The organism is Aquabacterium parvum (assembly GCF_001447195.1).
Taxonomy (GTDB): Bacteria; Pseudomonadota; Gammaproteobacteria; order Burkholderiales; family Burkholderiaceae_C; genus Aquabacterium; species Aquabacterium parvum.
Window position 1 is genome coordinate 224248 of record NZ_LFRI01000386.1, and the last position, 56291, is coordinate 280538.

At 65.8% G+C, this 56291-nt stretch carries 50 protein-coding genes (2 of these 50 only partly in view); 24 read left to right on the forward strand and 26 right to left on the reverse strand.

The window, feature by feature from the left end; genetic code table 11:
• Positions 1 to 4378 carry the 5' portion of an excinuclease ABC subunit UvrA gene (gene uvrA / locus ABG80_RS15155; RefSeq protein WP_058088456.1) on the reverse strand. It extends 1508 nt beyond the left edge of the window, so the window shows 4378 of its 5886 coding nt (coding positions 1-4378); it begins with the start codon at positions 4376 to 4378; the stop codon falls past the left edge of the window.
• A 224-nt stretch (positions 4379 to 4602) separates the two neighbouring features.
• Here uvrA and ABG80_RS15160 point away from each other — a divergent pair, with 224 nt between their 5' ends.
• Positions 4603 to 6528: a methyl-accepting chemotaxis protein gene (locus tag ABG80_RS15160; RefSeq protein ID WP_058088457.1), complete on the forward strand. Its 1926-nt coding sequence runs from the start codon at positions 4603 to 4605 to the stop codon at positions 6526 to 6528.
• A 101-nt stretch (positions 6529 to 6629) separates the two neighbouring features.
• Positions 6630 to 7049: a hypothetical protein gene (locus tag ABG80_RS15165; RefSeq protein ID WP_058088458.1), complete on the forward strand. Its 420-nt coding sequence runs from the start codon at positions 6630 to 6632 to the stop codon at positions 7047 to 7049.
• Between the two features lie 28 nt (positions 7050 to 7077).
• On the opposite strand, the gene ABG80_RS15170 is transcribed toward ABG80_RS15165, so the two are convergent.
• From ABG80_RS15170 to ABG80_RS15180, 3 genes are all read right to left on the reverse strand, one after another.
• Positions 7078 to 7500, reverse strand: coding sequence for a universal stress protein (locus ABG80_RS15170; protein WP_058088459.1), 423 nt, complete (start codon positions 7498 to 7500; stop codon positions 7078 to 7080).
• Between the two features lie 38 nt (positions 7501 to 7538).
• Positions 7539 to 8438 (reverse strand): metallophosphoesterase, encoded by a 900-nt coding sequence (locus ABG80_RS15175; protein ID WP_058088649.1) that lies wholly within the window; start codon positions 8436 to 8438, stop codon positions 7539 to 7541.
• A 73-nt stretch (positions 8439 to 8511) separates the two neighbouring features.
• Entirely contained in the window at positions 8512 to 9231 is a 720-nt protein-coding gene (locus ABG80_RS15180; RefSeq protein ID WP_058088650.1) for a UPF0149 family protein, read from the reverse strand.
• Positions 9232 to 9354: 123 nt separating this feature from the next.
• Here ABG80_RS15180 and ABG80_RS15185 point away from each other — a divergent pair, with 123 nt between their 5' ends.
• Positions 9355 to 9798, forward strand: coding sequence for a cupin domain-containing protein (locus ABG80_RS15185; RefSeq protein WP_058088460.1), 444 nt, complete (start codon positions 9355 to 9357; stop codon positions 9796 to 9798).
• A 16-nt stretch (positions 9799 to 9814) separates the two neighbouring features.
• On the opposite strand, the gene ABG80_RS15190 is transcribed toward ABG80_RS15185, so the two are convergent.
• Positions 9815 to 10486: a glutathione S-transferase family protein gene (locus tag ABG80_RS15190; RefSeq protein ID WP_058088651.1), complete on the reverse strand. Its 672-nt coding sequence runs from the start codon at positions 10484 to 10486 to the stop codon at positions 9815 to 9817.
• Positions 10487 to 10727: 241 nt separating this feature from the next.
• Between ABG80_RS15190 and ABG80_RS15195 the strand changes: the two genes are divergently transcribed.
• The gene (locus tag ABG80_RS15195; protein WP_058088461.1) at positions 10728 to 11978 is read left to right on the forward strand and encodes a polyhydroxyalkanoate depolymerase; all 1251 of its coding nucleotides are present in this window, start codon (positions 10728 to 10730) and stop codon (positions 11976 to 11978) included.
• A 3-nt stretch (positions 11979 to 11981) separates the two neighbouring features.
• Here the strand turns inward: ABG80_RS15195 and ABG80_RS15200 are convergent, their stop codons facing one another.
• The 5 genes from ABG80_RS15200 to ABG80_RS15220 all read right to left on the reverse strand — a co-directional run bounded on the left by ABG80_RS15200 (position 11982) and on the right by ABG80_RS15220 (position 17149).
• Positions 11982 to 12545, reverse strand: coding sequence for a hypothetical protein (locus ABG80_RS15200; RefSeq protein ID WP_058088462.1), 564 nt, complete (start codon positions 12543 to 12545; stop codon positions 11982 to 11984).
• Between the two features lie 105 nt (positions 12546 to 12650).
• On the reverse strand, positions 12651 to 14546 hold the full coding sequence (locus ABG80_RS15205; protein ID WP_058088463.1) for a propionate--CoA ligase: 1896 nt from the start codon (positions 14544 to 14546) through the stop codon (positions 12651 to 12653).
• 127 nt (positions 14547 to 14673) lie between these two features.
• Positions 14674 to 14859, reverse strand: a complete 186-nt coding sequence (locus tag ABG80_RS15210) for a hypothetical protein (RefSeq protein ID WP_058088464.1) — start codon at positions 14857 to 14859, stop codon at positions 14674 to 14676.
• Between the two features lie 8 nt (positions 14860 to 14867).
• A complete protein-coding gene (gene lpxC / locus ABG80_RS15215; protein WP_058088465.1) occupies positions 14868 to 15803 on the reverse strand; it encodes a UDP-3-O-acyl-N-acetylglucosamine deacetylase in 936 nt (311 codons plus the stop codon).
• Positions 15804 to 15913: 110 nt separating this feature from the next.
• Complete coding sequence (locus ABG80_RS15220) at positions 15914 to 17149, reverse strand: class I SAM-dependent methyltransferase (protein WP_058088466.1); 1236 nt, start codon at positions 17147 to 17149, stop codon at positions 15914 to 15916.
• Positions 17150 to 17257: 108 nt separating this feature from the next.
• Between ABG80_RS15220 and ABG80_RS15225 the strand changes: the two genes are divergently transcribed.
• The 7 genes from ABG80_RS15225 (at position 17258) to ABG80_RS15255 (ending at position 23636) form a co-directional block, all read left to right on the forward strand.
• Positions 17258 to 18049: an SDR family oxidoreductase gene (locus tag ABG80_RS15225; RefSeq protein WP_058088467.1), complete on the forward strand. Its 792-nt coding sequence runs from the start codon at positions 17258 to 17260 to the stop codon at positions 18047 to 18049.
• A gap of 20 nt (positions 18050 to 18069) precedes the next feature.
• A complete protein-coding gene (locus ABG80_RS15230) occupies positions 18070 to 18441 on the forward strand; it encodes a dihydroneopterin aldolase (RefSeq protein ID WP_058088468.1) in 372 nt (123 codons plus the stop codon).
• Entirely contained in the window at positions 18438 to 19454 is a 1017-nt protein-coding gene (locus tag ABG80_RS15235) for an AraC family transcriptional regulator (protein WP_160322562.1), read from the forward strand. The genes ABG80_RS15230 and ABG80_RS15235 overlap by 4 nt, the downstream gene beginning before the upstream one ends.
• A gap of 144 nt (positions 19455 to 19598) precedes the next feature.
• Positions 19599 to 20735 carry a tRNA 2-thiocytidine(32) synthetase TtcA gene (gene ttcA / locus ABG80_RS15240; protein WP_083506146.1) on the forward strand — a complete coding sequence of 379 codons (1137 nt, stop codon included), beginning with the start codon at positions 19599 to 19601 and terminating at the stop codon, positions 20733 to 20735.
• Between the two features lie 34 nt (positions 20736 to 20769).
• Complete coding sequence (locus ABG80_RS15245; protein ID WP_152987645.1) at positions 20770 to 21432, forward strand: DUF4136 domain-containing protein; 663 nt, start codon at positions 20770 to 20772, stop codon at positions 21430 to 21432.
• Between the two features lie 58 nt (positions 21433 to 21490).
• A complete protein-coding gene (gene glmU / locus ABG80_RS15250; protein WP_058088471.1) occupies positions 21491 to 22885 on the forward strand; it encodes a bifunctional UDP-N-acetylglucosamine diphosphorylase/glucosamine-1-phosphate N-acetyltransferase GlmU in 1395 nt (464 codons plus the stop codon).
• A gap of 97 nt (positions 22886 to 22982) precedes the next feature.
• A complete protein-coding gene (locus ABG80_RS15255) occupies positions 22983 to 23636 on the forward strand; it encodes a J domain-containing protein (RefSeq protein ID WP_058088472.1) in 654 nt (217 codons plus the stop codon).
• A gap of 3 nt (positions 23637 to 23639) precedes the next feature.
• Here ABG80_RS15255 and ABG80_RS15260 read toward each other — a convergent pair whose 3' ends face one another.
• Positions 23640 to 24185: an Lrp/AsnC family transcriptional regulator gene (locus ABG80_RS15260; RefSeq protein ID WP_235513880.1), complete on the reverse strand. Its 546-nt coding sequence runs from the start codon at positions 24183 to 24185 to the stop codon at positions 23640 to 23642.
• Positions 24186 to 24333: 148 nt separating this feature from the next.
• Between ABG80_RS15260 and glmS the strand changes: the two genes are divergently transcribed.
• On the forward strand, positions 24334 to 26217 hold the full coding sequence (gene glmS / locus ABG80_RS15265; RefSeq protein ID WP_058088473.1) for a glutamine--fructose-6-phosphate transaminase (isomerizing): 1884 nt from the start codon (positions 24334 to 24336) through the stop codon (positions 26215 to 26217).
• Between the two features lie 78 nt (positions 26218 to 26295).
• On the opposite strand, the gene ABG80_RS24125 is transcribed toward glmS, so the two are convergent.
• The 5 genes from ABG80_RS24125 to ABG80_RS15285 all read right to left on the reverse strand — a co-directional run bounded on the left by ABG80_RS24125 (position 26296) and on the right by ABG80_RS15285 (position 31606).
• Entirely contained in the window at positions 26296 to 26682 is a 387-nt protein-coding gene (locus ABG80_RS24125; RefSeq protein ID WP_456059903.1) for a hypothetical protein, read from the reverse strand.
• A 31-nt stretch (positions 26683 to 26713) separates the two neighbouring features.
• Positions 26714 to 27775 (reverse strand): bifunctional nicotinamide-nucleotide adenylyltransferase/Nudix hydroxylase, encoded by a 1062-nt coding sequence (locus ABG80_RS15270; RefSeq protein ID WP_058088474.1) that lies wholly within the window; start codon positions 27773 to 27775, stop codon positions 26714 to 26716.
• Between the two features lie 14 nt (positions 27776 to 27789).
• Positions 27790 to 29490: an NAD+ synthase gene (locus tag ABG80_RS15275; protein ID WP_058088654.1), complete on the reverse strand. Its 1701-nt coding sequence runs from the start codon at positions 29488 to 29490 to the stop codon at positions 27790 to 27792.
• Complete coding sequence (gene pncB, locus ABG80_RS15280; RefSeq protein WP_058088475.1) at positions 29490 to 30680, reverse strand: nicotinate phosphoribosyltransferase; 1191 nt, start codon at positions 30678 to 30680, stop codon at positions 29490 to 29492. The genes ABG80_RS15275 and pncB overlap by 1 nt, the downstream gene beginning before the upstream one ends.
• A gap of 62 nt (positions 30681 to 30742) precedes the next feature.
• Entirely contained in the window at positions 30743 to 31606 is an 864-nt protein-coding gene (locus ABG80_RS15285; protein WP_058088476.1) for a cysteine hydrolase family protein, read from the reverse strand.
• 161 nt (positions 31607 to 31767) lie between these two features.
• Between ABG80_RS15285 and ABG80_RS15290 the strand changes: the two genes are divergently transcribed.
• Positions 31768 to 32463, forward strand: a complete 696-nt coding sequence (locus ABG80_RS15290) for an NUDIX hydrolase (RefSeq protein ID WP_058088477.1) — start codon at positions 31768 to 31770, stop codon at positions 32461 to 32463.
• Between the two features lie 256 nt (positions 32464 to 32719).
• Here ABG80_RS15290 and ABG80_RS15295 read toward each other — a convergent pair whose 3' ends face one another.
• From ABG80_RS15295 to ABG80_RS15310, 4 genes are all read right to left on the reverse strand, one after another.
• Positions 32720 to 34615, reverse strand: coding sequence for an AAA family ATPase (locus tag ABG80_RS15295; protein ID WP_058088478.1), 1896 nt, complete (start codon positions 34613 to 34615; stop codon positions 32720 to 32722).
• Entirely contained in the window at positions 34608 to 34850 is a 243-nt protein-coding gene (locus ABG80_RS15300; protein ID WP_058088479.1) for a hypothetical protein, read from the reverse strand. The genes ABG80_RS15295 and ABG80_RS15300 overlap by 8 nt, the downstream gene beginning before the upstream one ends.
• 247 nt (positions 34851 to 35097) lie before the next feature.
• A complete protein-coding gene (gene rtcA, locus ABG80_RS15305; protein WP_058088480.1) occupies positions 35098 to 36156 on the reverse strand; it encodes an RNA 3'-terminal phosphate cyclase in 1059 nt (352 codons plus the stop codon).
• Positions 36157 to 36237: 81 nt separating this feature from the next.
• The gene (locus ABG80_RS15310; protein ID WP_058088481.1) at positions 36238 to 37458 is read right to left on the reverse strand and encodes an RtcB family protein; all 1221 of its coding nucleotides are present in this window, start codon (positions 37456 to 37458) and stop codon (positions 36238 to 36240) included.
• Positions 37459 to 37664: 206 nt separating this feature from the next.
• Between ABG80_RS15310 and rtcR the strand changes: the two genes are divergently transcribed.
• From rtcR to ABG80_RS15335, 5 genes are all read left to right on the forward strand, one after another.
• Entirely contained in the window at positions 37665 to 39275 is a 1611-nt protein-coding gene (rtcR, locus tag ABG80_RS15315; RefSeq protein ID WP_058088482.1) for an RNA repair transcriptional activator RtcR, read from the forward strand.
• Positions 39276 to 39757: 482 nt separating this feature from the next.
• A complete protein-coding gene (locus ABG80_RS22040; RefSeq protein ID WP_152987647.1) occupies positions 39758 to 39958 on the forward strand; it encodes a hypothetical protein in 201 nt (66 codons plus the stop codon).
• Entirely contained in the window at positions 39958 to 40188 is a 231-nt protein-coding gene (locus ABG80_RS15325) for a VF530 family protein (RefSeq protein ID WP_058088484.1), read from the forward strand. Before ABG80_RS22040 ends, ABG80_RS15325 begins: the two co-directional genes overlap by 1 nt.
• A gap of 10 nt (positions 40189 to 40198) precedes the next feature.
• The gene (locus ABG80_RS15330; protein WP_058088485.1) at positions 40199 to 41650 is read left to right on the forward strand and encodes a SulP family inorganic anion transporter; all 1452 of its coding nucleotides are present in this window, start codon (positions 40199 to 40201) and stop codon (positions 41648 to 41650) included.
• A 103-nt stretch (positions 41651 to 41753) separates the two neighbouring features.
• Complete coding sequence (locus tag ABG80_RS15335; RefSeq protein WP_152987648.1) at positions 41754 to 42140, forward strand: hypothetical protein; 387 nt, start codon at positions 41754 to 41756, stop codon at positions 42138 to 42140.
• Positions 42141 to 42149: 9 nt separating this feature from the next.
• On the opposite strand, the gene ABG80_RS15340 is transcribed toward ABG80_RS15335, so the two are convergent.
• From ABG80_RS15340 to ABG80_RS15360, 5 genes are all read right to left on the reverse strand, one after another.
• Positions 42150 to 45365: a bifunctional diguanylate cyclase/phosphodiesterase gene (locus ABG80_RS15340; protein WP_058088487.1), complete on the reverse strand. Its 3216-nt coding sequence runs from the start codon at positions 45363 to 45365 to the stop codon at positions 42150 to 42152.
• A gap of 58 nt (positions 45366 to 45423) precedes the next feature.
• Complete coding sequence (locus ABG80_RS15345; RefSeq protein ID WP_058088488.1) at positions 45424 to 46536, reverse strand: AraC family transcriptional regulator; 1113 nt, start codon at positions 46534 to 46536, stop codon at positions 45424 to 45426.
• 27 nt (positions 46537 to 46563) lie between these two features.
• Positions 46564 to 47583, reverse strand: a complete 1020-nt coding sequence (locus tag ABG80_RS15350) for a fatty acid desaturase (protein ID WP_058088489.1) — start codon at positions 47581 to 47583, stop codon at positions 46564 to 46566.
• Positions 47584 to 47724: 141 nt separating this feature from the next.
• A complete protein-coding gene (locus ABG80_RS15355; protein ID WP_058088490.1) occupies positions 47725 to 48438 on the reverse strand; it encodes an NAD(P)H-dependent oxidoreductase in 714 nt (237 codons plus the stop codon).
• A gap of 49 nt (positions 48439 to 48487) precedes the next feature.
• Entirely contained in the window at positions 48488 to 49738 is a 1251-nt protein-coding gene (locus ABG80_RS15360; RefSeq protein ID WP_083506150.1) for an esterase-like activity of phytase family protein, read from the reverse strand.
• Between the two features lie 168 nt (positions 49739 to 49906).
• Between ABG80_RS15360 and ABG80_RS15365 the strand changes: the two genes are divergently transcribed.
• Positions 49907 to 50758: an SDR family NAD(P)-dependent oxidoreductase gene (locus ABG80_RS15365; protein WP_058088655.1), complete on the forward strand. Its 852-nt coding sequence runs from the start codon at positions 49907 to 49909 to the stop codon at positions 50756 to 50758.
• Between the two features lie 3 nt (positions 50759 to 50761).
• Here ABG80_RS15365 and ABG80_RS15370 read toward each other — a convergent pair whose 3' ends face one another.
• Complete coding sequence (locus ABG80_RS15370) at positions 50762 to 52621, reverse strand: sensor domain-containing diguanylate cyclase (protein ID WP_058088491.1); 1860 nt, start codon at positions 52619 to 52621, stop codon at positions 50762 to 50764.
• A gap of 216 nt (positions 52622 to 52837) precedes the next feature.
• Here ABG80_RS15370 and ABG80_RS15375 point away from each other — a divergent pair, with 216 nt between their 5' ends.
• The 5 genes from ABG80_RS15375 to ABG80_RS15395 all read left to right on the forward strand — a co-directional run.
• Entirely contained in the window at positions 52838 to 53326 is a 489-nt protein-coding gene (locus ABG80_RS15375) for a DUF2147 domain-containing protein (RefSeq protein WP_235513881.1), read from the forward strand.
• Positions 53327 to 53382: 56 nt separating this feature from the next.
• Positions 53383 to 53739 carry a RidA family protein gene (locus tag ABG80_RS15380; protein ID WP_058088492.1) on the forward strand — a complete coding sequence of 119 codons (357 nt, stop codon included), beginning with the start codon at positions 53383 to 53385 and terminating at the stop codon, positions 53737 to 53739.
• Positions 53740 to 53753: 14 nt separating this feature from the next.
• Positions 53754 to 54527: a hypothetical protein gene (locus tag ABG80_RS15385; RefSeq protein WP_058088493.1), complete on the forward strand. Its 774-nt coding sequence runs from the start codon at positions 53754 to 53756 to the stop codon at positions 54525 to 54527.
• Positions 54528 to 54663: 136 nt separating this feature from the next.
• Positions 54664 to 55788, forward strand: coding sequence for an AraC family transcriptional regulator (locus ABG80_RS15390; RefSeq protein ID WP_083506151.1), 1125 nt, complete (start codon positions 54664 to 54666; stop codon positions 55786 to 55788).
• A 167-nt stretch (positions 55789 to 55955) separates the two neighbouring features.
• Positions 55956 to 56291 carry the 5' portion of an alpha/beta hydrolase family protein gene (locus ABG80_RS15395; protein WP_058088494.1) on the forward strand. 504 nt of this gene lie beyond the right edge of the window, so the window shows 336 of its 840 coding nt (coding positions 1-336); the start codon lies at positions 55956 to 55958; its stop codon lies beyond the right edge, outside the window.

The window sequence follows — 56291 nt, forward strand, 5'->3', positions numbered from 1 at the left end:
TCTCGCTGACGATGTCGCGCGCGATGGTGGCCTCGCGGCCGTCGAGCTTGAGCTTTTCGCTCCACTTGCGCGAGTCCTTCACCGACAGCGCCGACACATCGGCGATCGACTGGCCACGCATCTTCACGGCCCGTGCGACGGGGTTCAGGCGTGCGCCGTGGCAGGTGCCGCATTCGGCGTCTTCCACGTCTTCCACATCGGGCTCGGCGAAGGTTTGTTCGCGCCCCTTGTTGTCGTCTTGTTGGGAGTCGTCGAGCACCTTGCGCTGCTCGCGCGTGAGCGCCAGGCCCGTGCCCACGCAGTCGGGGCACCAGCCGTGTTTGCTGTTGTAGCTGAACAGGCGCGGGTCCAGCTCGGGGTAGCTGGTGCCGCAACTCGGGCAGGCACGCTCGGTGCTGAACACCTTCACGCGGCCCATGTGCAGGGTCGATTTGCCATTGGCCAGCGCATCGGCCAGGCCTTCCAGCCCGGTGATGAGGTGCACCACGCCCTTGCCGTGTTCCAGCGTCGAGGCGAGCAGTTCGCGCAGGCGGGCTTCGTTCTCAGGGGTCACGACCACGTCGCCCACGGGCAGCTCGATGGTGTGTTCGCGGTAGCGGTCGATCTTGGGGCCCTTGGCCGTGCCCCAACCCGCCACGGGCAGGAACTCGCCGTCCACGCGCAGGTGGTCGAAGCCGCGCGCCGAGGCCCACTTGGCCAGCTCGGTGTAGACGCCCTTGCGGTTGACCACCAGCGGCGCCATCAGGCCGATGTGCTGGCCGCGGTACTCGCGCAGCCACTGCGCGGCGATGGCCTCGGGCGTTTGCGGCAGCACTGGGATGGGGTGGCCATCGGCATCGACACAGGTGGTGCAGTGCTGGGTGCCCAGCTTGACGTAGAGCAGGCGCAGGAAGTGGTGCACCTCGGTGGTGGTGCCCACGGTGGACTTGCGACCGCCGCGCGACAGGCGCTGCTCGATGGCCACGGTGGGCGGGATGCCATACACCGCATCGACCTCGGGCCGACCAGCCGGTTGCACCAGCGAGCGCGCATACGCGTTGAGCGATTCGAGGTAGCGGCGCTGCCCTTCGTTGAAGAGGATGTCGAAGGCCAGCGTGGACTTGCCGGAGCCCGACACGCCGGTGATGACGTTGAACTTGCCGCGCGGGATGTTCACGCTCATGCCGCGCAGGTTGTTCTCGTGCGCGTTGACGACCTCGATGGCGTCGTGGCCCGGGGCCTTGGCGGCAGCGGCTCGGCGTTGATCACGTCGGGCCTTGATGAGCGCCTGGAGCGATCGACCGTCTTCCTCGGCCTTGACCACCGTGGCGGAGGTCGCTTCGTCGGCCAGGCCCAGCGCCTGCTCGTACTCCCGCAGGGCCAGGGCCGTGTGCGTGTGGCCAAGCTTGAGGTCTTCCGGTGCGCCTTGCGCCACGATCTGACCGCCGGCGTCACCGCCCTCGGGGCCGAGTTCGATCAGCCAGTCGCAGGCGCGGATGACGTCGAGGTTGTGCTCGATCAGGATGATGCTGTTGCCCGCGTCCAGCAGCTTGCCGAAGGCGCGCATCAGCTTGGCGATGTCGTCGAAGTGCAGGCCGGTGGTGGGCTCGTCGAACATGAACAGCGTGCCCTTGCGCGCGGTGCGCTGGCCGCTTTTGCTCAGTTGCGTGGCGGCCTCGACCAGGTGGCCGGCGAGCTTGAGACGCTGTGCTTCACCGCCTGACAGTGTCGGCACGGGCTGGCCCAGCTTGACGTAGTCCAGGCCCACGTCGGACAGCGGTTGCAGCGCGCGCACCACGTCCACGTCTTGCGCGAAGAGCCTGACGGCTTCGGCCACCGTGAGTTCGAGCACATCCGAGATGCTGAGCTTCTTGTTCAAGCGCTCGATCTGCACCTCGCGCACCTCGGCGCGGAAACGCGTGCCGTCGCAATCGGGGCAGCGCAGGTACACGTCGGAGAGGAACTGCATCTCGACGTGTTCGAAGCCCGAGCCACCGCAGGTCGGGCAGCGCCCGTTGCCCGCGTTGAAGCTGAAGGTGCCCGCCGTGTAGCCGCGTTCACGCGACAGCGGGGTGACGGCAAACAGCGTGCGCACCGCGTCGAAGGCGCCCACGTAGCTGGCCGGGTTCGAGCGTGCGGTCTTGCCAATGGGGGACTGGTCGACGAAGCTGACCGCGCTGAGCCAGTCGGCGCCGAGCAGGTCGTCGTGCTCGCCGGGGCTCTCGGTGGCCTCGCCGAAGTGGCGCAGCAGGGCGGGGTGCAGGATGTCCTGGATCAGGGTGGATTTACCCGAGCCACTGACGCCCGTCACGCCCACCAACCGCTGCAGGGGAAAGTCTACGTTCAGGTTCTTCAGGTTGTGTTGCCGCGCGCCCTGCAAGATCAGCTTGGGCGTGCTGTCCTGCACAGGACGGCGTTGTCCGATCCCGATGCGGCGGCGGGCACCCAGGTAGGCGCCGGTCAGTGTCTCGGCCTGCTTGAGGTCGTCGGGCGTACCATCGAAGACGATGCGCCCGCCTTGCGATCCGGGGCCTGGGCCCATGTCGATGACGCGGTCGGCGGCCAGCATGACGGCGGGGTCGTGCTCGACCACCACCAGCGTGTTGCCCGCGTCCACCAGGCGCTGCATGGCCAGGTTGATGCGGTCCATGTCGCGCGGGTGCAGGCCGATGGAGGGCTCATCGAGCACGAACAGCGTGTTGACCAGCGAGGTGCCCAGGGCCGTGGTCAGGTTGATGCGCTGCACCTCGCCGCCCGAGAGCGTGCGGCTCTGGCGGTCGAGCGTGAGGTAACCGAGGCCCACGTCGACCAGGTACTTCAGCCGCGTGCGGATTTCATCCAGCAGCAGCTGCAAGGCTTCCTGATCACCTTGTTTGGGCAGCGTGACGAAGCCGAAGAAACGCTGCAGCTGCGAGATGGGCAGCAGCATCAGGTCGTGCACGTTCAGGCCGGGCAGGGCACCGAAGGCCGCCGCGTCGAGCGCCACGCCCTTGGGCTTGAAGCGCTGCGCAGGCGGCAGCACCGCGTCGGCATCGGCCTGCGAGCCCAGGCGCCACAACAGCGACTCGGTCTGCAATCGAGCGCCTTCGCAATCGGGGCAGGGCGTGTAGCTGCGGTACTTGGACAAGAGCACGCGGATGTGCATCTTGTAGGCCTTGCTCTCGAGGTACTCGAAAAAGCGGCGGATGCCGTACCACTGCTTGTTCCAGTTGCCCTTCCAGTCGGGGTCGCCTTCGAGCACCCAGTGCTTCTGCTCGGCCGTGAGTTGCGACCAGGGCGTGTCGCGCGGGATGGCGGCGTCGCCCGCGTACTTGACGAGGTCGGCCTGGCACTCGGCCCAGGCGGGTGTTTGCAGCGGCTTGATGGCGCCACCGCGCAGCGTCTTCTTGGCGTCGGGGATGACCAGGCCCCAGTCCACGCCGATGACGCGGCCGAAGCCCCGGCAGGTGGGGCAGGCGCCCGCCGCCGAGTTGAACGAGAACATGCCCGGCGTGGGCGTGCTGTAGCGGCGGTGGCTTTCGGGGCAGTGCAGGCCGCTGGAGAAGCGCCAGAGCTCGGGCTCGCCTTCGTCGTTGCTGAGCGCGTAGACGGTGACATGGCCGTTGCCGCGCTTGAAGGCGACTTCGAGTGCTTCGATGACGCGCGGGCGGTCGAGGTCGGCGCCGCTGGCGTCTGCGCCCATGCGAAAGCGGTCGACGACGACGTCGAGCACCAGGCGCTCGTCCTCGGCCAGGGTGGTTTCAGAGCTGGCGGCTGACTTTTTCGTGGTCTTCTTGGCGGCGGCTTTCTTGGCGGACTTCTTGGCCACCGGGGCGGCGCCAGCAGCGGCCTCCACCTTCACCACCCGCTGCGCCTGGATGCGCGAGAAGCCGCTGGCCGACAGCCATTCCTCCATCTGCTCGGGCGAGGTGTTGGCCGGCAGCTCGGCGCCGAAGGTGACGACCACGCGGCGGCCGCCTTCCGTTTGTGCGCAGCGGCGCAGCAGCTCCTCGAACACCGACTGAGGCGTGTCCTCGCGCACCGGCAGGCCCGTGGACTGATCGAACAACTGGGCCGCACGCGCGAACAGCAGCTTGAGGTGGTCGTTGAGCTCGGTCATCGTGCCCACCGTTGAGCGCGACGTGCGCACCGGGTTGGTCTGGTCGATGGCGATCGCCGGGGGCACGCCTTCGACGCGGTCCACCGCCGGGCGGTCCATGCGGTCGAGGAACTGGCGGGCGTAGGCGCTGAAGGTCTCGACGTAGCGCCGCTGCCCCTCTGCATACAGGGTGTCGAACACCAGCGAGGACTTGCCCGAGCCGCTGGGGCCGGTGACCACGGTGAGCTCACCTGTGCGGATGTCCAGGTCAAGGTTCTTGAGGTTGTGCTGGCGGGCGCCGCGGATGCGGATGTCGGACATGCGGGTGGCCTTCGAAAGGGTGGGGCGCAAACATTCTAGGGACGGCTGACCGCCCTTTTTTTTGCTGCACCGAACAATTTGCGTTCAGTCGGTCTCAAGCGGGGCGCTTGGCTGCCGAAGAGAGGTGAGCACCATCCAAAGTCGGGTGGTGCGACGTCGTGGCGTCCGTGCGCACGCCAGCGGCCTCGGGGGACCGATCCCACCTGCGCACGGGAGTGCGAGCCATGTTCGGCTGGATCCATCACTTGCCCATCGGGCGCAAGTTCCTGGTTTTGTCCCTGGTGGCCCTGGTCATGGTGGCCGCCCCCACGCTGTCGGTGATCAGCACCTCCTGGGGCTTGTACCGTGCACTGGAGGACGAGCGGGCGGGCCTGCCGCCTGTGAAGTTGCTGCTCAAAATGGTGCGCCTGACGCAGGAGCACCGGGGCTTGAGCAACGCGGTGCTCAACGGTGAAGCCAGCAAATCAGCCGACCGCCAGGCCCGTCAGCAGGCCATCGACCAGGTCTTTGCAGAGCTCGAGCAGCTCTACACCGAGCTGCCGCGCGAGGCCCTGCAGCCCGAACTCAAAGCCATGAAGGCGGCCTGGCAAGACGTTGCCAGCCGGGTCAGCCAGGCGGGCATCGCGCCGCCCGACAGCCTCAAGGCGCACACCGCCCTCGTCAACCGCATGCTTTACTTGCTGGAAGACGAAACCGGTGCCAGCGGCATGGCCCTGGACGCCGACATGGCCTGCTACTACCTGATCACCGCAGCCTTCCGCGACCTGCCCCGCCTCTCCGAGAAGATGGGCCTGGCGCGCGCCCGAGGCACCGGCATGCTGGTCAAGCGCAGCGCCGACCCGGACGAGCGCAGCAAGCTTGCCACCTTGGTCGACGCTTCGCGCACGCACTTCGACGACCTGGAGCGCTCCCTGGCCAAGGCCCGTGCGGCCAACCCCAGCGTCGAGCGGGTGCTGGCCGGCTCCGTTGAAAAAGCCGTGGCCGCTCATGGCCGAATGCAGGCGCTGGCGCTGTCCGTGGTCAAAGGCGCCGACACGCACGAGATGACCGGGCCGCAGTACTTCGACGCCACCACGCAGGCCATCCTGCCCCAGTTCGCCTTGAGCGATGCCGTGGTTGACGAACTCGATGTCCTGCTGACCCAGCGGGCCGAGGCTCAGCGCAGCGAGATCATCGCGACCTTGCTGGTGGTCCTGCTGATGTCGGGTCTGGGCGGCATGCTGGCCGTGGCCATCACGCGCAACACGGCGCAAGGCATGCAAAACGTGGTGGATGCGGCCGAGGCCCTGTCTCGCGGCGACCTGACCCTGCGCGCCAGCTCGAGTCAACGCGATGAAATCGGCCAGGTTCAACGTGCCATCTCCCGCGCCGTGGCGCAACTGCGCGACACGATGGGCGGCATCCGTGCCGCCAGCGAGTCGGTGGCCACCGCGTCGAGCCAGATCGAACAAGGCAACCTGGACCTGAGTTCGCGCACCGAGACGCAGGCCTCATCGCTGCAGCAGACGGCCTCCTCGATGGAAGAAATGTCTGCCACGGTGCGGCACAACGCCGACACGGCGCTGGAGGCCAATCGCCTGTCGTCCCAGGTCGCGGGCGGCGCCGCCGAGAGTGGGCGCAACTTCGCGCAGGTGCGCCAGAAGATGGAAGCCATCAAACAGACCAGTGCGCGCATCGCCGACATCAACTCGGTCATCGATGGCATCGCTTTTCAGACCAACATCCTGGCGCTGAACGCGGCGGTGGAAGCGGCCCGCGCGGGGGAGCAAGGTCGAGGCTTTGCGGTGGTGGCGGCCGAGGTGCGCTCGCTGGCTCAGCGCAGCGCCCAGGCCGCGCGTGAAATCAAGGCCTTGATCGCCGACAGCGTGGCACAGGTCGACGAGGGTTACGACCTGGCAGAAGCCACCGCCCGCTCCATCGACGAGGTCATCGTGCAGGTGCAGCGTGTCAGCCAGTTGATGGGCGAGGTGGCCTCGGGCAGCAGCGAGCAGAGCCAGGGCATTGCCCAGGTGAACCAGGCCGTCACCTTGCTGGACCAGGCCACGCAGCAAAACGCCGCGCTGGTCGAAGAGTCGAGCGCTGCAGCCAGCAGCTTGCGCGACCAGGCCGAGCGCCTGCAAGCGGCCGTCGGCACCTTCCGCCTGGCCTGAAACCCGGGGGGTGTGGCGGCCGGCGCACGCGGGCCGGCCCACAGCTGTGACAAGATCGGCGCTGTGCGTGCCGCCCCTGGCACCTTCAGCTTCGCCCCACCATGATCAAGCGCGTCCTTTTGCCCCTCGTCATCCTGATCGCCCTGGTGGCGGCCTATTTCTACGCCATGCTCAGCTGGAGCTACTCCACCGGCGACCGCGCGGGCTGGGTGCAAAAGATTTCGCACAAAGGTTGGCTGTGCAAGACCTGGGAAGGCGAGCTGGCCCTGGTCTCGATGCCTGGCGCACCGGTCGAGAAGTTCAACTTCACGGTGTTCGCAGACGATGTGGCTGCCGACATCAACCGCCACATGGGCAAACGCGTGTCCCTGCACTACGAGCAGAAGGTGGGCTTGCCCACCAGCTGCTTCGGTGAGACGCGTTACTACGTGACCAAGGTGATCCCGGTGGACGACATCTCCCTGTCGCCCGGGGTGGTGATCCAGCCGGCGCATCCCGCGTCGGCTGCGTCGGCCCCCTGAGCCGCCTTCCGGCGGCCAGGGCACACGCTCAGCGCACCAGCAGCACGGGCGCCTTGCTGCGCGCCAGCACCTGGTTGGTGACCGAGCCCATCACCAGGTTCATCAGGTTGCCGTGGCCGTGCGAGCCCATGACGATCAGGTCGTGCTTGCCCTTGTCGGCCAGCTTGGCGATGACGTCGGGGGCGTGGCCCGTCTTGGCCACGAAGTTGGTGGCCAGGTTGTGTTTGGCCACGAACTTGCGGATGGGCTTGAAGATGCCCTCGGCGGTGTCCTCGTAATAGGACTTGAGCTGGTCGGCCGGGAACATGGCCGCAGCGTGAGGCGGGATCATGGGCACCACGGTGAGCACGGTGTACTCGTGGTCGGCCTTGAGCCATTCGTCGTGCGTGACCAGCCAGGCCAGCATGCGCTTGGTGTAGGGGCTGCCGTCAACGGGGAGCAGGATCTTCATGGTTCGGTTCCTCGGGCGGTTGGTGTCAAAGCTTCAGTTTAGGCCGGTTGATGGCGCTGTTCTTGATCCAGCTCAGTTTTGCGACCAAGCGGCACCGTCACCACGTGACGTTCCACGAACCCCGTCTGCTCGCCCTTGCTGAAGTAGCCGCGCGGGTTGGCCACGATGCGGCAGGCCCAGTCGCGGCCGGTGGCGGCGTCGGGGCCGGTGCGGCCGCGCACGGTGTGGTCCACCGGGCAGTGCAGGTGGCCGTGGACCCAGAGGTCTGCGTGCGGCAGCAGGTCGTCGAGCCCATTGCAGAAACCCGCCGTGCCCGGCACCAGGCCGTAGCGTGGGTCGGCGCTGTGCAGCGTGGGCGCGAAGTGGGTGACGACCACGGTGGCACCGTCGTGCGGCTGGGCCAGGGCTTCGCGCAGCCATTGCTGGCAGCTCAGGCCTTCTTCGCGCAGGTCTTCGGCCAGCATGGGTTGGTCGTTGCGCCGGGTGGTGTTCTTGCGCAGGTAGAAGTTGGCCGCGCGAAAGGCCTTCGACAGCGCCTGCTGGCGCTTGGTCTCGGTGCGCTCGGTGGCTGCCAGGGCCTCGAAATCGGACCACAAGGTGGTGCCCAGGAAGCGCACACCGTCGATCTCCACCACCTCGCGGTCCAGCCAGGTGATGCCCAGGTCTGCGCAGAGTGCGCGCAGTCGCTCGCGAGTGGGGCCCAGCTCCAGGCCGTCGTACTCGTGGTTGCCGGGCACGAAGAGCACGCGCCGCCAGGGCGCTCCGGGTGCCTTGGGTGAGAAGCGCGTGAGCGCGAAGTCTGCCGAAGGCAGCAGCGAGCCCGGCTGGTAGGAGCCGATGTCGCCGGCCAGCACCAGCACGTCGGCGTCGGGGGCCGCTTGCGGGGTGAAGTCGGGGTAGCGCTCCAGGTGCAGGTCGGAGGCGACCTGGATGCGCAAGGCAGGCGTGCAGGCCGAGGTGTCGGCGCTCATCGGCGGGCGAGGGGGCTTGGGGGCCGGGTGCTCGGCGCGCTCAGTTGGCGCCGTGGCACTGCTTGTACTTGCGACCGCTGCCACAGGGGCAGGGGTCGTTGCGACCGACCTTGGGGCCGTCGCGCACCACGGTCTCGACCTTGTGGCGTTGCTCGATGCCGATCTGGGCCAGGTCGACGATGTCGAACACCAGGGCTTCGATGGCCTCGTCCAGGTTCTTGAGCGGGTGGTCTTCGTTCAGGGCTTTGGTGATGGCCTGCTGGGCCTCGTCTTGCTCGGGCAGGTGGCGCCAGATGGAGTCGAGCAGGTCGGGCACGCCGGGCAGGGCGGCTTCTTCGAGCTGCGGGAAGTTGGCCAGCGCCCACTCGAAGCCGGCGGCCCAGTAACCCAGGCCTTCGAAGGCGGCTTCGCCCTTGGCCGGTTGGCCGTCTTCTTCTTCGATCATGGGGATGATCGGGTCGAACCAGCCTTCTTCGAGGATGCCGCGCAGGATCTCGTCCTTGCGGCGCGTGATCAGCGTCACCAGGCGGGTGTGCTGTTTCTCGCTCCAGCCCTCGATGCCGGGCTCGGGCATGCCTTCGGTGCCGAAAACGGGCGAGAGCCACTGCTCGGGCTCGAGCTGCACGGGTTGCACCAGCACGCCGGCCAGGTAGCCGTCGAGGATGACCGCGTCAACGGTCTCGTAAGGGGCGGGCACAGCGGCCAGCAGCTCGTCGAGTTCGTTGATCTCGGAGTCGGTCAGGGGGGGCGTGGTCTTCATGGTGGCGTCGCGGTCGTGCACTCGAAAGTCGCATTGTGCCGGGAATGTGTGCCGGGAACGAAACCTGCGTGGCGCCCGGTGTCATGGGCTGGGCGCCATGAGGGCGCAGAAAGGGACTCGATCATGCTGGACACCTCCACCAAGTTCGCCCACACCAGGGCGGAAGACGCCGAGTGGCGCGGCGACGGGCTGCGAGACTTCTTCCTCTACAAGGACCTGGGCATCTCGGCGGCCACCAACGGCAAGGTGGTTGCGCACCTTGTGAAGGCCCACCACGCGCCGGAAAAGGGCACGGGCTGGCACCGTCATGAGGCGGACTTTCACATCGTCATCATGACCAAGGGCTGGGCGAAGTTCATGTACGAGGACCAGGAGACCCTGGTCAAGGCCGGTGACTGCGTGCACCAGCGCCCCGGCGTGCGCCACTTCCTGTTCGACTACTCGCCGGACATGGAGTACCTGGAGATCGTCAGCCCGGCCGATTTCACGTCCATCGACGTGGAGCCGGTGTGCGCGGTGCCGGCGCCTTCGGGCTGCTGGCCGGAAGCGGCGGTTTCATCGCGCTGAGCCTGCGGCGGCGCGATCAGAACTCCACGTCGAGCTCGTCGATGTCGATGGGCTCGGCCTTGGCGTCGCGCAGCCACTCCTTCATCTCGGGCTGGCCGAGCATGAGGTCTCGGTAGGCCGCGCAGACCTTGTCGAGCGGCACGTCGTAGGTGGCAAAGCGCGTGCACACGGGCGCGTACATGGCATCTGCCACGGTGCGGTGCGGGCCGAACAGGTAGGGGCCGCCGTAGGTGCTCAGGCATTCGCGCCAGATGTCGCAGATGCGGTCGATGTCGGCTTGCGCACGAGACCACACCTTGAACTTGGGGAAGTGGGCGCGCAGGTTCATGGGCAGTGAAGAGCGCAGGGCCGAGAAGCCCGAGTGCATCTCGCCGCTGATGGCGCGGCAGTGTGCGCGCGCGGCGCGGTCGGCCGGCAGCAGTCGCGCATCGGGGCACACCTCGTTGAGGTATTCGGCGATCGCCAGGGTGTCCCAGACGTGCGTTCCCGCGTGCACCAGGCTGGGCACGCGGATGGACGAGGCCAGCAGCAGGATCTCCGCGCGGGTGCTGGGGTCGTCGGGGGGCAGCACCTTTTCGTCAAAGGGCAGGCCTGAGAAGCGGGCCAGCAGCCATCCCCGCAATGACCAAGAAGAGTAGTTCTTGCTGGTGATGGTCAGCTCGGCGGTGGCGGCGGGTGCCGTTTTCATGGCCTTGGGCGCAGGGCTCTTCTTGGCGGCGGCCTTCTTGGCCGCAGAAGGGCGTGCGGGGGCCTGGGCTGTGGGGGCCATGGTGTCTCCTCATCGTGTGGTGGTGAACGCGAGCAAAGCGCATGCCACCCGGGGCTGTTGGCCGCTTTTGGTGTCTCAAACGCCGGTTGTGGACGGCGGTAGCCGCCGGGGTGGCTCGCAACTTGCTGAGTCACCTTCACCTGAACCAGCCGAGCACCACATGCTGTATGCCGCCTACGAAACCCAACACGCGATGCTTGGTCCCTGGCGTGCGGCAGCGCGTGGGCTGTCCGACTGGTTGCACCACGTGCTGCCCGACGGTCCGGCCGAATCGACCGCCCACGAGCTGATGTCCGGTGGTGCCATCGCGCGCAGCGTGGCCGCCGCCAGCGACGTGTTCGCCCGCCTGGGCCTGACCCACCACCGCCCGTCTTTCGGCATCGGCCCGGTTGAAAGCCTGGGCGTGGCCTACGACATCACCGAAGAGGCCGTGATGCGCACGCCCTTCGCCACCTTGCTGCGTTTTCGCAAGGAGGGCGCGCCCGAGCAGCCCCGCGTGCTGCTGGTGGCGCCCATGTCCGGCCACTTCGCCACGCTGCTGCGCGACACCGTGCGCACCCTGCTGCAGGACCACGACGTCTACATCACCGACTGGCACAACGCACGCGACGTGCCTTTGAAGCACGGGGTCTTTGGCCTGGACGACTACACCGAGCACCTCATCCGCTTCCTTGACCGCATGGGGCCGGGTTCGCACCTGATGGGCATCTGCCAGCCCTGCGTGGCCGCGCTGGCCGCCACCGCGCTGATGTCGCAGGACGGTCACCCGGCGCAGCCGCGCAGCCTGACGCTGATGGCTGGCCCCATCGATTGCCGCGTCAACCCGACCACGGTGAACGACCTGGCCACGAGCAAACCGCTGAGCTGGTTCGAAGAGAACCTGGTTCACACCGTGCCTTGGCACCTCAAGGGCGCGGGGCGCAAGGTCTACCCTGGCTTTGTGCAGCTCATGGCTTTCATGAGCATGAACCAGGACCGCCACCGTGGCGCCTTTGAAGAGCTCTACAAGCGCCTGGCGCAAGGCCTGCGCACCGAGGCCCTGCCCACGCAGACCTTCTACGAAGAGTACTTCGCCGTGGCCGACCTGCCGGCCGAGTTCTACCTGGAAACCGTGGGCAAGGTTTTTCAGACCTACGACCTGCCGCGCGGCGAGCTGAGCTGGCGCGGCACGAAGGTGGAGCCGCAGGCCATCCGCCGCACGGCGCTGCTCACCGTCGAGGGCGAGCGCGACGACATCTGCTCGGTGGGCCAGACCGTGGCCGCGCAGGACCTGTGCAGCGCGGTGCGCCCGTACTGGCGCCAGCACCACGTGCAGACGGGCGTGGGCCACTACGGCGTGTTCAGCGGTCGGCGCTGGCAGCGCGAGATTTACCCGCGCGTGCGCGACCTGATCCACCAGACCTCGGTGTGAGCCTCAGGGCAGTTTGTACTGCAGCGTGGTGCTGATGACGATGCTCTCGGCAGGCGCCGAGACGCGCTGCAGCGCCAGCTGGCGGATGCGGATGCGGTGCGCGTTGGCGTCGATCTCGACGTTCGACGGACAGACTGGCACGGCGCCACCCATGGCCCCCAGGTCGAGGTCGATTTCGGGGGCCGCGTCGATCGCCTGCAGGTCGCTCAAGGCCCAGTTGGCGCTGTGGCAGCCGTAGGTCGTCGTGCCGGCGGAGTCCATGCCCGGGTAGAAGAAGACGGCGAATTTGCTGGGGTCGTCCACGCGGAACAAGACAAAGAAATCGAAATCGGCGTGCTCCGGGGTGAGGCCCTCGATCAGCTGGCCCGCCGTGGCGATGCGCGCGGGAGCGGCCGCCGCGTCGCTCATGTCCAAGGCATAGTTGCCGGCTGGCACCCGGGCAGTGCCCTGGTCCACGGTGAGCACATTGCTTCGTTCGCTGTCGTCACCGCCACCGCCGCATGCGTACAACAATGCGGACACGGTCAACAGGCCGCCAAGCAGCCAGCGCGTCGGGTGACGGCTCATCTGGAACTCCCTTTTCGAATCTTGTTCGCGAAACAGGCGGGACTGTAAAACGCAACAAGTGTTTCAAGAAGGGGTCAGATGGCTGACTCCACGTGAACCAGGGGGTCAGCGCTGGACGGCTTCGAGCAGGGCCTGGATGGCGGCCGGGTCCTCGATGGTGGTGAGGTCGCCCGTGGCGCGGCCCTCGCACACGGCCTGGATGGCACGGCGCAGCAGCTTGCCCGAGCGGGTCTTGGGCAGCACGTTCACGAAGTGCACGCGCGCGGGCCGGCCCACGGCGCCGATCTGCTGATCGACCGTCTGCATGACCTCGGCTTCCAGGGTTTGGCGGCCAGCCTCGTCGGCCACCCGGGCCTGGTCTCGGCAGACCACGAAGGCACGTGCCACCTGGCCCTTGAGCTCATCGGCCACGCCCACCACCGCCACCTCGGCGACGGCCGGGTGAGCGCTGACGGCCTCTTCGATCTCGCGTGTGCCCAGGCGGTGCCCGGCCACGTTGATGACGTCGTCGGTGCGCCCGAGGATGAAGTGGTAGCCGTCGGCGTCTCGGATGCCCCAGTCGAAGGTGTTGTAGACCTGCTGGTTGGCGAAGCTGCTCCAGTAGGTTTTGACGAAGCGCTGGTCGTCGCCCCACACGGTCTGCAGACAGCCGGGCGGCAAGGGGTAGCCGAGTGTGAGCACGCCCTTCTGGTCGGGCTGGGTGAGCACCTCGCCCGTTTGGTCGTCAAGCAGGCGCACGTCGTAGCCGGGCATGGCGAAACCAGGTGAGCCGAAGCGCGTCTGCAGCGACGGGTCGATGCCGCGCGGCACGCTCAGGATGGGCCAGCCCGTTTCGGTCTGCCAGTAGTTGTCGATGATGGGCTTGCCGATGGCGTCGCTGATCCACTTCGCCGTGGGCTCGTCCAGCGGCTCTCCGGCCAGGAACAGGTGCTTGAGGCTGGACAGGTCGTGGCGCTTGAGGCAGTCCGGGTCCTGCTTCTTGAGCACGCGCACGGCCGTGGGCGCCGAGAACATGACGCTGACCTGGTGCTGCTCGACCAGCTTCCACCAGATGGCAGCGTCCGGGCGGATGGGCAGGCCCTCGTAGACGATGGTGCTCATGCCGGCCAGCAGCGGGCCGTAGACGATGTAGCTGTGGCCGACCACCCAACCGATGTCGCTGGTGCAGAAGAAGGTCTCGCCGGGCTTGCCGCAAAACAGCTGGTCCATGGACGCAGCCAGGGCCACGGCGTGGCCGCCGGTGTCACGCTGCACGCCTTTGGGCTTGCCTGTGGTGCCCGAGGTGTAGAGCGTGTAGCTGGGGTGGTTGGCGTCGACCCAGGTGCAGGGCACGACCTCGTCCATGACCTCCAGCCGCGCAGCCCGGTAGTCGATGTCGCGGTCCTTGACCATGCCGGCCGGGGCCAGGCCGCGGAGCACCATCACCACCTTGTCGGCCTTGTGCCGGCTCAGGTGCAGGGCCTCATCGAGCAAAGGCTTGTAGGGGATGACCTTGCCGCCACGCGAGCCTGCATCGGCCGAGACGATGACCTTCGGGGTGGCGTCTTCGATGCGACTGGCCAGGGAGTGGGCCGCGAAACCGCCGAACACCACCGAATGGATGGCGCCCAGGCGCACCGTCGCCAGCATCGCGATGACCGCTTCCGCGATCATGGGCATGTAGATGAGCACGCGGTCGCCTTTGCCCACGCCTTGCTGGCGCAGCACGGCGGCCATGCGCTGCACCTCGACGTAGAGCTGGCCGTAGCTCAGCGTGCGCTCGGTGTTGGTTTCGCTGGAAATGGCGATCAGCGCGGGCTGGTCGGGGCGGTGTGGCACGTGCCGGTCGACGGCGTTGTGGCACAGGTTGAGTTGCCCTCCGACGAACCACCTCGCAAAAGGTGGGTGGCAGGTGTCGCAAACCTTGTGGAAGGGGCGGTGCCAGTCGATTCGCTGGGCCTGTTCACGCCAGTAGGCGTCGCGATCGTGCAAGGACCGTTGGTGCAGGTCTGCGTAGGTCATGGGGCGCGCTCGCAGGGTAAAAGCGGTTTTTATTTGGATTTGTGGACATGCTAGTGTCACGAATCCCCCCATGAACAGGGGGGATACCCCGCGTTCACACCCAGTGCGCCTCACCGGCATCGGCCGTTCAGATGAAAACCGCTGCGCGCCTGAGGATGATCAAACCGAAGAAGCACAGGCCGAGCACCACGCCCCATTTCAGGCACAGCATGGCGCGCTGTCGCCAGACGACCTGTTTGGTGACGGTGAAGACGGCCATGTTGAGCAAAAAGCCCAGGGCCAAGGCCACCGCCAGGAAACGAAAGAGCACCATGGCCGGCCTTACCAGGCCGGGGCCAGTTCGGCCATGCCGCGGGGTGCCTGCTTCTCGTCGGCGAAGCTGGTGATCTCGTAGGCGTCGGGCTGCTCGAGCAGGGCGCGCAGCAACTGGTTGTTGAGCGCGTGGCCCGAGCGGAAGGCCGTGTACGAGGCCAGCAGGGGGTGCCCAACCACGTACAGGTCGCCGATCGCGTCGAGGATCTTGTGCTTGACGAACTCGTCGTCGTAGCGAAGGCCATCGCTGTTGAGCACGCGGTAGCGATCGACCACGATGGCGTTGTCCATCGAGGCGCCCAGGCCCAGGCCGCGCGAGCGCATCATCTCGACGTCCTTGGTGAAGCCGAAGGTGCGGGCGCGGGCGATGTCCTGCTTGTACTTGCCGGAGCTGAAGTCGAACTCGACGCGCTGGCCGGTCTGGTCGACGGCGGGGTGGTCGAAGTCGATCTCGAAAGCGAGCTTGTAGCCGTGATAAGGCTCCAGGCGAGCCCATTTCAGGTTGCGGCCTTCGCCTTCGCGCACCTCGACGGGCTTGAGCACGCGCACGAACTTCTTGGGCGCCTTCTGCAGTTCGATGCCGGCGCTTTGCAGCAGGTACACGAAAGCAGCCGATGAGCCGTCGAGGATGGGCACCTCTTCGGCGGTGATGTCGATGTAGACGTTGTCCAGGCCCAGTCCGGCGCAGGCCGACATCAGGTGCTCGATGGTGTTGACCTTGGGCGCGCCAGGGTCACCGCCGGGCGAGATGGTGGTGGCCATGCGGCAGTCGCACACCGACTCGGCCTTGACGGGGATGTCCACCGGCTGGGCCAGGTCCACCCGCCGAAAGACGATGCCGGTGTCGGGCGCTGCGGGGCGCAGCGTCAATTCGACGCGCTGGCCGCTGTGCAGGCCGACGCCGACGGCGCGGGTCAGGGACTTGAGGGTGCGTTGTTGCAGCATGGGGCTGGATTATCGCTGCGATGCAGCAAATGTGCACACCCCGTCCGCCTATCCCGCCGATTGAAAAACGCCATTGCGCCAGCCCCGGGGCGCAGCGAGCTCAGATGGGTTCAAAGCGTGTGCGTGCGATCGCCGTGCTGAAAGCCGATGGCGTCGAACCACGGGCCTTTGACGAAGCCGATGACCTTGAAGAGCTCGCCCATTTCGTGCTCGGCCACCAGCATCTGCAGGGCGGCACGGGCCTTGACCTCGGCCGCTGTCGACGCCTGGCCGCAGCGCGCCATGGCTTCGCCCAGGCCGCAGTTGGTCAAAAAGCGCCCCTGGCTGGTGTAGCCCAGCACCTCCCAACCCGTCTCCTGACCCGCCAGCGCGATGCCGGTGAAGTTCACGTGCGTGGTGATGTCCTTGTCGCCGACCATGGCCAGCGGATCCGGGTCGGCGGTGTGCGCGTGGTGGCACATCAGGGTGCCGCCACGTCGGTCGGGCAGGTAGTACTCGCGCTCGGGGAAGCCGTAGTCCAGGAAAAAGGCCGCGCCTTGGGTCATGCGTTGGGCCAGGGTGGTCACGAAGGCTTCGGCCTGGCCGTGGGTCTCGGTGACGGTGCCGGGGGCGTAGGCGGCATCGGGGTGTTCGGTGGGGGGGCGCACGCCTTCCGGGGCTGGGCGGTCGGCCCAGCACAGGGTGGGCTGCGTCGGGGCGCTTGGGGTGCCGAGCACGTCTTGGGTGGGGGGCAACTCGGCCAGCGACACGCCGCGCTCCAGCCAGCGCTGGCCGTCCCAGCTCAGCAGTTGCACAGGCATGGCATCGAGCACCTCGTTGCCGATGACCACGCCGCTCAACTCGTCGGGCAGGCTGTCGGCCCAGATGACTTTGTTGACCAGTTCGGGGTGTGCCTTGAGCAAGCGCTGGTGCTGGCGCTCGCGCAGCGCGCCAGACAGGTCGACGATGACGTAGCGGTCGATCTGGTCGCCGAGCTCGCCCAGCAGTTGCTCGGCCAGGGCCCCTGTGCCGGCGCCGAACTCCCAGATTTCGCGGGTGCCGGTCTCTTTCAGCGCCTGCGCCAGCTGGCGCGCCAGCACCTCGCCGAACAGGGGCGTGAGCTCGGGGGCGGTCACGAAGTCACTGCCGTCCTGAGGGCGGTGGCCCAGCACGCGCCGGCCACCACTGTAGTAGCCCAGGCCCGGCGCGTAGAGCGCCAGCTCCATGAAACGGTCAAAGCCCATCCAACCGCCTTGCGTCCGGATTTCGTCTCTGATCAGGTGCAGCAGGGGGGACGCGGGCAGGGGGGCGGCCACTACACTGGGCGCCTGTCGGCGAGCGTCGGGGCTGGACGTGGGGCGGTTCATGCCCTGATTGTAGGAAGGCGGCGGCCGTGTTCTGCTGTCGGACACCGCGCCCTCCACCCTCGCGCACCCACCGTTTCAGCCGTATCTGCCGTTCCAACGCGCCTTGCCATGACCTCATCCCCCGATTCGCCCGCCCATGCCGCCCAGACAGGCCGCGTTGTGCTCGTCACGGGGGCGGCCCGCCGCCTTGGCCGCGAGATCGCCCTGACCCTGGCCCGCCAGGGCTGGGACGTGGCCGTGCACTGCCGCATCTCGCGCGTCGAGGCCGTGGCCACCGTGGACGAGATCCGCGCCATGGGCCGTCGCGCCGAGGTGTTCACCGCCGACCTGTCCGACGAGCAGGCCACCCGCGAGCTGGTGCCGCGCATCACCTCGGCCCTCGGGCAGCTCGACGCCGTGGTCAACAGCGCCTCGACCTTCGAGTACGACCGCGCCGACTCCTTCACCTACGCCATGCTGGAAAAGCACCTGCGCGCCAACACCGCGCCGGCCATCGTGCTGGCTCAGGCGCTGGCGGCGCATGTGCGGTCGAGGCAGTGCGAAGGCGCCGTGGTCAACCTGCTTGACCAGAAGCTGTGGAACCCCAATCCCGATTTCCTGAGCTACACGCTCTCGAAGGCGGCGCTGGAATCGGCCACGCAACTGCTGACCCTGGCCCTGGCTCCCACCGTGCGCGTGGTCGGCGTGGCCCCGGGCCTGACGCTGACCAGCGAGTGGCTCCAAGGCGAGAAGTTCGAGCAGTTGCACCAGCTCTCGCCGCTGGGGCGCTCGTCCACGCCCGAAGACGTGGCCGCCACCGTGGCCTTCGCGCTGGCCAATCGCTCGATGACCGGTACCACGCTGCTGGTCGACGGGGGCCAGCACCTGCAGCGCTTCGAGCGCGATTTTTCGATGATGTGACGAGACGCGAAAGACCGGACATGTCCCTGACCAAAGGCAACCAGACCCTCACCCTCACCGGCCTGCGCTTCACAGCCAGCCTGGGCGTGCTCGACCACGAAATCGATTCGCCGCAACCCATCATGGTGGACGCCGAGCTCAACATGGGCAGCCAGCCCTTGCTGCCGCACGACGACGAGATCCTCAACGTGCTGGACTACCGCAAGGTGCGCCAGGCCATCATCGAGGAGTGCAACGCGGTGCACGTGAACCTGCTCGAGACCATGATCGGCAAGCTGTGCAACCGCCTGATGGACATGCCTGGCGTGCTGGGCGTGCGCGTGAAGATCGCCAAGCTGGAGATCTTCGACGACTGCGAGGTCGCCATCCGCATGGAGACCGGTCAGTGGTGACGCCGCTGGTCAGCCCGGGCTACGGGCTGGCCGTGCTCGAGAACCTCGAATCGCGCGGCATCGATCCGGTGCCCGTGTTCGGCCCCGACTGGGTGGCCCGCGTGCGCCAGCCAGGCGGCCAGATCCGCCTGACGCTCGACGAATGGCTGACGCTGCTGCGCCGTGCCACCGAGGCCTCGGGCGACGCATCCTTCGTGGTCAAGCTGGCGGGGCACATCCGCGGCCGCCACCTGGGCATGCTGGGATTCTTGCTGATGTCGTGCGAGTCGCTGGCCGAGGCGGCGCTGATTTTGCAGCGCTACGAGCGCCTGCACGACAACTTCAATGCGGCTGAATTCCACGTCGAGGGCGATCGCTTCAGCCTGACCTGGCGGCCGCTGGTCGAGCAGCCGCCGATGGAGTTGGTGCTGCTGTCGATGTCGCTGTGGGCGCACCATGCGCGCTGGCTGTCCGAGCGACCGGACCTGGTGGCCGACGTGCGCTTTGCCTTTCCGCGTCCAGCCTCGGCTGAACTGGTCGAGGCCTTGCGGCAGGCCTTCGGGGGTGAGGTGCTGTTCGACCAGCCGCTGCACCAGATGCATGGCGAGGCTCGCTTGTTGATGCTGCCGGTGGCTCAGCGCAACCGCGAAGTGCACGCCTCGCTGCGCCTGCAGGCAGACAGCGAACTCTCGCGCCTGTTGGGCGAAGAGCTCGGCTTCCTCACGCACCTGGAATGGGTGCTGGCGCAAGGCCTGACGCAGGGCCGTGTCACGCTGCAGCAAACGGCCGAGACGGTGAACCTGGCGCCGCGCACCCTGCAGGCCCGCCTTGAAGCACAAGGCCTGAGCTTTCGCGAAGTGCTCGATCGCGTCAGGCACCGCATGGCCGAGCACCACCTGGGCAACCTGGGGTTGCCATTGGCCACCGTGGCGGCCCGATTGGGGTTTGCCGACCAGAGCGCCTTCCAGCACGCCTTCAAGCGCTGGAGCGGCCAGTCGCCTGGGGAGTTCCGCAGAAGGTTGACGGGCGGCTGAAGCACAACCGAGCATGTCAACAGCTGGCCGGACAGGTCTCAGGCCCCCCTCGGCGGTCGTTTTTCACCCTGGCCCCACCCAAGCCCGGGTGCGCGGGACACGAACGCAAGACAAACCCGGTCGCATCGGCGAAAATGGAAGGTTATGAGTCAAGCCGCTTCTTCCGCCCTGCCGTCCTTCTTCAGCGATGCCCGCGATGTCACCGCGGGTGACGACACCCGCCGCGCCACGGACGCCCAGCTCTTTGCCCACGCCGCCCTGGCGGTCGAGGCCGCTGCGGGCCTGCCCGTGGCCGAAGCCACCGTGGCCGCCGCCGAGCGCGCCGAGCAATCGCAAGCCGAGGCCGCAGCCGACAAGGCCGCCAAGCGCCACGCCTTCGAGATGAACAAGCTCAGCAAGCGCCTGCACCGCGAGGTGGGCGAGGCCATCACCGACTTCAACATGATCGAAGACGGCGACAAAGTCATGGTGTGCATGTCCGGTGGCAAGGACAGCTACTCCTTGCTCGACATCCTGATGAACCTGCAAAAGCGCGCGCCCATCAACTTCGAGATCGTCGCCGTCAACCTTGACCAGAAGCAGCCCGGCTTTCCAGAGCACGTGCTGCCCGAGTACCTCACCAAAGTGGGCGTGCCCTTCCGAATCGAAGAGCAGGACACCTACAGCGTGGTCAAGCGCGTGGTGCCCGAAGGCAAGACCACTTGCTCGCTGTGCTCGCGCCTGCGTCGCGGCATCCTCTACCGCGTGGCCACCGAACTGGGCTGCACCAAGATCGCCCTGGGCCACCACCGCGACGACATCCTGCAGACCATGTTCATGAACATGTTTTTCGGCTCCAAGCTCAAGGGCATGCCGCCGAAGCTGGTGACCGACAACGGCGAACACGTGGTCATCCGCCCGCTGGCCTACTGCCGCGAGAAGGACCTCGCCAAATACGCCGAGCACCGCGAGTTCCCCATCATCCCGTGCAACCTGTGCGGCAGCCAGGAAGGCCTGCAGCGCCAGCAGATGCGCGAGATGATCAACGAGTGGGACGAGAAGTTCCCCGGCCGCGTCGACAACATGTTCACCGCGCTGGCCAACATCGTGCCCTCGCACATGATGGACAAGAACCTCTACCCCTTCACCACCATCAAGGCCACCGGCGCGCCGGTCAAGGGCGGCGACATCGCCTTCGACGAGGACGAAGACGAGTCTTGTGGCGACAAACCCGCAGGCAACGGCCTGCCCGGCGAAGCCAGCATCTCGCTGGCCAGCCTCAAGCTGCGCAAGGCGGACTGAGGTGCACGGCGGTCGCGCTCAACTGCCTGGTGCCATGTTGGGTCTCCATCACCTGGGCCGCCTTGGGCTGCTGGCCCTGTTGAGCCTGCTCGCTTTGCTGACTGGTTGCGCCGCCACCCACGTGGTCAGCCAGGTGTCTGCCTACGGCCCCTGGCCTGAGGCGAGCAAGCCTGGCGCTTACGCCTTCGAGCGCCTGCCCTCGCAAGCGGTGCAGGCCGCCGATCAGTCCCGACTGGAGTCCGCCGCCGAGCCAGCCTTGCTCAAGCGGGGCTTTCACCGCGTCGAGCAGCCTGAACTGGCCGACTACACGGTGCAGATCGACGCCAGCGTGCGCACCGAACCCCGCACCCGCTACGACCCGCTGTTGGCTCCTTATGGCATGCACCCTGGCCACCTCGGTCCCGCGCACCCCCATTTTTGGCGCCCAGGCGTGGGCGGCTGGTGGGGCAGCGGTGGATCGAGCCTGAGCTTCTCGCTGGCGCTGGAGCCGCCCTGGGTCACGCTGGAGTTGCGCCTGCTCATCCGCGACCGCCGCGACGGTCGGGTGTTGTACGAAACCCAGGCCGCCCACGATCGGGTGGGGGCACTCGACGAGTCGGTGCTGCCTTACGTCTTCGAAGCCGCGCTAGACGGCTTTCCGCAACCACCCAGGGGCCGGCGCGTCGTGACCGTGCCGCTGCCGGATGCCCGCCGCTGACCCCGCGCTGGCGCAGCACCCATCCCCCTTCAGCCTCATCCATTCAAGCAGGACCCCCATGTCGCTTTCCATCGTCATCATGGCCGCGGGCAAAGGCACCCGCATGAAGTCTGCGCGCCCGAAGGTGCTGCACAAACTGGCCGGCCGGCCCATGTTGGCTCATGTCATCGGCACCACGGCCACCCTGCAAGCGGCGCAGCAGATCGTCATCACGGGCCATGGCGCCGAGCTGGTCGAGCCGGCGATGAGCGCAGCCTTCCCGCAGGCCCCGCTGAGCTTCGTGCGCCAGGAGCCGCAACTGGGCACCGGCCACGCCGTGCAGCAGGCCGTGCCCGTGCTGCCCGACGAAGGCATCACCCTCATCCTCAATGGCGACACGCCGCTGATCCGGGCCAGCACCGCGCAGGCACTGGTCGATGCCTGTGCTGGCGGCAAGCTGGCCCTGCTGACCATCGAGCTCGCCGACCCCATCGGCTACGGCCGCATCGTGCGTGACGCCTCGGGCGAGCGCGTGCTGGCCATCGTCGAGCACAAGGACGCTTCGCCTGAACAGCGCGCCATCCGCGAGGTCTACACCGGCATGATGGCCGCGCCCACCGCGCACCTCAAGCGCTGGCTGGCTGGCCTGACCAACAACAACGCCCAAGGCGAGTACTACCTGACCGACGTCGTGGCCATGGCCCAGGCCGAGGGCGTGAGCGTGGTGGCAGCCCAGCCCCAGGACGAGGTCGAGGTGCTGGGTGTCAACAGCCCGGCGCAGCTGGCCGAGCTCGAGCGCCGTCATCAGCGTGCCCAGGCTGAGCGCCTGATGGAGCAGGGCGTGCGCCTGGCCGACCCGGCGCGTTTCGACCTGCGCGGCAGCCTGCAGGCAGGCCGCGACGTCGACATCGACGTCAACTGCGTCTTCGAGGGCAGCGTCACGCTCGGCGACGAGGTGCAGATCGGCGCCAACTGCTTCATCCGCAATGCGCGCATCGAAGCCGGCGCGGTCATCCACCCGTTCACTCACATCGATGGCGACAAGGACGGCGCCACCGTGGGCGCAGGCTCGCTGATCGGGCCCTTCGCCCGCCTGCGCCCTGGCGCCCAACTGGGCCCCGAGGTGCACATCGGCAACTTCGTCGAGGTCAAGAACAGCACGATGGCCAAGGGCGCCAAGGCCAACCACCTGGCCTACCTGGGCGACGCCACCGTGGGCGAGCGAGTGAACTATGGCGCCGGCGCCATCACCGCCAACTACGACGGCGCCAACAAGCACCGCACCGTCATCGAGGCCGACGTGCACGTGGGCTCGAACTGCGTGCTGATCGCACCCGTGACCCTGGGCGCGGGCGCCACGATCGGCGGCGGCAGCACCATCAGCAAGGACGCGCCTGCGGGCTCGCTGACCGTGGCGCGGGCCAAACAGGTGTCGCTGCCGGGCTGGCAGCGGCCACAAAAACAACGCCCTTGATTCCCTGAGGGGCAGGGCCGGGTCATTGCCCCTTCAGTTGGTGGGACGCCTGCCGTTAACATTCGGCATCCATCGAACCGGTCCCGAGCCGCACGCCGTGAATCACTACGAACGACTGAAGGTCACCCAGGATGCCCCGCCCGAGGTCATCCGGGCTGCTTACCGAGCGCTGGCCAACCGCCTGCAGGCACACCCGCCGGCGCCTGGCGCTGCGGCCGATGCCGCCCAGGAAGAGATGATGGGGTTGAACGCGGCGTACGAAACCCTGATCGATCCGATGCTGCGCCGTGACTACGACGCCAGCCTGGCGCCCGGCCAAGGGTGGCAAAAGCCGGTTGGAGGCGACGATGACGACGCGGCGCCCGGTGAGGGCGGTGCGATGGCCCCTGCTGCGCCGGATGCCGCCGTCCCTGGCCTGATGGCCCAGGAGTCGGCGTTCGCACCTGAGCCCAACCAGGTCATGCTGGGCACCTTCATCGCCTTGCTGTTGATCGTGCTGGGCTTCGCGTGGTACTTCACGCGCTCGGGGGCCTCTGCTCCTGCGATGGACGCTGCTGTCGTCAAGCAGATCGGTGAGCAAAGCAACGTGGCGATCGACCCGCTGAGTGGCGCGGTGGCGCGCCCGTTGGCAAGCGTCTTCCCCAGCATGCATCCACTGGACGGGCCCAGCATCGAGCTGAGGTCCGAGTCCTTGTTGCTCAGCGCCCGACCGGCCGCCGAGCGCGTGGCCGCCCCCAAGGCCGCAGACTGATCGTCAACGGCTGGAGGTGTTGCTCGCTGCAGCGCCTGGCGCGGCCGGCAAGGGCACGGCGGTGCCGAATTTCGCCCGTTTCACGCCGAAAAAGGCGCGCACATTGCGCACCCGTGCGTCCTCGTTGAGCAGGCGTCGCGCCACGTCCTGGTAGGCGGGCATGTCGGCGACCTGGATCACCAGCACGAAGTCCGGTCCGGGCGAGACCCGCCAGCATTGCTGCACGCTGGGCTCGTCCACCGCGCGGGCCTCGAAAGCATCCAGCGCCTCGTGGGTCTGCACGTCCAGGCTCACTTCCACCAGGGCGCTCAGGCCCCAGCCCGTCCAGGCGGCCAGTTTGGTGGGCGACAGGATGGCCACGCGTTTTTCGATCACGCCGGCTTGGGTCAGCCGTTGCACGCGGCGGTGACAGGTGGCAGGGGACAGGTTCACGGCTTCGGCCAGCGCCTGGTTGGTCAGGCTGGCGTCGGCCTGCAACAACGACAAGATCCGCCAGTCGTGGGCATCCAGTTGAGGGGATGCATCGCCAGGCATGGTGGAATCTTTCATTTGCAGAGGAATGGTTGATGTTTATCCCGTAATTTTGTCACGCTGCGATGATTCGTTCAATTTCAATCGAAATTTGGAAGAACATTCCGCATTGATTGCCCTAGCATCCGCGCTGCATCACCACCACCAACAGCGGGAGTCCCCCCTCATGTGCGGCATCGTTGGCGCCATCGGCGCACGCAACATCACCCCGGTCCTGGTCGAAGGCCTCAAGCGCCTGGAGTACCGCGGCTACGACTCCTGCGGCGTGGCCGTGTTGCAAGACGGCGCGCTGCGCCGCAGCCGCTCCACCCAGCGCGTGGCCGAGTTGCAGGCGCAGGCTGACTCTGACGGCATCCACAGCAACCTGGGCATCGCGCACACCCGTTGGGCCACGCACGGCGCGCCGGCGGTGCACAACGCCCACCCGCACTTCTCGCACGGCCCGGGCGCCGACGCCGCCACCGCCAAGCCGGGCCGCGTGGCCTTGGTGCACAACGGCATCATCGAGAACCACGAAGAGCTGCGTCGCGAGCTGCAGGCCAAGGGCTACGTCTTCCTGAGCCAGACCGACACCGAGGTCATCTGCCACCTGGTCGACCAGCTCTACGACGGCGACCTGCTGGCCGCGGTCAAGGCCGCCACCCGGCGCCTGCATGGGGCCTACGCCATCGCCGTCTTCCATCGCGACGAGCCGCAGCGCATCGTCGGCGCGCGCCAGGGCTCGCCCCTGGTGATGGGCGTGGGCGGCGCCGACGCCACCGAGCGCTTCCTGGCGTCCGACGCCATGGCGCTGGCGGGTGTCACCGACCAGATCGTCTACCTGGAAGAAGGCGACGTGGTTGACCTGCAGCCCGGTCGCCACTGGATCGAGCACATCGCGCCTGGCGCCGCCGAACACGTGCGCGTGGACCCGACCGAGCGCCCGGTGCGCACCGTCACCGCCCACAGCGGCGCGGTCGAGTTGGGCCCCTATCGCCACTACATGCAAAAGGAAATCTTCGAGCAGCCGCGCGCCATCGCGGACACGCTCGAAGGTGTCGAGGCGATCACGCCCACGCTGTTCGGCGAGCAGGCCGAGGCCGTGTTTGGTCAGATCGACCGCGTGCTGATCCTGGCTTGCGGCACCAGCTACTACTCGGGCTCCACCGCCAAGTACTGGCTCGAATCCATCGCCAAGATCCCGACCAGCGTCGAGATCGCCAGCGAGTACCGCTACCGCGACAGCGTGCCCGATCCGCGCACGCTCATCGTCACCATCAGCCAGTCTGGCGAGACGGCCGACACCATCGCTGCGCTCAAGCACGCGCGTGGCCTGGGCATGGAGCAGACGCTGACCATCTGCAACGTGAGCACGAGCGCCATGGTGCGCGAGTGCAAGCTCGCGTATGTGACGCGCGCCGGCGTGGAGATCGGGGTGGCCTCGACCAAGGCCTTCACCACGCAGCTGGCGGGCCTGTTCCTGCTGACGCTGACGCTGGCCAAGCTGCGCGGGCACCTGAGCCCCGAGGCGGAAGCCGAGCACCTCAAGGCCATGCGCCACCTGCCGGCCGCGCTGCAGGCCGTGCTGGCGCTGGAGCCGCAGGTCGTGGCCTGGGCCGATGCCTTCGCGCGCAAGGACAACGCCCTGTTCCTGGGCCGTGGGCTGCACTACCCCATCGGCCTGGAAGGCGCCTTGAAGCTCAAAGAGATCAGCTACATCCACGCAGAGGCCTACCCGGCTGGCGAGCTCAAACACGGCCCGCTGGCGCTGGTGACGGCCGAGATGCCTGTGGTGGTCGTGGCCCCCAACGACGTGCTGCTCGAAAAGCTCAAGAGCAACATGCAGGAGGTCAAGGCGCGCGGTGGCGAGCTGTACGTGTGCGCCGACGGCGACACGCAGATCCAGGCCGAGCCGGGCATCCACGTGATCCGCATGCCGGAGCACTATGGCGCGCTGAGCCCCATCCTGCACGTGGTGCCGCTGCAGTTGCTGGCGTATCACACGGCGTGCGCGAAGGGCACGGACGTGGACAAGCCGCGCAACCTGGCCAAGAGTGTGACGGTGGAGTGAGGCGGCTTTTTTAGGGCAGTGGTGTTGTTTCTGGCAATTAAAGTCGTAAACGCGCAAATAAAGTCGTAAACAACTCACCTAGGAGAACGGTGTTGCGGGCACCGTTTCCAAAGTCGTAAACAATGAAGCCAGCACCTCATTGCGAGGTGCTGGCATTTTGCTTTCGGCACCAAAGATTGCCGAGGTTCGAGCGGTAAGCAAATAGTCGCCTCGGACCGCAAAAGGCTGGATCCCGATCACGACCCACAAGGTGGCAAGCTGGCGCGCCGTGCGGTTCAACTTGGCTTGCGCGGCAAGACGCTGGAGGCATTTGCAGACCAGGAACTCTTGGAGGTGATCGACATGACCTCCTTTGTGGCCGAGCAACGACCGTTGGCGTTGAGCAGTGATGGCAAGTTGCGGACACCCTTCGAGGCGGTGTACACGCCCGTAAGCTCCTAAATTGGTAAGGAAGAAGCCGAGCACAACGCTTGGTGCACTTCTACTAGACCAAGTCTCAAGCGGACGCTAAGCCGCTTGTGATACCCAAGAAATGATCAAGCATGTGGAAGTGGTCGTCGTGAAACTGGTCTTCCATCTTCGGGATCTGGGCAACGTCTACCCACTCGGCCGACTGCGCATCATCATCGGCGCGCACTTTCGGTGGCGGCCCTTCACCGAGATCGAAGTAAAACGCGTGCGTGATGGTGCGCCCTCGCTGGCTTCTGTCTGGATGATCAAAGACGGCGCTTCCCCTGAGTGCCGCCTTGAAGGTGGCAGGAGCCAGGTCCAGTTGTGATTCTTCTCGCAACTCCCGAATCGCAGATTGATAGGCCGTCTCTCTTTGCTCGATGAAGCCGCCGGGTACGGCATGCAACCCGACGCCAGGTGGCTGGCCCCGCTTGATGAGAAGAACCTTGTTGGCGCAACGCACGACCGCATCAACGGTCACAAAGACCGGTGGGTAAGGTGCTGCCGACCAAGCTTCCCTGTACTTCTTCAGCATGCGCCACTCTTGGCACAGTGATGGGTAGAAGGGCGTCCTTGCCCAAGTACGCAGGAACTCCAGCGTGATTGGGGGAACTGATTCGCTCAGCGCAGCCAGATTCGCGGCCAACGCTTCGGTTGCACCCCCCAGATAGGCATCCCGAATGTGGGTTGCGTCAACTGAGCCGCTTCCATCGGCCGAAATCAGTTGCCAACCGTCGAAGTGCGCGAGGTATTCGCTGGTGGCGTCTTTGAAATGCCCAACCAGGCAGATGCTTGAGGATTGACCTGAATGAGACGCCACGCCACGGCGCACTGCTTGCAGCCACTTCTCTTCATCGTAGTAATCCCGAATCGGCAGAAAGGTGGTGCGTTCCTGATCAGCAGCCGATAGAGACTGGCGAATCATGTCGGCACGCTCTTGCCATGTGAACGGGTTCTTGGGCGTGCGTGCCTGAAACGCCGAACCGATGACCACCACCACGCGTGGCGCGGCGTCCAAGGCCTGTTGAAGCAGGGCCGCGTGGCCATTGTGGAAGGGCTGGAAGCGGCCGATCAGGACTGCCAGTTCAGGCTTGACATCAGTTGGCATGGCGATAGGTCCGTTCAAAGGTGTTTGGCCGCGATGGGCATCTGGCGGCCAGAGCCGAAGGCACGTGATCTCACCCGAATGATGGGCGGTGCTTGCCTGCGCTTGTATTCATTGCGCGCGACCATCTGGCGTACGCGCTCAATCAGGGCTGCGCCTTCAGTTTGGAGCTTCAGTGACTCGACGAAAGCTTTTGCTTGCTCGTATTCATGGCGGGATAGCCGTTCGCCCTCAACCACGTACTTGAGGATCTCATCCAACACTGGATAAGGCGGCAGGCTATCGGTGTCCTTCTGATCGGGGGCCAGCTCTGCTGAAGGCTCCTTGTCGATGATGGCCATCGGGATGCGCTCCTTGCCAGCCGCTTCATTGACGTAGCGAGACAGAGCAAACACTTCCGTTTTGTAGAGATCGCCAATGAGGCCCAGGCCGCCGTTGGTGTCGCCGTACAGCGTGCAGTAGCCCACGGCGATCTCGGACTTGTTGCCGGTGGTCAGCAAGAGGTGGCCAAAGGTGTTGGAGTGCGCCATCAGCACGGTGCCCCGGATGCGAGCCTGCAGGTTTTCCAGGGCGAGACCTTGCAGGGGCTGCGCATAGGTCTTGTCGAACTGGGCGCTGTAGGTTTGCACGGTCTCCGCGATCGGATAGGTGAACAACTCGATGCCGAGGTTGCGGCACAAGGTGACGGAATCATCGACTGACCCCGAAGATGAGTAGCGCGAAGGCATGGTCACACCCGCCACATTGCTGGCGCCGAGCGCTTCAACCGCCAGCGCCAGCGTGAGTGCACTGTCGATGCCACCGGACGAGCCCACCACCGCTTGCTTGAAGCCACAACGGCGAGCGTAGTCGCGCAGGCCCAGGATGATCTGCGCCTTGTAGAACGCCATGGTGGGCAAGCCATCGGCCGATACCTTGGCAGGCAGTTGCCCTTGCAAGGTCAGAAAGCGACCGTTGTCGAAACACAAGGTGGTGATGTCTTCCGTGAAGCGCTGCGCCTCATACACGACGCCGGCTTGCGGCTCGACGGCGAACGAAGCACCATCGAACACGATCTGGTCTTGGCCGCCGACCTGGTTCACGTACAACAAGGGCAGGCCATGGCGCTTGCTGGCCTCGGCAAAGACGCGCTGGCGCAAGTCGCGCTTGCCAATGTCGGACGGGCTGGCGTTGATCGAGACGATCAAATCCGGGGCGGCATCGCGCATGCGCTGGAAGGGGTTGACCTCGTAGTCTTGGCCCGCATCGTTCCAGCCGTCTTCACACACCATGAAGCCGATGCGTGCATCGCCAACCCGCAGAACAGGTGCCACATCTGGCCCTGGCTCAAAATGGCGGCGCTCGTCAAAGATGTTGTAGGTAGGGAGCAGTTGTTTGGCGTAGGTCAGCAGCACTTCGCCACCCCTGATGGCGAGCAGCGCGTTGCTGAGTCGCTTGCCTGGGCCTTCGTGTGCAATCGGTGCGCCGACGACCCAGACCAATTGACGCAACTGCCTTGATGCCTGGCGCAGCGAGTCCAGGCCCTTTGCCACGCGCTCCAGGAAGGCGGAGTCATCCAGCAGGTCACCAGGGTAGTAGCCAGTGAGAGACAACTCCGAAAACACGATGATCTCGGAGCCATCTGCCCAGGCTTGTTGAGCCGCCTGAACCATTCTGGCCACGTTGCCCTCGATGTCACCGACCATGTAGTTCAACTGGGCGGCAGTGATCTTCAGCATCATGCCTCCTTGACCTGAAAGACTTGGCGCAGATAGGCCAGGAAGGTTTCGTTCTGGCACAAGGTCTTGCCCGGTGTGTCGGAGAGCTTGGCCACGGACTGGCCATTGGCTTCGGTCAGCTTCATCACGATGTTCAGCGGCTTGATGCCCACATCGTTGCTGAGGTTGGTGCCGATGCCGAAGCCCAACTGAACGCGGTCAGCGAAGTGGCGGTAGATGGACAAGGCCGTGGGTACATCCAGGCCATCAGAGAACACCAGGCGCTTGGAGCGCGGATCAATGCGCAGCTTGGCATAGTGAGCCAGGGCCTTTTCTCCCCACTCGATGGGATCCCCTGAGTCGTGACGCAGGCCATCAAAGAGCTTGGCGAAGTAAAGGTCGAAGTCCGCCAGGAATGCATCCATGCCCACGACATCGGTCAAAGCCACGCCCAGGTCACCACGGTATTCCTGCACCCAATCTTCCAGGGCGGCTTTCTGGAAGTCACGCAGTCGCACGCCCAGGGCCTGATAGGTCTGCAGGTACTCGTGCGCCATGGTGCCGATGGCGACCAGGCCCAGATCCTTGGCCAGCAGCACGTTGGATGTGCCCTTGAAGTATTCCGGTACGCTTTCCTTGAGTGTGGTGACCACCTCGCGCTGCCAGGTGCCGCTGAAGCGTCGACGAACACCAAAGTCAAAGAACTCGAAAGGATTGGCGCGTGCTGGCTCTGAGCCGAATTGCTTGAGCAGAGCGATCTTGTCGGCCAGTCGGCGGCGTCCTTCAGCTTGCGCCGTGGCGGCATCGAAGCGACGGAAGTACAACTCGTTGACGATTGCCAGCACATAGATCTCGAAACCCATGACATGGACTTGCGGGCCTCGGGCCACGATCTCGAGTTTGTGACCGTTCGCCGTGACTTCAATGAAGTCGCGCTGGAAGCGGAAGATGCGCAGGAAATCGACGAAGTCCGACTTCATGTAGCGCAGGCCGCGCAGGTAAGCGAGCTCTTCGCTTTTGAAGCTCAGGGCGCAAAGGTGGTCGAGTTCGCGGTTGACCTCATTGGCCAGCTCGGCCAGAGGAAAAGCGCTCTCGTTGCGGCAAACGAAGGTGTACTCGGCCTGTGTTTCAGGGTGCCTGTGCAGCATGGCCTGCCACATGGTGAACTTGTAGAGATCGGTCTCAAGGAGGCTGGTGATGACAGCGTTCATGGTGAGCTTTCTGATGGGAGGCCGAATGGATCGGCCCCCCTGATTGGGTTCTGGTTGCGGTGTCAGGCGTTGGCCAGCAAACGGGGCAGAACATCCTGGCTGGTCACCAGTTGCACGCCCCTTGCACGCATGGCAGACAGGAAGCCATCGGCCTGCTGTTCGAAGCCACCCACCGGGCTCATGCAGTCGGTAACCAGAACGATCTTGCTCAACTGTTTGCTGGGCAGGTTGTCCACGATGTGCTCGGTGGTGGCCTTCACGCAGTGGCTGCTTGCCTCGCCAGCAATCAAGAGCATGTCGGCTTGGTCCAATTGCGCAATCAGCTTCTTGTTCAGCAAGGTGTCAGGATCTTCTGCATCGGGAACCTCTGCTTGCATGGCGCTGTAGTGCTCTGTCCAGGGGTTGGCGCCTTTGTAGACTTGCTGGACCGTGCTCAGGCGCTCTTCTTCCCATGTGTTGCACGCGGCTTGCACATCGGCGTGAACGTTGTGCCCCCAGGTTCCGATCTCGCAGTGGATCGGCCAGACCATCAGCGTGTAGCGCGCCTGGGCCTCCAGTTCATCGAGATAGCTCAGGACGCGGGGAAGCGCAGCGGCATCTCGGGGACGGAACACGCCATCGCGAACCTGTTGGGCCGAGATCGTGGTGAAAGGGCTGACGGTTGAGCCGTCCGCTTGCACCCAAAACGGGGGGTGTGCCACATCAACCCTGTGGTGAGAGTCGAGCGTCACGATAATGTTCGAGATGCCGCTTTTTCCAGATCGGATCAAGCCGGCCAGCCTTTGCATGTCAGCGTGTGCGCCGGTAACGGGCAAAGCTGGCCTGACACGGTGCCCGGTCAGTGGATCAGAGCCCTGCCAGCTCTCTGGCAGATCGCAGAAATCGTTCTGCGGGTCGATGATCAGCAGTTGAATCTGTTGCTTCATTTGGGCCTCCACTTGTGTCAGTGAATGCACTGTACATCACTTAGATTAACGGTGCAACTAACATGGTGTGAAAATTTGTCGGGCAGACCCGCTTAGAGGGCACCGACTTGGTAAGCTACTTCGTTGCTGAATTGAACAAAGACAAGCGAGCGGGCACAGCCATGGCAAAGACTCCCACTGAATCGGACTTCCCACCGGTGATCTGCACCGTTGACGTGGTGTTGTTGACACTCAAGGATGATGCACTGCATGTGGTCCTGCTCAAGCGCAAGAACGAACCGTTCGCGGGAATGCCGGCGCTGCCTGGTGGCTACATCCACTCTCAGGAAGACAAAACCGCGTGGGATGCCGCAGCCAGGGTGCTGAAGGACAAGACGGGGATCGTCAGCCCCTACCTGGAGCAACTGGCGACGTATTCAGGGGCGGACCGTGATCCTCGGGGATGGTCGGTGTCGATCATCTACTACGCCCTGGTTCCAGCTGAGGTGCTGGAGGTGGACCATGACGGCCTGGCTTTGGCACCTGTCAGCCGGTTGCCCAAGCTGCCGTTCGATCACAAAAGCATCGTTGAACTGGCGGTTTCCCGGGTTCGATCCAAGAGCCAGTATTCGTCATTGCCGGTCTATCTTTGTGGAGAGCATGTAACCCTGCCGCGCTTGCAGTCCGTTTACGAGGCTGTTCTGGGCGAGCCGATCAACAAGGTCAGCTTTCGGCGGAAGATGGATGAGATGGGGATCCTGGAGCCCATCGAGGGAGAAATGGAGTCTGGAGGCGCGCATCGGCCAGCTCAGGTGTACCGGCTGCGAAAAGAGTTCAGACGGGAACTCTCGCTGGTCACGCGGGGCATCAATTCTTGATGGCCTTGATGACACGGCAAGAATTGGAAGATGCATGGGGGAGTCGAGCAAGGCCCATTCATCCTCCAAGGACTGCTTGTGCCCACCCGATGTGACAGAGCTTCGACGGACTTTCTTGGGCAGGGCGCGACGTGAGGCGTTGGCCTGCCTGAATCCGACGGACTTTCGGACGTTGTGACCCCTGAATGAAATCAAGCACTTACCAATGCAGTTCTCGACGGACTTTGTTTGTTGAAGTCACCGTGGCGTCACAGGCTCACGCACTCAGCTGCTCGAGCCTCGTCTGCCGAAATGCGGCCAGTTTCGCCGCATAGGGGTCCAGGGCGTCCTCTGCCGCCCTCAGAGGCAGGCCCACGACCTGGGCGAATCGCGCAGGCGTGACCTGCCCATGTGCCATCAGCTCGTCCACCAAGGCCAGCAAGGCACCTCGATGCCCGTCAAGCATCCGGGTCGCCCGCGCGTGCTCGGATTGCAGCAACGCTTCGATTGGCGCATTGCTCGCGTCCACATCCGTGCAGAGGTTGTCCTCGCTGTTGACGGACACATCGACGCGACCGATGCGATCGCCGTGCCCCAGGTGGCGGACCAGGCGGGCCGCTGTTTCGGTGGCCTTGCGCAGATCGCTCTCTGCGCCGCTGGAACTCGAGTCAGCGCCAAACACCAGCAGTTCTGCCGCCCTGCCAGCCAGGCTGGTGCAGACCGAGTCGAGCAGGTTCTGGCGTGACCAGACCTTGCGGGACATGTAGGCGTTGTAGCCGCCTTCGAAGCTGGCCACATGGATCTTGATTTCCTGCGGGGCGCGGCCAAAGAGCAAAGCGTGAACCAGGCCATGGCCTGCCTCATGAACGGCCAGCAGGGCGCGAAAGTCCGGGTTGTTGCGCTGGCGCAGGCGGTTGATCTCGAAAGGGCTCGCAATGGCCTGAGACCGACCGTGCCAATGCGCAATCAGGTTTCGGCTGTCGGCCGTGAGGCCAACGGTGTCGCCGGCGGTGGCGCCCAGCTCCAGCGCCCACAGCGAGGCTTTCGCCAGGCCGGTGCCCAGGATGGCGTGCAGCGAAGAAAACAGCGGCCTCGTGCCCTGAGCGGGAAAGACCGCGTTGGCGTAGATCTGCTCGTGCACGCTGGTGTCCACATGGCAATGCAGACCGCAGCGCGTCGCCGTTTCACGCGCGTAACGGCTGCAGACTTGCTGGATCAGTTGCTCGTAGGCTTGGCGGCTGAGCGAGGGGTAGATCACATGCTCGTTGCCCAGGCGTGCAACCTGCTCGGGCTTGAAGCGTTGGTTGAGCGCTTGCTTGACGTCGATCACGCTCAGCTTGGTGGTCAAGCCATGGAAGGTGTCTGCATCGCTGTCGCAGTCGTCCACGCTGGTGGCGATGCCCTCGTACATTTCGTCGAGGTTGCCGCAGACGAAGATGAGCAACTGGCTGTGATCGGTCTCCCAGCGTTGCTGCCCCGTTTCGCGGAAGGCGCGCAGGCGCTCCTGGATTTGATCAGGTGTCCAAGCCATGATCTCCATGAGCGACTCATCGAGTTTGAGGTTGCGCCGCAGCTCCTGTGCTTCCCAGCTGTTGAGCTTGAAGCGCCGCTTGGTGTCGTCGGCATCGGCGCGCTCGGCATCGTAGGCGGCCTCCGCGATGGAGGACTCGATGTCGCCCAACAGGGAGAGGGCAGGCGGCAGCCGGCCATCGGAGAGCAGGGCCCAGACATCCTGATAGCGCTCGACGCGCACGTCTGCCCGCTTGTTGTCGATGGTGCGAAAGCGTTGGAACTCATCGAGCACCAGGATCCCGGGTTCGCCCTCGCGCACACCGGATTGCGCCAGCATGCCGGAGATGCTTTGCGAGCCTCGCCAGCTTGCGCCGTTGGAGAAGCCGTCCATCTGCACTTCGACGAAGCGGTCATAGAAGCCGAGCAACTGCGCCAGTCGACGCACGAGTTGTGTCTTGCCTGTGCCCGTCAGGCCCCAAAGGCAGACGATCACGGGCCGCGTGACGAGCTCGGGCAGCACGTACCACGCGCGCACCGAATCGATCACGCGGTCGATCACCGCGTCGATGCCGAACAGCTCGGTCTTGAGCTGGGCAGCGACCTCTTGCAGTTGCTGGTTTCTTTGCGCGAGCCTGTCGCGCAAGGTGGGGGTGTCATTCATCCCAATCCTTTCGGCGCACCAGCGCTTGCAGCGCCATGCGATCGGCGCGGCGTTGAGCGCCGCGACTTTGGATGTGCTGACCTGCGCCACGCATGCCACGTTGGCCCAGAGCGCGCGCCACGGGGTCGCGCGCACCGGGGCTGGCTTCGAGCACCAGCGTCATGGGTTGTTTCTGGCGGCGCAGGGCCTTGACCCGCCCCTCCTGGAGGGCGCGGGAGCGGAGTTGTGCACTCATTCGGTTTCCAAAAAGCAAAAGCCCCGGCTCGATGGCAGCGGGGCTTTGCGAGCCGCGCGGTCTGAGGCCGTATCTGTGAGCAGACACGGTTCAGCCGGGGCTTGGGAACCGTGTTCAGTCGTGGGTCGATGTGAACAAGGAGGACATAAGGGGGATCTCCGTCAATGCGGGCGCTGTCGTGGGCGCCTTCAGCAGTCGGCGGCAATGATATGGATGTCCGGGTGAGTTGGCAAGCGGGGTGCGCACCTCAAGTGGCCTCGGGTGCAAAGCGGACCAGCCAGCCTGCACGCCTGTCAGGCTGCTCGGACACCTCGATCTGGACTGGCAAGAAGCGACGGATCACATCCAGGTTGGTCCAAGCGTGCTCGGTCATCTCGCTGGCCGCATAGGCACCTGGCTTCGCGCTGGCTTGCACGGCCAAGGCCATCGGCAGCGCCAGCTGATCGGCCAGGTGAGGGCCCACAGGCGCCTGGCTTGCCATGTAGGCGGCCACTTCCTTGGCCAGGAGCCTGGCCACCTTTTCAGAGGTGACCTCCTTTTCGCCGAAGCTGGTGAACACTTCGGTCACGTGCTCATGTTCCAGCGTGGCCATGAGCGCGTTGCCGGGGCCTTCGTTCTGACGCGACGGCATGACGCGCAACTGCGCTGCGGTCCAGCCCAGCGTGCGCCCCAAGGTGTCGAGCTCACGGTCCGCAATGCGCAGAGACAAGCCTGGCACCAGGCATTCGCCAAAGGCTGACCGGTGCGCGCCACGCTCCAGCAGATCGAAGGGTGACAGGCCTTCGCGCGCGGGGCTGATGACCAGCTCGACCTCGCCTCCACCTGCAGGGTAGAAACCCATGCGCAGCAGTTGGCCCTCCACCTTCACACCCATGCGTGCCAACAGGGGCGCAAAGGCCCGCTCGATGAAGTGCCAGGTCGGCGCCATCGGGTTGTGCGTGCCGCCAGACAGCTTCAACACGCTTGGTGCCTGGGTCAGCATCAATGCAGGCAGAACTGTTTGAAAAACCAGCATGCAGCTGCCAGCTGTGCCAATGGCAAAGCGGTGTTCGCCCGCCCGTGTGGCGCCCGGCACGAAGCGCAAAGAAGTCGAGCCCAGTTCGGCGCCGTCAACCGTTGCGCCACAGATGGCTTGGGCAGCCTGCACGCAAACGAGGTGCTGGCGCATCAAGCCTGGCTTGGGGCGTTTGGCCCGAATCTGGCTGATGTGCACCGGCTTGCCCGTGCACATGGACAGAGACAAGGCCGTGCGCAGGATCTGACCCCCGCCTTCGCCTTGTGAGCCGTCGATGTCAATTGCGTTCATTTTTCTTCTCCTCCACATGGATCGCGCGCGGCCGTGAGCGTCATGCCCACGGGCCGCGCGTTGTCAGGTGTCAGGGGCGGTCTACCCTTTGACGCACAGCACCTGCTTGAGGGTGTAAACCACCTCCACCAGGTCCTTTTGCGCTGCCATCACGGCGTCGATGTCCTTGTAGGCCATCGGGATCTCGTCGATCACGGCTTCGTCCTTGCGGCACTCCACGCCTTCGGTTGCCTTGACCTGATCGTCTACCGTGAACATCTTCTTGGCCTTGGTGCGGCTCATCACGCGGCCTGCGCCATGGCTGCAGCTCTCGAAGCTTTCCGGGTTACCCAGGCCGCGCACGATGTAGCTGCGCGCGCCCATGCTCCCCGGGATGATCCCCAGCTCGCCCTTCTTGGCGCTCACCGCACCCTTGCGGGTCACGAAGACTTCTTCACCGAAGTGCGTTTCCTTCTGCACGTAGTTGTGGTGACAGTTCACAGCCTCCACGTGGGCCTCGAATGGCTTGGTGATGACCTTGCGCACGGTGGCGACGAGGTTCCTCATCATCACCTCGCGGTTGAGCCTGGCGAACTTCTGTGCCCAGCTCACGCCGCGCACATAGTCACCGAAGTACTGGGCACCTTCCTCGAAGTAAGCCAGGTCCTTGTCGGGCAGGTTGCGTTGATGCTGCTCTGCGTCCTTCTTGGCCAGCTCGATGAAGGTCGTGCCGATGGCGTTGCCCACGCCGCGCGAACCTGAGTGCAGCATGAACCACACGGCGCCAGCCTCGTCCAGGCAGACTTCGATGAAGTGGTTGCCCGTGCCGAGGGTTCCCAGGTGCTTGCGGTTGTTGGTGTTGCGCAGGCGAGGGTACTTCTCGCAGATGGCTTCGAACTCATCGACCAGCGTGGCCCAGGCCTGGTCCACCAGTTCCGGCGGGTTCTCCCAGCTGCCGTGGTCGCGTCCGCGCTGCCTGATGGGCGTCATGCCGTGCGGAACGGCTTTCTCGATGGCGGCGCGCAGCGGGCCCAGGTTGTCGGGCAGGTCCTCGGCGCGCAGCGTGGTCTTGCAGGCCATCATCCCGCAGCCGATGTCCACCCCCACTGCGGCAGGGATGATGGCCTTGATGGTCGGGATCACCGAGCCCACCGTCGCGCCGATGCCGAGGTGAACGTCCGGCATGGCAGCGATGTGTTTGAACACGATGGGCAGGCGGGCTGCGTTGGCCAGTTGGCGGCGTGCGTCGTCCTCCACGGGGACGCCTCGGGTCCACATCTTGATGGGCAGAGCGCCTTCTGGCTGTTCGACGTTGTGGTTCATGGTGTTCTCACCTTTTGATCAATGGTTTGTTCTGTGCAGCTTCTCCAACGCAATGCATGTGCCAGCTCGCATGAAGGCGCCGGTTGTTTTTTCATCTCATTGATTCACAAAGGTTTTTCGAGGTTTTTGGTGATCCTGTCTGCGATCAGGTTGTTGCGATGTTGCTCATAAAATAGATCAATGGATAAAAAATTATCTGAGCAGATATGACTAAAAAGACGGTCGTCATCGGGTTCCTGGGGTCGCAGCTGGATGCGGGGCAAGGCGCGGGGCGCTGGGAAAAGTGGCGCCCCACGGTGTCCTTGGGGCAGCACGAGGACAAGCTGATCCATCGCATCGAATTGCTTCACTCCCCGCAGCACAAGCGCCTGGCCGAACGCGTGAAGGAAGACCTCGGCTCGGTGTCCCCCGATACCGAGGTCCAACTGATCGAGATGGCGCTGGTTGACCCATGGGACTTCGGCGAGGTGTACGCCGCCTTGTACGACTGGGTGAAGGCCTATCCCTTCAAGCCCGGGCAGGAGCAGTATTGGGCGCACATCACGACCGGGACCCATGTGGTGCAGATCTGCATGTTCTTGTTGGTGGAGGCCGGTTTCATCCCCGGTGTGCTGTTGCAGACGTCGCCCCCGCGAAAACAGACCCACGAGAACCCGGGCACCTTGACGCTGATCGACCTCGATCTCTCGCGATATGACGTCCTGGCTCAACGTTTCGAGCAAGAGCACCGCGATGCGCAGGCCTTCCTCAAAAGCGGCATCCCCACGCGCAACAAGCGCTTCAACGCCCTGATCGACGAGATCGAGCGCGTGGCAGTGCGGTCCACCGCGCCCATTTTGCTGACCGGGCCCACCGGCGCCGGCAAGTCGCACCTGGCGCGGCGCATGTATGAACTGAAGAGGGCGCGCCACCAGGTCCAGGGTCCCTTCGTGGAAGTGAACTGCGCCACCTTGAAAGGAGATGGCGCTGCCTCGACGCTCTTCGGGCACAAGAAGGGCGCGTTCACTGGCGCCGTGATCGATCGATCCGGATTGCTGCGCACCGCCCACGAAGGCGTATTGTTCCTGGATGAAATCGGTGAGCTGGGGATGGATGAGCAGGCCATGCTGCTCAAAGCCGTCGAGGAAAAGCGCTACTATCCGGTGGGCAGCGACAAGGAGGTCGCCAGCGACTTTCAGTTGATCGCGGGCACCAACCGTGACCTGCGGCTGGATGTGGCAGCTGGCCGCTTCCGCGAAGACTTGTACGCCCGTGTGAACATCTGGTCATACGAGCTGCCAGGCTTGTCTGGCCGCACCGAAGACATCGAACCCAATGTGGACCACCTGCTGGCCAAGAGCGGTGCGGAGGTAGGGCGCGCGGTTCGCTTCAACGCCGAAGCGAAAGCCATGTACATGCGCTTTGCGCAATCTTCCGAGGCGGCCTGGCTTGGCAACTTCCGTGACCTCACGGCAAGTGTCACGCGCATGGCCACGTTGGCCGAGGGGGGGCGCATCACCACCGATCTGGTGGCCGCTGAGCTGCAGCGCTTGCGGTGGATGTGGCATCGCGCTGGTTCGGGCCGAGATGCCAGCGCAGACGTGGTGGACCTCGGGCAGTGGATCGAGTCCGAATCTCTGGCCGAGATGGACCTGTTTGACCGACTGCAGCTCCAGGCTGTGGTGGGTGTGTGCCTGAGCGCGAAAAGCCTGTCGGACGCGGGGCGGCGCTTGTTTGATCGATCGCGTGAGCAGCGCTCGGCTGTGAATGACGCCGACAGGTTGCGCAAGTACCTGGCCAGGTTTGGCTTGAGTTGGCAGGCCTTGGTCAAGGCTTGAGTCGGGTGTGATGAAAGGCGCTCGCCTGCTCCATGTGGCGGCGTCATCGTCAGTCGTTGTATTGTTGGCGAATTGGGTGGTTGGACGCAGCGTGGCTTGCGTTGCCCTGCGGCTGCGGGAAACAATTGCCCGGTCAGCCTCGCATCGGTCAGCCGTCCGACCCCTCGCTTTCATCGCCTCAACAAGGGCTGTCAAGCCGCAGTGGCACAAGGCCTGCTCGGTGCGCAGCGATCGCCAGACGGGCTGTGCCGACGACACAAGCCGCTTTGCGCACGAGTTCCATTCACACCCTGGTCAGGTGTTCACAAGCCCATTCTGAGCGGTCACCAAGTCACCAACTGGCCCGATAGTACGTTTCCATGCCGACACAGATCTTTTACGACACCGCAGAACCCCGGCGCTTGACGCAGGCGCGGGTCATCAACCATTTGATGCGCCGCCGCGCCATGCGGTTTTGCAGGCTGTCGAAAGTGGTGAACCCAATGGCTTCGCTCGACGGACGCAACAGCAGCCCTCACCCCGTCGCCAAGGGCGTGTCGGACCTCAAGGGGCGGATCCTGGGGCTGACACGTCCCGCAGCGACGGCGCATGCCGCCGGCGGGCTGTGGCTGCATGGCGCGGAGCTGATGGCTGAGTCTGATCAGTGGGGTCCTGGTGGCTTGTGGATGGTGGGGGCGGCTTGATGGCACCACAGCAAAACGACCCTTTGCACGGTGCGACCTTGCAGCACATCGTTGAATGCCTGGTGGACTACCATGGCTGGGATGGCTTGGGCCGGCTGATCCCCATCCGCTGTTTCACGCACGACCCCAGTGTGTCGTCGAGCCTGAAGTTCCTGCGCAAGACACCTTGGGCGCGTGAGAAGGTCGAGGCGCTGTACGTGCACACCTGGCGGCGTTCAAGAGGCCTTTGAAGTCTGATCCATGAGCGCTGCTTCGATCCGCCGCGACGTGCTCGCGGGCATCACGACGTCTTTTGCCCTGGTGCCCGAATGCATCGCCTTCGCGCTGGTGGCCCAGCTCAACCCGTTGATGGGCCTGTATGGCGCCTTCATCGTCTGCACGATCACGGCCTTGTTCGGAGGACGGCCGGGCATGGTCTCGGGCGCAGCGGGCTCGATGGCGGTGGTCATCGTGGCCCTGGTGGTGCAGCACGGCGTGCAGCACCTGCTGGCCACCGTGCTGCTCAGCGGCCTGATCATGGTGTTGTTCGGAGCCCTGCGTCTGGGCAAGCTGGTGCGCATGGTGCCCCACCCGGTGATGCTGGGCTTCGTCAACGGCCTGGCCATCGTGATCGCGCTGGCGCAGCTGGAGCATTTTCAGGCCGATGGCCATTGGTTGCAGGGTGATGCGTTGTGGCTCATGGCGGGCCTGGTGGCCCTGACGATGGCCGTGACCTACCTGGTGCCTCGGCTCACCCGAGCCGTGCCGCCTGCGCTCGTGGCCATCCTGGGCGTCGGCCTGTTGACCTGGGGCTTGAGCCTGCCCACCCGCACCCTGGGCGACATGGCCCACATCGTGGGCGGCTGGCCCACGCTGGCCTGGCCGCAGGTGACATGGAGCCTCGACACGCTCCGGGTCATCGCGCCTTATGCCGTGCTGATGGCCATGGTCGGCCTGCTGGAGACCTTGCTGACCCTCAACCTCACCGACGAGATCACCCAGAGCCGAGGCCGCACCAACCGCGAGTGCGTGGCTTTGGGCGCGGCCAACATCGCTTCCGGCCTGGCCGGTGGCATGGGGGGCTGCGCCATGATCGGCCAGACCATGATCAACCTGAACTCGGGCGGGCGAGGGCGCCTGTCGGGCGTGGTGGCGGGGGTGATGGTGCTGATGTTCGTGCTGTGGCTGTCGCCGCTGATCGAGCAGATCCCGCTGGCCGCGCTGGTGGGCGTGATGTTCGTGGTGGCGCAACAGACCTTCGCCTGGGGCTCGCTGCAGGTGATCGGCAAGGTGCCGCGCCAGGACGTTTTCCTCATCGCGCTGGTCACGGTGGTGACGGTGTTCACCGACCTCGCTGCGGCGGTGCTTTGCGGGGTCGTGATCTCGGCCTTGCACTTCGCGTGGCAGCACGCGCGGGAGCTGCGCGCCGAGGGGGTGGATCAGCCCGATGGTTCGCGAACCTACCGCTTGCATGGGACCCTGTTTTTTGCCTCCACCACGGCCTTCCTCGATGCGTTCAAGGTGGCCGATGACCCCGCCCAGGTGACGCTGGACGCGCAGCACCTGAGCTTCGTCGACTACTCGGCCATCGAGGCGCTGCACACCTTGCGCCAGCGCTACGAGCGCGCGGGCAAGCACCTGCGGGTGGTGCACCTGTCGCCGCGTTGCAAGCAGTTGCTCAGGCGGGCCGGTTCGGTGGGGTCGACGGATTGAGCGAGGTGGCGGTGTGAGTGGATGGCCCAACAGGCACCAGTCAACGCACTGGCTACGTTGCGCAGCATTGGGCCTGTGGCTGCTCAGCCTTTGGCTGCCCACCTTGCCAACACCAGCCATCGGGGCCACGCCCGGCACCCCGTTGCCGGGGGCCTACCTGCTGGCCAAGAGCCTGGTCATGGCGCTGTACCTGCCCCAGTCCATCCAGTACCCGCTGCACCTGATCAGCCTGGCGGGCAACGTGGTGTTCCTGCGCGAGTTGCTGGCCTTGCTGCCGCGTTGGCAGGGCCGATGCCCGGTCTGGCCTGCGTGGACGATGGGCGCCCTGGTGCTGTCTCATGTGCACGTGGGTTGGCGCACGCTCAGCCCCGAAGGACAGGTGCCCTTGCCAGGCATCCTGAGTCAGCCGGGGTACTTCGTGTGGTTGGCGGCCTTCGTGCTGATCTGGCTGGCGGCGTGTTGCCAGCCACGTCAGTCTGCATCGAGCTGAGCCCGGTTTTCAGCCCTCTGCCGACGACGCCGAAGCCGCTTCGGTGTTCGCGGCCTGCCGGGCCACGATGGCATCGATCTCCGAGACCGCCGAGGGCATCGCCAGCAAGAAGCCCTGGATCTCGTCGCAACCATCGGCGGTGAGCTGATCGAGCTGGGACTGCGTTTCCACGCCCTCGGCCGTCACCGACAGCCCGATGGCTTTGCCCAGCGCCAGGATGGCTTGCACGATGGGGCGCGAGCTGTTCTGGGCATCGAGGTCACGCACGAAGCTTCGGTCGATCTTGATGACGTCGAAGGGGAAGTTGCGCAGGTAGCTCAGCGAGGAGTAGCCGGTGCCGAAGTCGTCGATGGCCAGTTTCACGCCGATGGCCTTGAGGGCGTTGAGCACGTCCAGCGCGCGGCGAGCATCGGTCAGCAGCACCCCTTCGGTGACTTCCAGCTCGAGCAGGTGGGCGGGCAGGCCGCTGAGCTCCAGCGCCTGGCTCACCTTGAGCACGATGTCGTCGTCGTTGAACTGAACCGGCGAGAGGTTGACCGACACGCCGATGCCATGCCAGCTCGCGGCTTGCTCGCATGCCTTGCGCAGGATCCACTCGCCCAGTGTCACGATGAGCCCGCTTTGCTCTGCCAAGGGGATGAACTCTGCCGGGCTGACGCGGCCGCGTTCGGGGTGGAACCAGCGCGCCAGGGCTTCGACGCTGCGCATGTGCAGGCCTTGGGCCTCGAAGCGGGGTTGGTACTCGATGTAGAAGTCGCCAGCGGTGAAGCTGTTGCGCATGTCTTCGATGAGCTTGCGCTGGCCATGCAGCCTGGCGTTGAGCTCGTCCGAGAAGTAGCTGCGGGTGCCGCCGCCGTTTTTCTTGGGAACCGTCAGGGCGGCGTCGGCGGCGCGCAGCAGTTCGTCGGCTGTGCTGCCGTCGGTTGGTGCCATGGCGATGCCGATGGACATGCCCACGCACACTTCTTCGCCTTCACCGCCCAGGATCGGGCTGGCGATCTTTTCCATCATGGTCTGGCAGAAGCGCTCGACCACGTCGGCACCCATGCCAGGTGCGGCGATGACGAACTCGTCCCCGCCCACGCGAGCCACCATCTGATCCTCGCGCAGCAGGCGACGCAGGCGATCGGCGACCTCGCCAAGGACCCGGTCCCCGGTTCGGTGCCCGTGCAGTTCGTTGACCTGGCCGAAGTGGTCCAGGTCAACGTAGAAGAGCGCGAGGGTGCCGGCCGAGTTGGCCAGGTGCGTGCTCAGGAAGCTGCTCAGCTTGGCGCGGTTGGGCAGCGAGGTGGCGGCGTCCAGGTGGGCCTGGCGCTTGGCCTCGTCATAGGCTTCGGCCATGGCCACGTTGGCGCTGACGTCGGTGGCGAACTTCACCACCTTGAACGGGCGGCCGTTGAGGTCGAGGATGGGGTTGTAGGACGCCTGGATCCAGACTTCCTTGCCACCCTTGCCCTGGCGCTTGTACAAGCCCGCGTGGTGCTGGCCCGAGCGCAGGGTTTGCCAAAAGCGCGCGTACTCTTCGCTGGCGGCGGTGTCAGGGTCAACCAGCATCGAGTGGTGCTGCCCGACCAGCTCGCTGCGTTCGTAGCCCACGGTCTGCAGGAAGCGCTCGTTGGCGTCGGTGATGTGGCCGCCAAGGTCGAACACCACGACGTCCTGCGACTTGTTGATGGCCTCGATCTGCCCCTGGTAGTCGGCCTGCCGCAGCTTCTCGGCCGTGATGTCGGTGGCGTACTTCATCACCTTGAAGACGCGGCCGTTCATGTCGAGGATGGGGTTGTAGGTCGCCTGCAGCCAGACCTCGCGACCGTCCTTGGCGATGCGCTTGTACTCGCCGGATCGGTGGTGACCCAGCGCCAGCTCATGCCAGAACCTGCGGTAGCCCTCGCTGTTGCGCACCTGGGGGGTCACGAACATGCCGTGGTGCTGGCCCCTGACCTCGGCGAAGCGGTAGCCCATGGCGTTCAGGAAGTTCTCGTTGGCGTCGATGATGCGGCCGTCGAGTTCGAAGGCGATGACGCACTGGGCGCTGTTGATGGCGGCGATCTGACCCTGGTGCTCTGCTTGCAACAGCCGCTCGTCGGTGACCACGGCGGCGTACTTGACCACCTTCACCGGCTTGCCACCTGCGTCGAAGATGGGGTTGTAGGTGGCCTGCAGCCAGATCTCGCTGCCGTCCTTGGCCAGGCGTTTGTAAAGGCCCGAGCGGTGCTGTCCTCGACGCAGGTCGTGCCAGAAGCTGGCGTAGTCGCTGCTGTGCGCCTGGGCCGGGTCCACGAAGACCCGGTGGTGGCAGCCGCGCACCTCGTCGAGCGAGTAGCCGGTCTCCGACAGGAACAGCTCGTTCGCGTCCAGGATCGCGCCGCTCATGTCGAAGGTGACGACGCAGTTCGACTTGTGGATGGCCGTGACCTGCCACTGGTAGTCGGACTGACGCATCTTCTCCTGCGTGATGTCCGTGGCGTACATCACGATCTTGACCACGCGCGCGGCCGGGTCGAGGATGGGGCTGTAGACGGCTTGCAGCCACAGGTCGCTGCCATCCTTGCGAACGCGTTGGAACTCGCCCGACTGTGGCGCACCGTTTTTGAGCGATTGCCAGAATGCCTTCTCGGCTGCCGATTCCCTTTCCTGGGCTGGCAGGAATTGCGAGTGGTTGGCGTCCAGCACTTCGGAGCGCTGGTAGCCCGTTGCTTCCAGGAACAGCTCGTTGACCCACTGCACGCGGCCGTCCAGCGAGAGGTGCGCCACGGCGTGCGTGGCCTGGATGGCCGAAATCTGTCCGTGCTCTTCGGACTCTCGGGCCAGGCGGTGCGTGATGTCCTCGGCGATCTGAACGATGGCTTCGGCCTGCCCCGATGCATTCATGATCGGCACGAAGCGTGACTCCAGCCACACTTCCTTGCCGCCTTGCGTGATCCAAAGGCCGATTTCGGTGTGGCGCTTGCCGCCCGCCAGCCTCGCCCACAGCTCGTTCATGCTGCCGCGCTGGTTGGATTTGGACAGGAATCGATTGACGTCCTGGCCGATCACTTCGCTGAGGTTGCAGCCGAACAGGCGCAGGAACTGGAAGTTGGTCGACTGGATCTTGCCGTCGGGTGAGTAGGTGACGACGACAAACGCCTGGTTGAGTGCGCGGCTGTCGGCCCCCGCCAGGCGGTCAAGGCCTGAGTGGGCTTGCCAGGAGGCCTGGGCGGCCCGGAAATTGGCGTCTGAGTCCATGAGCGCTCCGCAGCGTGTGCAGCGCCAAAACGAGCATGGCTGCACCTGAAGGTGTTCTTCAGTTTTTGTGTTGCGGGCCCGTGTTGACGTCGAGCCCTGCGGAGGATGTCGACAACTTTTGGTCAAACTTGAGTTGCACCTTGGACGGGATCTGCTCATCGGCTCCGAGCAGCCGATGCCGGTGCGCCCCGGGTGCCTCGCCCGTTGCCCGCTTGAAAAAGCGGCTGAAGCCCGACAGGTCGGAAAAACCCAGCAGGTAGGCGATTTCGCTGAGCGCGTGGACCTCCTGGCTCAGCAGGCGCCGGGCCACGGCCAGCCGCGCCCGGTCGAGGATGTCGCAGTAAGACGTGCCCTGCTCCTGCAGCCTGCGCTGGAGCGTGCGAAGGCTCAGGCCCAGGCGCTCGGCCACCCGCTCCTGCGTGGCGCCACCGCGCGGCAGCAAATCGACCAGCAAGCCCAGCACGCGGTGTTGCAGGTTGTCCTTCTCGACGTCGGCGAGCATCTTCACCAGGATGGGGTCGTGGTGTCGCGCCAGGTGAGCGTCGCCGTCGCGCAAGGGGGCATCGAGCTCGCTGAGGCGAAACCGCAGCTCGTTGCGGTCGCTGCCGTAGTGGATCGGGCAGCGGAAGGCGGCGTCGAAAGCCTGGGTGTCCTGGGGGCGGGGGCGCTTGAGCTGGACCTCGGCTGGCTCAGCGGGCAGCGGGCTGGCCAGCGCGCGGCACATGCGCACCATGCAGGACATGAAAGCGTCGACCGACTCGTGCGAGATGCCATAGCCATCGGGGGCCATCAGCTCGAAGCGGGCCCATTCGCCATCGACCGTGAAGTGGAGCTCGCCCGCGTCCGAGACGATGCGGAAGTAACGCAGCAGCCGCGCAAAGGCGTCGCGCAGCGTGGGGCTGGCCGCCAGCGACAGGCCCAAGGCGTGGAAGGTGTTGGCCCGAACGTGGCTGGCCACGCGGATGCCGAAGCCCGCGTCGCCCGAAGCGGCCGTGGCCAGGCGCCAGAGCAGGCTGGTTTGCTCGATGGGGATGCGCGCCTGAGGCGTGCGCAGCGACGCTGGCGAGATGCCGGCTTGCAGCAAGATGCCATCGGCGTCACAACCACACGAGACCAGGGTGCGGTGGATGACGCCGACCCAGCTGGCCAGGGAGGTGGGGGAGCGGTGCATGTCGGGGCGCCTCATGGGGCGCGACGATTATGCGGCGACACCCAGCCGGTTGGCGCGCGCAAAGGTGCCGAAGTCGTTGAAGCGCACGCCCATCTCCCGCATCACCGGTTTGATCTGCGAGGCAGTCATCTGCCGAACGTAGAAGGGCTCTTTGACCAGGAAGTGGTGGATGGCGTGGGTCGAGCCGAAGTTGAAGCAGAACAGGTGAAACGGCAGCATGAGCCACGAGTCCAGCACCTGGCACTCCTCGATCTGGTTGCCCGCCTCGACGTCACCGTGGTAGTGCATGTTGCTGCTGACGAAGTGCAGGCAGAAGCTGCGCAGCACGTTGGGCGCGATCAGCACCACCACCCACGCGCCCAGCGTGTGCATGAACGACAGCGTGTTGGCCGACCACGCGATGGGTGAACCCAGCGCAGCCGCAACAGCGTCGACCGCATGAAAGGCCAGGAAGGCGTGCCAGCTGGCCCAGAACATCACCCCCAGCGGGAAGTAAGCCATGAACGAGCGCTTGAGGATGTTGAGCATCGACGGTGCGCGGTGAGCGCGCAGCAGCACCGACAACGCGTTGTCACCCAGCATGACCAGGCGGCGCAGCCCCCACGGCTCGCCATTGGTGATGGCGCGTTCTTCCAGGTCCACCGCCTGACCCGAGGTCTTGTGGTGGTGAAAGTGCAGCTCGCGCCGCACCCAGGGGTTGACGGTGCTGGGCCGCGCCAGCCACACCAGGCCCATCATCAGGTTGTGCGCCCAGGGCGTCTTCCTGAAGTACATCTTGTGGATGAGGTCGTGTTCGAGCTCGTGGGTGAGCGAGGCGAACATGGCCGTGACCACGATGGTCAGCCACGCAGGCCAGGTGCCTTGCAGGTACAGCCAGCCTGACGCCAGCATGCCCACCAGCGCGAAGGCCAGGATGCCCGCGCCGATGGCGTCCTGGTGCTGCAGGACGGGGTGGCGCTGACGCAGCGCGGCGCCTGCGGCCTCGGCGACCTGCTTGATGTGGGCGGCTCGGGTGGCGTGGGGTGCCTGGGGAGAGGGCTTGACCATGGTTCGGGCTGGACGAGTCATGTGGGATGACCCATGGTAGGCAGCCGTGCCCGCCAGCGCCATGGCGTGAGCCGCCACCTGATTGGCTTTTTCCGCCAGTGCCGGTGGCCCGCCCTCAGGCCACGCGCGAGCCCCTCGGGGTCAACCCGCGGTGGGTCGCAGCGGGTGCATCGTCGCGTCGTAGTCGTTGAGCGAAGGCATCGTCAAAGGCTTGAGCGAGTCCAGCTGGTTCAGGTGCGCCTGGTAGGCCTGCATGATGGCTTCGCGTTCCGGCTGCTTCAGGTATGGCACGTGGTAGGCCACAAAGGGTGGCAGCACCGTCAGGCCCACGTAGCCCAGCATGCCTTGCTGGATGGGCTTGAGCAGGGTTTCGAGCTCGCCGTGCACGGCGCCAGGGCCGAACATGTGGGGCTGGCCACCCAGGGAAGTGGCGAGCATGGCGCGCTTGCCCTTGAGGCCACCACGGTCGTAGATGCGGGTGCCGCCGTAGCAGACACCCGAGATGAAGACTCGGTCAACCCAGCCTTTGAGGATGGCCGGCATGCTGTACCAGTAAACGGGGAAGCTGAAGATGATCAGGTCGGCCCACTGCACCTTCTCGACCTCGGTCACGATGTCCGGCGCCAGCGTCTTGTTCTGCCAGCCCTGGCGCTGCTCCAGCGCGTAGGTGAGGTAGTCGGGGTTCTGGCGGGCGCCGAAGTCGGCCGCCGAAGCCACCGGGTTGAAGCCCATGGCGTACAGGTCGGAGACCTGCACCTGCCAGCCCGCCTGCTCGAAGTGGCGGACGGTGAGGTCCTTCATCGAGGTGACGAAGGACTGGGGTTCGTTGTGGGCGTGAACGATGAGCAGTTTCATGGGGCGGTTCCTGGGTTCGACCGCCCGCGATCTTAGGGCCTTTGCCGCATCAGCGTCCCGGCTTGCGCCCCAGGCCCAGGATGGCACACAGGCCGCCCAACAGCATCGCCCAGGTCTTGGGCTCGGGCACCTGCGAGATCTGCAGGGCCACGAACTGCGTGAACTGGGTGCCGCTGAAGTTGTTGTCCGACACCAGCATCAGCGTTTGCTTGCCACCGATCACCGGGCCCAGCGTCAGGCCTTCGATGTTGTCCAGGGCCAGCGCCGAGCCATCGTCGTTGCGCAAGTCGGAAAGGTCGAGCAGCAGCTCCTTTTTGGCGGCCACGACGCTGTCGTCGCCATCGATGCTCTCGCGGCCGGAGATGTCGGTGGCGTGGCGGGCGTCGATGTGGAACAGGCGGATGGTGTTGCCGGTCACCGGCGTGCCAGGTGTTTGCGCGCCGGTGGCGAACGAGCGCTCGATGCCGATGAACTGGCGGTCACCGATGGCCAGCAGGTCGGTCAGGCCGTTGGTGGCGAAGGCGCCGCTCGGGTTGGGCGCGATGGCCACGGGCGAGACGTCGTAGGCGTACTCGGCGCCAGCCTGGCCGCTGGCCACGTCGAAGGACAGGATGCGGCTGCGCGAGCCCCGGCTCACAGAAGCCGTGGGGCCGTCTTGCACCAGGGCGTTCTCGGTGGCGGTGTAGAGCGTGCGGCCGTCGGTGGAGAAGGTCAGGCTCTCGAAGGCCAGGTTGTTGACGATGCCCCGGTCTCCCGCAGCGGTGCCTGCTGCGCTGCCCAGGGGCTTGTATGCGGTCGGCACACCGAACGCGCGAACGTGCGAGCCGTCCAGGCGCATCTCGCGCACGGTGGGGTCTTGCAGGCCGGCGGCGCTGCGCTGGCCTTCGTTGCTCCACACCAGGGTCTGGGTGGCGGCGTTGTAGCGGATGCCTTCCGGGTCAACCGTGTTGGTGGCGAAAGCCGCGCCGGTGGGCGTTTGCAGCGTGGTCACGCTGTTGAAGGCCACACCGGCCGCACCAGGGGTGGCCGAGCGAGCGAAGCGATCGATGTCCAGGCTGAGGTTGTAGAAGCGCGCGGCGTTCAGACCGCTGCGGTCGTCGCTGATGGCGTAGTAGGTGCCGGTGCTGGCGTCGAAGTCGATGCCCGACAGGCCACCCACGGTCGTGCCCTGGAAGCTGGTGCCCGAGGCCACGATCTGCTGACCGATGTAGCTCAGGGACCAATCGGCCGCCTGAGCGGGGCTGCCCAGCAAGCTCAGCAAGCACAGGCCGAAGGAGGTGGCGAATGGGATGCGACGCATGGGGCTACTCCTGGGGTGACAAAGGTGTGGGCTCACTGTAGGGAGTGCATGTGTCAAGCCGATGCCGACCCGGTCCCGCAACATGGTCTGCTCAGCTCCCGCAGGGATCGGCAAAATGCCAACTTCGCGCGATTCGGCGCAAGCCCCTTCAACCTCATGAATGCACCCATGCAACAGCCGCAGGAATTGGTCTTGATCACGGGTTGCGGTTCCGGCATTGGCCAGGCCCTGGCCCGAGCCTTTCACCGCAGCGGTCAGCGCGTGTGCGCCACCGCCCGCCGACTCGACACCCTGGCGCCGCTGGCGGCCGAAGGCATGCTGGTGCGCGCCCTGGACGTGACCGACGCCCAAGGCACCGCAGATTTGCTCGCTTCCCTGAAGGCCGAGGGCTTCGGCGTGGGCACCCTGGTCAACAACGCCGGCTATGGCGCCATGGGGCCGATGCTGGACGTGCCCCAGTCCGAGTGGCAGCGCCAGTTCGAGGTCAACCTGTTCGCGCCCATCGCCCTGGTGCGCGCGGTGATGCCCGGCATGGTCGAGCGCGGCCGCGGCCTGGTGGTCAACATCAGCAGCGTCTCGGGCGTGCTGACCACGCCGTTCGCTGGGCCTTATTGCGCCAGCAAGGCCGCCTTCAACGCCGCCACCGATGCCTTGCGCATGGAGGCCGAGCCGCTCGGCATCCGCGTGGTGACGGTGCAGCCGGGTGGCATCCAGTCGGCCTTTGGCAGCAGCGCGGCCAACCAGGTCAGCCTGGCGCCCGACTCGCCCTACCAGGCGGTGCGCGACGGCGTGCTGGCCCGCGCCAACGAGAGCCAGTCCGACGCCATGCCGGCCGACACCTTTGCCAGCTTGCTGGTCGCGCAGCTCGCGCGGCCGGACTGCCCGCCCGTGGTCAGGCTTGGCAAGAAGAGCCGGCTGATGCCGTTTCTCAAGCAATGGATGCCAGTGCGCACGCTCGACGGCATCCTGCGCAAGCGTTTCCAGCTCGATCGCCTCAAGCCGCGCAGCAACGCTCGCTGAGGATCAGGCCGCCGGTGCCTCGGGCACGTCGGGCGCACCAGGCGCATCGGGCGCCACTGCCACCCGGTTGCGCCCGCGCTGTTTGGCCACGTACATGGCCTGGTCGGCGCGGTGCAACAAGGCGCCAAAGCCTGGGTCGTCGGCGCGGCACTCGCTCACGCCCAGGCTGGCGGTCAGCCGAAGCCTGAGGTCCTGGTGCACGGCTTCGCGCTCGGCGATGAGTTCGCGCAGCCGCTCGGCCGTGGTCACCGCCTGCGCCTGGTGGATGCCTGGCAGCAAGATGGCGAATTCTTCGCCGCCCACGCGGGCCACGAAGTCCACTTCTCGAATGGCTTCTCGGACCACGCTGGCCGCTGTTCTGATGACCGCGTCACCAGCGGCGTGGCCGTGCAGGTCGTTGACCTGCTTGAACAGGTCGATGTCGAACAGGATGATCGACAGCGGCTGCTGATAGCGTTGGGCGCGGGCCACCTCTCTTGCCGCGACCTCTTCGAAGCAGCGCCGGTTGGCCACGCCGGTCAGGCCGTCGGTGCGGGCCTGGCGCTCGGCCTCGTCGCGTGCTCGGGCCAGCTCGGCGGTGCGCTCTTGCACCGTGCGCTCCAGGTCTGCATTGACCTGGGCCAGCATGTCGCTGGCGTGCAGCTTTTGCTCGAGCATGGCTTGCTGCGTGGCGTGGTGCTGATCGCGCAGCAGCTTGATGCGGTCGCCCAGCGCCAGCGACAGCAGCACCACGTCGATGAGGATGCCGAACTCCGCCGCATGGAAGGTGGCAAAGGTGTAGGGCAGCCAGCCGCTGACCGTCAGCGCGGTGCACAGGGCGCCGCTCAGGCTGACCATGGTCGCGAGCACGAAAAAGCGCGCGGCGCGGTAGCCATTCCACCATGCGGCCAGGCCCGCAGCCAGGATCAGTGGCGTGCCCAGGAAGATGAAGTTCACGGGTGCCGCGTTGTAGGCCACCGGGTTGCCCCACCAGGTCACGCCCAGCCAGCAGGCCAGCAGCAGCACCAGGAAGCCTTGCAGCACCCGGTGCAGGCGGGGCAGGCGTTTCCTGGACTCCAGGAAGGTCATGGAAAACAGCGTGGCCGTGACCTGGAAAACGAAGATGAAGACGGTGTGCCCCAGGTTGCTCCAGGTGGGCGAGTCGGGCCAGAAGAACTGGAAAGCAAAGCCGCTGTAGGACGCGTTCATGGCGCTGAAGGCCAGCAGGTACAGGCAGTACCAGGCGTAGTTGGGCTCGCGGGTCCACAGCCAGATGAGCCCGTTGTAGAGCACCATCACGAGCAAGATGCCGTAGAACATGCCGTAGTAAGCGGCCCAGCGCTCCTGTTCGGCTGCGAAGGCCTCGGGCTGCCACAGCTCGATCGGCGTCATGAATGCCTGGCGGCTGCTCACGCGCAGGTAGTGGGTGTGGCGCCCGGGTGCGACGGTCACGTCCAGCACGAAGGCGGGCGTGAGGTGGTCTCTGGCCGAGAAAGGCAGGTCGTCGCCCACCAGGCGCTCCTGGAAGCCGCCTTGGGCGTCGGCCGAGTACAGGTGAACCGTGTCCAGCCAGGGCGTGCGCAGCACCAGCAGCCTGCGCTGTGGCGTGTTGCCAGGGTTGTCCAGCGTGAAGCGATACCAATGCGCCGAGCGCGTGAAGCCAAAGCTGGACAGCGCCGAGCCCGCCGGCCGAAAGCCATCGGCCGCGCCCCCTGACAGCAGGTCCTGCAGGTTGAGTTGGCCGGACGCGTCTTCGAGCACGTCGGCGGCGGCGTGCACGTTCTGTGAAGCTTGTGCGGGGGTGATGCGCAGCGCGCCGGCCAAGGCGCTGCCGCAAAGGAGCTGGCTGCACAGCAGCATCAACCAGCACAGGCGTTGGATCATCTTGGGCGGCCGCGAGGGGAATGCGAAGGGGTCCGGGTAGGACGCTGTCAGTCTAGCGAAGTTCCCCGCCTTGCCTCATTTGTCGTTGGCGGCCCCTATTTTGACAACATGAGTGGTCAACGTCGGTCAAATGGTGGCAACGTGTCGATTCATCGCCAGATGCGTGCAAATTACCTTGACGGGCAGGCATCCGGGTGGGACAGTAAGGGGTTTTTCATGACAAACCCCAAACCGGAGAGCCGTTTGAAGCCCGTGAACCTCGCCCGCCTGGCCCTGATCTGCCTGCCCTGGTTGAGCTGGGTGCCCATGGCCCACGCCGACGGCAGCCCCGTGGGCACGTGGTGGAGCTTTGACGACGGCGGCAAGCAGCGCAAGGCCGAGATCGTCATCACCGAGCGAGATGGCGTGCTGTCGGGGCGCATCGTTCGCCTGCTCGATGGCCGCTCGGCCAAGGACCTGCGCTGCGACCTGTGCGACGACGAGCGCAAGGGCGCCCCACTGGCCGGGCTGGAGATCCTGAGCAACCTCAAGGGTGACCCCGACAACACCGACAAGTGGGCCGGTGGGCAGGTGCTCGACCCGGGTTCGGGCAAGGTTTACAAGGTCGAGATCACCGTGCTGGAGCATGGCCAGCAGCTCAAGGTGCGCGGCTACCGGGGTGTGCCGGCTTTCGGTCGCACCCAGGTCTGGACGCGCACGCAGTGAAGTTCGGGCGATGATCGGGGGTGGTCTCGCGCAGAGACCGAACCGGAACCCGAGACATGAGCCCAGCCATTCGTTACCTCAACCCCGAGCGCCGCTACTCCGACGCCGCCATCCACGGCAGCGTGGTGTGGCTGGCCGGCCAGGTGCCCACCGACCCGGATGCCGACATGGCGGGCCAGACCCGTCAGGTGCTCGAGCAGATCGACGCCCTGCTGCTGGAAGCTGGCAGCTCGCGCGGTCGCATCCTCATGGCCCAGGTCATCGTGCGTGACATCGCCGAGGTGCCGGCCATGAACGAAGTCTGGGAGGCCTGGTTCGACGGCGTGACCGCGCCGCCCCGCGCCACCTTCCAGGCGCCGCTGGTGAACCCCGCATGGCGCATCGAGGTCATCGTGACCGCGGCGCTGAACTGAAGGGCGGGGCGAGCATGGGCGTTGCGCTGTCGAAGCAATGGGAGCGCCTGCTGGGTGCGGGGCAGGGCTCGCTGGTCGTGGCCTGGCACGTGCGTGCGGCCGAAAGCGAATGGGTGAGCCGGGTCTGGACCTGGGTGCAAGCCCAGGCTGGTTTGTCCGCGCCTGCCATCGCGGTCGATGGCACCGAGGGCTGGCTGCTGTGCTTCGCCCTGCCATCGACCCGGTCGGTGGACGAGGCCCGATTGGTGCTGCGCCAGTTGATCCGAGAGGGGTTGCAGCAGGTTGGCGTGACCGTGTCACCCGCCGATGCCGCTGCCTGGCGTTTCACGTGCTGGCCGGCCGATTCGTCAACCGATGCCCACCAAGACGCCTGGCCCGTGCCCCGCGAGGTCGCGCCCGACCGGTGGTCGGCGTTCGTCGCCCCTGACCTCGTTCCCGTGTTCGCCGAATCCCCCTGGCTCGATTGCGCACCCAGCGAAGACGGGCAGGCCACGCTGCTGAGCAGGCTATTGCCCATTCCCGCCGAGCCATGGGCGCGCTGGCTGGCTGCGTCGTCCCGGGATGCGGCCGACGCGCTCGCAGAAACGAACAGCGTTGGCGACGTGCCTGGCCAGCCCGCTCCGCACCTCGGGGTCCCGCCGGGTTCCTTGGGCGCACCAGCGTCGCCTTCGATCGGTGCGGTGGCGGCCGACGGCCCACGCGCTTTCCTGCTGTCCGTGATGAACGACCCCAGTGTGGACATGGCCCTGCGCATCGAGGCTGCACGCGTGCTCCTGGCCCACGGGTGATCGGATCGGACAAGGGGGTGATCGGATCGGACATCGGTGTCCAGATGCGATGCCGCATACCCGGGGCGTCCCGGAGAGGCGAGTGAGCAGGCCGCTGACAGAATCGCCGCGATCAGGCATTCAGGAGGTCCTCACCATGCAGCTCATCGACACCGATCCGGCGCCACCTTTGCGCGCCTCCACCGACGGCCGCGGCACCGCGCTGCTGCTGGCCCGCGCCGGCGACCGGCGCTTCCCGCCTTCCAAGCTGTCGGTGCTGCTGGGGGTGATGACCGAGCTGGGCGCCGACCCGCACGAGGTGCTCGCGGGCACCGGCCTGCTGCCGGAGAACGTCGGCAACCCTTTCACCATGACCTCGTGTGCGCAGTTCTTGCGCGCCAGCCGCAACGCGGTGCGCCTCTTGCCCCGTGCCGACCTCGGCCTGCGCGTGGGTGAGCGCCTGGGCGTGACGCACTACGGCATGTATGGCTACGCGCTGCTGTGCTCGGAGTCGCTGCGCCAGGTCTGGGAGCGCGCCATCCGCTATCACCCGCTCTCGGGCGGCATGCTGCCCTTGCGCTGGGAGGTGCAGGGCGATGAAGCGGTGTGGACCTTCCCTGACCGCGCGGCCTTTCCCTGGCCCGATGTCGATGAAGCGCTCTACCGTTTCATGATCGACCTGCAACTGGCGGCCCATGTGCGCATCGGCCAGGACGTGATGGGCGAGTCCTTTGTCCCCAAGCAAGCGGGCTACATCGGGCAGGCGCCAGCAGACGTCAGCCACTGGGAGCGCGTGCTGCACGCCCCCGTCGTGTTCGGCCAGTCGACCAACACCCTGCGCTTTGACGCCAACTTGCTCACGCGTGCGCCCCAACTCGCCCACCCGATCACGGCTTCTCACCTGTCGGTGCAATGCGCTCGGTTGCTGGAAGAGGCCAGCTGGGGCGCGGGCATGACCCGACGCGTCTACGAAGAACTCACCCGGCACGGCGGCCGCTTTCCCTCCATCGAAGAGGTGGCCAGTCGCCTGTGCATGACCTCGCGCACCCTGCGTCGCCGGCTGGAGGCCGAGGGCGCCGGCTTCTCCGAGCTGCTCGCTGCGGTGCGCAAGCGCCTGGCGATCGACTACCTGGTGGGCACGCGCTTGAGCACCGAAGACATCGCCGAGGCGCTGGGCTTCAGCGACGTGGTGAGCTTTCGCCACGCCTTCAAGCGCTGGACGGGCCTGACACCGCGCGAGTACCGCATGGCACAGGACGGCGCTCGTTTGCACCTGCAGTGACCGGGTTTTCCTGATCCCCCACTGTCCCTTTGGGTCTGCTTTTTGTCCGTGGTGTTTCTTCACGGTCCTGATGTCGGCAAGCACAGTGCATGGGCCCCGTTGAGTCGGCTTCGGCCGCCGCAGCGGGCTCCGTCAACGATGCACCCAACCGACCCACAAGAGGACACATGAAGAACGCACCCATCCGCTCTGTTTTGGCCACCTGCCTGGTGGCCGCCGCTGCCAGCGCCTTGGCTCAGACCACGGCGCCGACCTCCGCATCCCTCAATGCCTCGGCCGGCCCGCTCAGCGTGAGCACCGCTTCCGTCACCGCGCCGCGCGGTTTCGGTGGCGGCACCATCTACTACCCGACCACCCAGGCGCGCTACGGCGTCATCGCCATCAGCCCTGGCTTCACCGCCACCCAGATCAGCATCGCCTGGCTGGGCCGCCGCATCGCCACACACGGCTTCGTGGTCATCACCCTCAACACCCTGACCACGCTCGACCAACCCGACAGCCGG

Bases quoted from the DNA above. Each gene is read 5' to 3' on its own strand.
- rtcR (WP_058088482.1), top strand. From the start codon at position 37,665: ATGACTAAAAAGACGGTCGTCATCGGGTTCCTGGGGTCGCAGCTGGAT.
- rtcA (WP_058088480.1), bottom strand. From the start codon at position 36,156: ATGAACGCAATTGACATCGACGGCTCACAAGGCGAAGGCGGGGGTCAG.
- ABG80_RS15285 (WP_058088476.1), bottom strand. From the start codon at position 31,606: ATGAAGCAACAGATTCAACTGCTGATCATCGACCCGCAGAACGATTTC.
- ABG80_RS15325 (WP_058088484.1), top strand. From the start codon at position 39,958: ATGGCACCACAGCAAAACGACCCTTTGCACGGTGCGACCTTGCAGCAC.
- lpxC (WP_058088465.1), bottom strand. From the start codon at position 15,803: ATGCTGCAACAACGCACCCTCAAGTCCCTGACCCGCGCCGTCGGCGTC.
- ABG80_RS15390 (WP_083506151.1), top strand. From the start codon at position 54,664: ATGCAGCTCATCGACACCGATCCGGCGCCACCTTTGCGCGCCTCCACC.
- glmU (WP_058088471.1), top strand. From the start codon at position 21,491: ATGTCGCTTTCCATCGTCATCATGGCCGCGGGCAAAGGCACCCGCATG.
- ABG80_RS15195 (WP_058088461.1), top strand. From the start codon at position 10,728: ATGCTGTATGCCGCCTACGAAACCCAACACGCGATGCTTGGTCCCTGG.
- ABG80_RS15295 (WP_058088478.1), bottom strand. From the start codon at position 34,615: ATGAATGACACCCCCACCTTGCGCGACAGGCTCGCGCAAAGAAACCAG.
- ABG80_RS15245 (WP_152987645.1), top strand. From the start codon at position 20,770: ATGTTGGGTCTCCATCACCTGGGCCGCCTTGGGCTGCTGGCCCTGTTG.
- ABG80_RS15330 (WP_058088485.1), top strand. From the start codon at position 40,199: ATGAGCGCTGCTTCGATCCGCCGCGACGTGCTCGCGGGCATCACGACG.
- pncB (WP_058088475.1), bottom strand. From the start codon at position 30,680: ATGAACGCTGTCATCACCAGCCTCCTTGAGACCGATCTCTACAAGTTC.
- ABG80_RS15380 (WP_058088492.1), top strand. From the start codon at position 53,383: ATGAGCCCAGCCATTCGTTACCTCAACCCCGAGCGCCGCTACTCCGAC.
- ABG80_RS15190 (WP_058088651.1), bottom strand. From the start codon at position 10,486: ATGAAAACGGCACCCGCCGCCACCGCCGAGCTGACCATCACCAGCAAG.
- ABG80_RS15200 (WP_058088462.1), bottom strand. From the start codon at position 12,545: ATGAGCCGTCACCCGACGCGCTGGCTGCTTGGCGGCCTGTTGACCGTG.
- ABG80_RS15205 (WP_058088463.1), bottom strand. From the start codon at position 14,546: ATGACCTACGCAGACCTGCACCAACGGTCCTTGCACGATCGCGACGCC.
- ABG80_RS15385 (WP_058088493.1), top strand. From the start codon at position 53,754: ATGGGCGTTGCGCTGTCGAAGCAATGGGAGCGCCTGCTGGGTGCGGGG.
- ABG80_RS15290 (WP_058088477.1), top strand. From the start codon at position 31,768: ATGGCAAAGACTCCCACTGAATCGGACTTCCCACCGGTGATCTGCACC.
- ABG80_RS15355 (WP_058088490.1), bottom strand. From the start codon at position 48,438: ATGAAACTGCTCATCGTTCACGCCCACAACGAACCCCAGTCCTTCGTC.
- ABG80_RS15270 (WP_058088474.1), bottom strand. From the start codon at position 27,775: ATGCCAACTGATGTCAAGCCTGAACTGGCAGTCCTGATCGGCCGCTTC.
- ABG80_RS15375 (WP_235513881.1), top strand. From the start codon at position 52,838: ATGACAAACCCCAAACCGGAGAGCCGTTTGAAGCCCGTGAACCTCGCC.
- ABG80_RS15300 (WP_058088479.1), bottom strand. From the start codon at position 34,850: ATGAGTGCACAACTCCGCTCCCGCGCCCTCCAGGAGGGGCGGGTCAAG.
- ABG80_RS22040 (WP_152987647.1), top strand. From the start codon at position 39,758: ATGGCTTCGCTCGACGGACGCAACAGCAGCCCTCACCCCGTCGCCAAG.
- ABG80_RS15230 (WP_058088468.1), top strand. From the start codon at position 18,070: ATGTCCCTGACCAAAGGCAACCAGACCCTCACCCTCACCGGCCTGCGC.
- ABG80_RS15185 (WP_058088460.1), top strand. From the start codon at position 9,355: ATGCTGGACACCTCCACCAAGTTCGCCCACACCAGGGCGGAAGACGCC.
- ABG80_RS15360 (WP_083506150.1), bottom strand. From the start codon at position 49,738: ATGCGTCGCATCCCATTCGCCACCTCCTTCGGCCTGTGCTTGCTGAGC.
- glmS (WP_058088473.1), top strand. From the start codon at position 24,334: ATGTGCGGCATCGTTGGCGCCATCGGCGCACGCAACATCACCCCGGTC.
- ABG80_RS15345 (WP_058088488.1), bottom strand. From the start codon at position 46,536: ATGCACCGCTCCCCCACCTCCCTGGCCAGCTGGGTCGGCGTCATCCAC.
- ABG80_RS15275 (WP_058088654.1), bottom strand. From the start codon at position 29,490: ATGCTGAAGATCACTGCCGCCCAGTTGAACTACATGGTCGGTGACATC.
- ABG80_RS15350 (WP_058088489.1), bottom strand. From the start codon at position 47,583: ATGGTCAAGCCCTCTCCCCAGGCACCCCACGCCACCCGAGCCGCCCAC.
- ABG80_RS15210 (WP_058088464.1), bottom strand. From the start codon at position 14,859: ATGGTGCTCTTTCGTTTCCTGGCGGTGGCCTTGGCCCTGGGCTTTTTG.
- ABG80_RS15340 (WP_058088487.1), bottom strand. From the start codon at position 45,365: ATGGACTCAGACGCCAATTTCCGGGCCGCCCAGGCCTCCTGGCAAGCC.
- ABG80_RS15310 (WP_058088481.1), bottom strand. From the start codon at position 37,458: ATGAACCACAACGTCGAACAGCCAGAAGGCGCTCTGCCCATCAAGATG.
- ABG80_RS15220 (WP_058088466.1), bottom strand. From the start codon at position 17,149: ATGAACCGCCCCACGTCCAGCCCCGACGCTCGCCGACAGGCGCCCAGT.
- ABG80_RS15165 (WP_058088458.1), top strand. From the start codon at position 6,630: ATGATCAAGCGCGTCCTTTTGCCCCTCGTCATCCTGATCGCCCTGGTG.
- ABG80_RS15170 (WP_058088459.1), bottom strand. From the start codon at position 7,500: ATGAAGATCCTGCTCCCCGTTGACGGCAGCCCCTACACCAAGCGCATG.
- ABG80_RS15365 (WP_058088655.1), top strand. From the start codon at position 49,907: ATGCAACAGCCGCAGGAATTGGTCTTGATCACGGGTTGCGGTTCCGGC.
- ttcA (WP_083506146.1), top strand. From the start codon at position 19,599: ATGAGTCAAGCCGCTTCTTCCGCCCTGCCGTCCTTCTTCAGCGATGCC.
- ABG80_RS15160 (WP_058088457.1), top strand. From the start codon at position 4,603: ATGTTCGGCTGGATCCATCACTTGCCCATCGGGCGCAAGTTCCTGGTT.
- ABG80_RS15225 (WP_058088467.1), top strand. From the start codon at position 17,258: ATGACCTCATCCCCCGATTCGCCCGCCCATGCCGCCCAGACAGGCCGC.
- ABG80_RS15180 (WP_058088650.1), bottom strand. From the start codon at position 9,231: ATGAAGACCACGCCCCCCCTGACCGACTCCGAGATCAACGAACTCGAC.
- ABG80_RS15370 (WP_058088491.1), bottom strand. From the start codon at position 52,621: ATGATCCAACGCCTGTGCTGGTTGATGCTGCTGTGCAGCCAGCTCCTT.
- ABG80_RS15260 (WP_235513880.1), bottom strand. From the start codon at position 24,185: ATGAAAGATTCCACCATGCCTGGCGATGCATCCCCTCAACTGGATGCC.